54 protein-coding genes and 1 pseudogene (1 of these 55 running past the window's edge) are annotated in these 57,671 nt (G+C 59.1%); 26 read left to right on the top strand and 29 right to left on the bottom strand.

Annotated elements, in window-relative coordinates:
• The 6 genes and pseudogenes from U9R61_RS19460 to U9R61_RS19485 form a co-directional block, all read right to left on the bottom strand.
• Window positions 1-425 (bottom strand): annotated as a pseudogene (locus U9R61_RS19460) (hypothetical protein); the annotation flags it as partial.
• 14 nt (window positions 426-439) lie between these two features.
• Window positions 440-1,339, bottom strand: a complete 900-nt coding sequence (locus U9R61_RS19465) for a sortase (RefSeq protein WP_322490471.1) — start codon at window positions 1,337-1,339, stop codon at window positions 440-442.
• A gap of 247 nt (window positions 1,340-1,586) precedes the next feature.
• Window positions 1,587-2,729: a pyridoxal phosphate-dependent aminotransferase gene (locus tag U9R61_RS19470; protein ID WP_322490472.1), complete on the bottom strand. Its 1,143-nt coding sequence runs from the start codon at window positions 2,727-2,729 to the stop codon at window positions 1,587-1,589.
• 6 nt (window positions 2,730-2,735) lie between these two features.
• The gene (locus tag U9R61_RS19475; protein ID WP_322490473.1) at window positions 2,736-3,761 is read right to left on the bottom strand and encodes an LLM class F420-dependent oxidoreductase; all 1,026 of its coding nucleotides are present in this window, start codon (window positions 3,759-3,761) and stop codon (window positions 2,736-2,738) included.
• Window positions 3,762-4,438: 677 nt separating this feature from the next.
• Entirely contained in the window at window positions 4,439-5,056 is a 618-nt protein-coding gene (locus U9R61_RS19480) for an HAS-barrel domain-containing protein (protein WP_322490474.1), read from the bottom strand.
• A 4-nt stretch (window positions 5,057-5,060) separates the two neighbouring features.
• Window positions 5,061-6,272, bottom strand: coding sequence for a DNA double-strand break repair nuclease NurA (locus tag U9R61_RS19485; RefSeq protein WP_322490475.1), 1,212 nt, complete (start codon window positions 6,270-6,272; stop codon window positions 5,061-5,063).
• 437 nt (window positions 6,273-6,709) lie between these two features.
• Here U9R61_RS19485 and U9R61_RS19490 point away from each other — a divergent pair, with 437 nt between their 5' ends.
• Together U9R61_RS19490 and U9R61_RS19495 are read left to right on the top strand one after the other, a co-directional pair.
• A complete protein-coding gene (locus tag U9R61_RS19490) occupies window positions 6,710-9,589 on the top strand; it encodes a peptidoglycan DD-metalloendopeptidase family protein (protein ID WP_322490476.1) in 2,880 nt (959 codons plus the stop codon).
• Between the two features lie 172 nt (window positions 9,590-9,761).
• On the top strand, window positions 9,762-11,078 hold the full coding sequence (locus U9R61_RS19495; protein ID WP_322490477.1) for a folylpolyglutamate synthase/dihydrofolate synthase family protein: 1,317 nt from the start codon (window positions 9,762-9,764) through the stop codon (window positions 11,076-11,078).
• A 3-nt stretch (window positions 11,079-11,081) separates the two neighbouring features.
• Here the strand turns inward: U9R61_RS19495 and U9R61_RS19500 are convergent, their stop codons facing one another.
• The 4 genes from U9R61_RS19500 to hflX all read right to left on the bottom strand — a co-directional run bounded on the left by U9R61_RS19500 (window position 11,082) and on the right by hflX (window position 15,045).
• On the bottom strand, window positions 11,082-11,870 hold the full coding sequence (locus U9R61_RS19500; protein ID WP_322490478.1) for an ABC transporter permease: 789 nt from the start codon (window positions 11,868-11,870) through the stop codon (window positions 11,082-11,084).
• A gap of 448 nt (window positions 11,871-12,318) precedes the next feature.
• A complete protein-coding gene (locus U9R61_RS19505; protein WP_322490479.1) occupies window positions 12,319-12,468 on the bottom strand; it encodes a hypothetical protein in 150 nt (49 codons plus the stop codon).
• A gap of 5 nt (window positions 12,469-12,473) precedes the next feature.
• Entirely contained in the window at window positions 12,474-13,376 is a 903-nt protein-coding gene (locus U9R61_RS19510; RefSeq protein WP_322490480.1) for a hypothetical protein, read from the bottom strand.
• A 298-nt stretch (window positions 13,377-13,674) separates the two neighbouring features.
• Entirely contained in the window at window positions 13,675-15,045 is a 1,371-nt protein-coding gene (gene hflX / locus U9R61_RS19515) for a GTPase HflX (protein WP_322490481.1), read from the bottom strand.
• A 274-nt stretch (window positions 15,046-15,319) separates the two neighbouring features.
• Between hflX and U9R61_RS19520 the strand changes: the two genes are divergently transcribed.
• The gene (locus tag U9R61_RS19520) at window positions 15,320-15,490 is read left to right on the top strand and encodes a hypothetical protein (RefSeq protein ID WP_172812285.1); all 171 of its coding nucleotides are present in this window, start codon (window positions 15,320-15,322) and stop codon (window positions 15,488-15,490) included.
• Window positions 15,491-15,661: 171 nt separating this feature from the next.
• On the opposite strand, the gene U9R61_RS19525 is transcribed toward U9R61_RS19520, so the two are convergent.
• On the bottom strand, window positions 15,662-16,666 hold the full coding sequence (locus tag U9R61_RS19525) for a glycosyltransferase family 2 protein (protein ID WP_322490482.1): 1,005 nt from the start codon (window positions 16,664-16,666) through the stop codon (window positions 15,662-15,664).
• 372 nt (window positions 16,667-17,038) lie between these two features.
• Here U9R61_RS19525 and U9R61_RS19530 point away from each other — a divergent pair, with 372 nt between their 5' ends.
• The 12 genes from U9R61_RS19530 (at window position 17,039) to U9R61_RS19585 (ending at window position 29,402) form a co-directional block, all read left to right on the top strand.
• On the top strand, window positions 17,039-17,755 hold the full coding sequence (locus U9R61_RS19530) for a GntR family transcriptional regulator (RefSeq protein ID WP_322490483.1): 717 nt from the start codon (window positions 17,039-17,041) through the stop codon (window positions 17,753-17,755).
• Window positions 17,752-18,960: a CaiB/BaiF CoA-transferase family protein gene (locus U9R61_RS19535; protein WP_322490484.1), complete on the top strand. Its 1,209-nt coding sequence runs from the start codon at window positions 17,752-17,754 to the stop codon at window positions 18,958-18,960. Before U9R61_RS19530 ends, U9R61_RS19535 begins: the two co-directional genes overlap by 4 nt.
• A complete protein-coding gene (locus U9R61_RS19540; RefSeq protein ID WP_322490485.1) occupies window positions 18,960-19,913 on the top strand; it encodes a hydroxymethylglutaryl-CoA lyase in 954 nt (317 codons plus the stop codon). Before U9R61_RS19535 ends, U9R61_RS19540 begins: the two co-directional genes overlap by 1 nt.
• A gap of 108 nt (window positions 19,914-20,021) precedes the next feature.
• Complete coding sequence (locus tag U9R61_RS19545; RefSeq protein ID WP_322490486.1) at window positions 20,022-22,067, top strand: hydantoinase/oxoprolinase family protein; 2,046 nt, start codon at window positions 20,022-20,024, stop codon at window positions 22,065-22,067.
• A 44-nt stretch (window positions 22,068-22,111) separates the two neighbouring features.
• Window positions 22,112-24,049: a hydantoinase B/oxoprolinase family protein gene (locus U9R61_RS19550; RefSeq protein ID WP_322490487.1), complete on the top strand. Its 1,938-nt coding sequence runs from the start codon at window positions 22,112-22,114 to the stop codon at window positions 24,047-24,049.
• A 278-nt stretch (window positions 24,050-24,327) separates the two neighbouring features.
• A complete protein-coding gene (locus U9R61_RS19555) occupies window positions 24,328-24,978 on the top strand; it encodes an N-carbamoylsarcosine amidohydrolase (protein ID WP_322490488.1) in 651 nt (216 codons plus the stop codon).
• A gap of 219 nt (window positions 24,979-25,197) precedes the next feature.
• Complete coding sequence (locus U9R61_RS19560; RefSeq protein ID WP_322490489.1) at window positions 25,198-25,845, top strand: hypothetical protein; 648 nt, start codon at window positions 25,198-25,200, stop codon at window positions 25,843-25,845.
• A gap of 114 nt (window positions 25,846-25,959) precedes the next feature.
• Window positions 25,960-26,862: a hypothetical protein gene (locus U9R61_RS19565; RefSeq protein ID WP_322490490.1), complete on the top strand. Its 903-nt coding sequence runs from the start codon at window positions 25,960-25,962 to the stop codon at window positions 26,860-26,862.
• A 12-nt stretch (window positions 26,863-26,874) separates the two neighbouring features.
• On the top strand, window positions 26,875-27,117 hold the full coding sequence (locus U9R61_RS19570; RefSeq protein ID WP_322490491.1) for a hypothetical protein: 243 nt from the start codon (window positions 26,875-26,877) through the stop codon (window positions 27,115-27,117).
• Between the two features lie 12 nt (window positions 27,118-27,129).
• Window positions 27,130-27,744, top strand: coding sequence for a nicotinate-nucleotide adenylyltransferase (nadD, locus tag U9R61_RS19575; protein WP_322490492.1), 615 nt, complete (start codon window positions 27,130-27,132; stop codon window positions 27,742-27,744).
• 6 nt (window positions 27,745-27,750) lie between these two features.
• Window positions 27,751-28,467: a 16S rRNA (guanine(527)-N(7))-methyltransferase RsmG gene (gene rsmG / locus U9R61_RS19580; RefSeq protein ID WP_322490493.1), complete on the top strand. Its 717-nt coding sequence runs from the start codon at window positions 27,751-27,753 to the stop codon at window positions 28,465-28,467.
• A 272-nt stretch (window positions 28,468-28,739) separates the two neighbouring features.
• Window positions 28,740-29,402, top strand: a complete 663-nt coding sequence (locus tag U9R61_RS19585; protein ID WP_322490494.1) for a PspA/IM30 family protein — start codon at window positions 28,740-28,742, stop codon at window positions 29,400-29,402.
• 57 nt (window positions 29,403-29,459) lie between these two features.
• On the opposite strand, the gene U9R61_RS19590 is transcribed toward U9R61_RS19585, so the two are convergent.
• Complete coding sequence (locus U9R61_RS19590; RefSeq protein WP_322490495.1) at window positions 29,460-30,041, bottom strand: thymidine kinase; 582 nt, start codon at window positions 30,039-30,041, stop codon at window positions 29,460-29,462.
• A gap of 150 nt (window positions 30,042-30,191) precedes the next feature.
• Between U9R61_RS19590 and U9R61_RS19595 the strand changes: the two genes are divergently transcribed.
• Both U9R61_RS19595 and U9R61_RS19600 read left to right on the top strand, forming a co-directional pair.
• Window positions 30,192-30,908: a TIGR00730 family Rossman fold protein gene (locus U9R61_RS19595; protein WP_322490496.1), complete on the top strand. Its 717-nt coding sequence runs from the start codon at window positions 30,192-30,194 to the stop codon at window positions 30,906-30,908.
• Window positions 30,896-31,102 carry a hypothetical protein gene (locus U9R61_RS19600; protein ID WP_322490497.1) on the top strand — a complete coding sequence of 69 codons (207 nt, stop codon included), beginning with the start codon at window positions 30,896-30,898 and terminating at the stop codon, window positions 31,100-31,102. The genes U9R61_RS19595 and U9R61_RS19600 overlap by 13 nt, the downstream gene beginning before the upstream one ends.
• An 18-nt stretch (window positions 31,103-31,120) precedes the next feature.
• On the opposite strand, the gene rfbB is transcribed toward U9R61_RS19600, so the two are convergent.
• The 3 genes from rfbB to U9R61_RS19615 form a co-directional block, all read right to left on the bottom strand.
• Window positions 31,121-32,152 carry a dTDP-glucose 4,6-dehydratase gene (gene rfbB / locus U9R61_RS19605; protein ID WP_322490498.1) on the bottom strand — a complete coding sequence of 344 codons (1,032 nt, stop codon included), beginning with the start codon at window positions 32,150-32,152 and terminating at the stop codon, window positions 31,121-31,123.
• 204 nt (window positions 32,153-32,356) lie between these two features.
• Complete coding sequence (gene purE, locus U9R61_RS19610) at window positions 32,357-32,851, bottom strand: 5-(carboxyamino)imidazole ribonucleotide mutase (protein WP_322490499.1); 495 nt, start codon at window positions 32,849-32,851, stop codon at window positions 32,357-32,359.
• A 22-nt stretch (window positions 32,852-32,873) separates the two neighbouring features.
• Window positions 32,874-34,007 carry a 5-(carboxyamino)imidazole ribonucleotide synthase gene (locus U9R61_RS19615; RefSeq protein ID WP_322490500.1) on the bottom strand — a complete coding sequence of 378 codons (1,134 nt, stop codon included), beginning with the start codon at window positions 34,005-34,007 and terminating at the stop codon, window positions 32,874-32,876.
• Between the two features lie 244 nt (window positions 34,008-34,251).
• Here U9R61_RS19615 and U9R61_RS19620 point away from each other — a divergent pair, with 244 nt between their 5' ends.
• Window positions 34,252-34,446, top strand: coding sequence for a hypothetical protein (locus U9R61_RS19620; RefSeq protein ID WP_322490501.1), 195 nt, complete (start codon window positions 34,252-34,254; stop codon window positions 34,444-34,446).
• A 78-nt stretch (window positions 34,447-34,524) separates the two neighbouring features.
• Window positions 34,525-35,496, top strand: coding sequence for a WYL domain-containing transcriptional regulator (locus tag U9R61_RS19625; protein WP_322490502.1), 972 nt, complete (start codon window positions 34,525-34,527; stop codon window positions 35,494-35,496).
• Window positions 35,497-35,546: 50 nt separating this feature from the next.
• On the opposite strand, the gene rpmE is transcribed toward U9R61_RS19625, so the two are convergent.
• From rpmE to U9R61_RS19655, 6 genes are all read right to left on the bottom strand, one after another.
• Window positions 35,547-35,846, bottom strand: coding sequence for a 50S ribosomal protein L31 (gene rpmE, locus U9R61_RS19630; protein ID WP_322490503.1), 300 nt, complete (start codon window positions 35,844-35,846; stop codon window positions 35,547-35,549).
• Between the two features lie 13 nt (window positions 35,847-35,859).
• Entirely contained in the window at window positions 35,860-36,138 is a 279-nt protein-coding gene (gene rpmA / locus U9R61_RS19635; RefSeq protein WP_322490504.1) for a 50S ribosomal protein L27, read from the bottom strand.
• Window positions 36,139-36,151: 13 nt separating this feature from the next.
• Window positions 36,152-36,463, bottom strand: a complete 312-nt coding sequence (gene rplU / locus U9R61_RS19640; protein ID WP_066784770.1) for a 50S ribosomal protein L21 — start codon at window positions 36,461-36,463, stop codon at window positions 36,152-36,154.
• A 122-nt stretch (window positions 36,464-36,585) separates the two neighbouring features.
• Window positions 36,586-37,509 carry a response regulator gene (locus U9R61_RS19645; RefSeq protein ID WP_322490505.1) on the bottom strand — a complete coding sequence of 308 codons (924 nt, stop codon included), beginning with the start codon at window positions 37,507-37,509 and terminating at the stop codon, window positions 36,586-36,588.
• A gap of 212 nt (window positions 37,510-37,721) precedes the next feature.
• Window positions 37,722-39,488, bottom strand: coding sequence for an aspartate--tRNA ligase (aspS, locus tag U9R61_RS19650; RefSeq protein ID WP_322490506.1), 1,767 nt, complete (start codon window positions 39,486-39,488; stop codon window positions 37,722-37,724).
• A 72-nt stretch (window positions 39,489-39,560) separates the two neighbouring features.
• Window positions 39,561-40,478 (bottom strand): polyprenyl synthetase family protein, encoded by a 918-nt coding sequence (locus U9R61_RS19655; protein WP_322490507.1) that lies wholly within the window; start codon window positions 40,476-40,478, stop codon window positions 39,561-39,563.
• Between the two features lie 377 nt (window positions 40,479-40,855).
• Between U9R61_RS19655 and U9R61_RS19660 the strand changes: the two genes are divergently transcribed.
• Together U9R61_RS19660 and U9R61_RS19665 are read left to right on the top strand one after the other, a co-directional pair.
• Complete coding sequence (locus U9R61_RS19660) at window positions 40,856-43,312, top strand: penicillin acylase family protein (protein ID WP_322490508.1); 2,457 nt, start codon at window positions 40,856-40,858, stop codon at window positions 43,310-43,312.
• 211 nt (window positions 43,313-43,523) lie between these two features.
• Window positions 43,524-44,963 (top strand): HD domain-containing protein, encoded by a 1,440-nt coding sequence (locus U9R61_RS19665; protein WP_322490509.1) that lies wholly within the window; start codon window positions 43,524-43,526, stop codon window positions 44,961-44,963.
• Window positions 44,964-44,973: 10 nt separating this feature from the next.
• On the opposite strand, the gene U9R61_RS19670 is transcribed toward U9R61_RS19665, so the two are convergent.
• Together U9R61_RS19670 and U9R61_RS19675 are read right to left on the bottom strand one after the other, a co-directional pair.
• Entirely contained in the window at window positions 44,974-45,126 is a 153-nt protein-coding gene (locus tag U9R61_RS19670; RefSeq protein WP_322490510.1) for a hypothetical protein, read from the bottom strand.
• 103 nt (window positions 45,127-45,229) lie between these two features.
• Window positions 45,230-45,616: a response regulator gene (locus U9R61_RS19675; protein ID WP_066784786.1), complete on the bottom strand. Its 387-nt coding sequence runs from the start codon at window positions 45,614-45,616 to the stop codon at window positions 45,230-45,232.
• Window positions 45,617-45,805: 189 nt separating this feature from the next.
• On the opposite strand from U9R61_RS19675, the gene U9R61_RS19680 reads away from it, so the two are divergent.
• Window positions 45,806-46,711, top strand: a complete 906-nt coding sequence (locus U9R61_RS19680) for an AEC family transporter (RefSeq protein WP_322490511.1) — start codon at window positions 45,806-45,808, stop codon at window positions 46,709-46,711.
• Between the two features lie 134 nt (window positions 46,712-46,845).
• A complete protein-coding gene (locus U9R61_RS19685) occupies window positions 46,846-48,054 on the top strand; it encodes a TRAP transporter substrate-binding protein (protein WP_322490512.1) in 1,209 nt (402 codons plus the stop codon).
• 121 nt (window positions 48,055-48,175) lie between these two features.
• Here the strand turns inward: U9R61_RS19685 and U9R61_RS19690 are convergent, their stop codons facing one another.
• From U9R61_RS19690 to U9R61_RS19700, 3 genes are all read right to left on the bottom strand, one after another.
• Complete coding sequence (locus U9R61_RS19690; protein WP_322490513.1) at window positions 48,176-49,510, bottom strand: TRAP transporter large permease subunit; 1,335 nt, start codon at window positions 49,508-49,510, stop codon at window positions 48,176-48,178.
• Window positions 49,511-49,524: 14 nt separating this feature from the next.
• On the bottom strand, window positions 49,525-50,088 hold the full coding sequence (locus U9R61_RS19695; protein WP_322490514.1) for a TRAP transporter small permease subunit: 564 nt from the start codon (window positions 50,086-50,088) through the stop codon (window positions 49,525-49,527).
• Between the two features lie 235 nt (window positions 50,089-50,323).
• Entirely contained in the window at window positions 50,324-52,159 is a 1,836-nt protein-coding gene (locus U9R61_RS19700; protein WP_322490515.1) for a phosphoenolpyruvate carboxykinase (GTP), read from the bottom strand.
• 218 nt (window positions 52,160-52,377) lie between these two features.
• Between U9R61_RS19700 and secG the strand changes: the two genes are divergently transcribed.
• Together secG and U9R61_RS19710 are read left to right on the top strand one after the other, a co-directional pair.
• The gene (gene secG / locus U9R61_RS19705; protein WP_322490516.1) at window positions 52,378-52,701 is read left to right on the top strand and encodes a preprotein translocase subunit SecG; all 324 of its coding nucleotides are present in this window, start codon (window positions 52,378-52,380) and stop codon (window positions 52,699-52,701) included.
• Between the two features lie 3 nt (window positions 52,702-52,704).
• Window positions 52,705-54,369, top strand: a complete 1,665-nt coding sequence (locus U9R61_RS19710) for a peptide ABC transporter substrate-binding protein (RefSeq protein WP_322490517.1) — start codon at window positions 52,705-52,707, stop codon at window positions 54,367-54,369.
• Here the strand turns inward: U9R61_RS19710 and U9R61_RS19715 are convergent.
• A complete protein-coding gene (locus U9R61_RS19715) occupies window positions 54,361-55,011 on the bottom strand; it encodes a hypothetical protein (protein ID WP_322490518.1) in 651 nt (216 codons plus the stop codon). The two genes, U9R61_RS19710 and U9R61_RS19715, sit on opposite strands and share 9 nt — an antisense overlap.
• Window positions 55,012-55,293: 282 nt before the next feature.
• Here U9R61_RS19715 and U9R61_RS19720 point away from each other — a divergent pair, with 282 nt between their 5' ends.
• A complete protein-coding gene (locus U9R61_RS19720) occupies window positions 55,294-57,390 on the top strand; it encodes a hypothetical protein (RefSeq protein WP_322490519.1) in 2,097 nt (698 codons plus the stop codon).
• A gap of 10 nt (window positions 57,391-57,400) precedes the next feature.
• On the opposite strand, the gene U9R61_RS19725 is transcribed toward U9R61_RS19720, so the two are convergent.
• Both U9R61_RS19725 and U9R61_RS19730 read right to left on the bottom strand, forming a co-directional pair.
• Window positions 57,401-57,643 carry a hypothetical protein gene (locus U9R61_RS19725; protein ID WP_322490520.1) on the bottom strand — a complete coding sequence of 81 codons (243 nt, stop codon included), beginning with the start codon at window positions 57,641-57,643 and terminating at the stop codon, window positions 57,401-57,403.
• Window positions 57,630-57,671: the 3' portion of a hypothetical protein gene (locus U9R61_RS19730; protein ID WP_322490521.1), read on the bottom strand. 531 nt of this gene lie beyond the right edge of the window; the window shows 42 of its 573 coding nt (coding positions 532-573); its start codon lies off the right edge, out of view — the gene reads right to left on this strand; its stop codon occupies window positions 57,630-57,632. Before U9R61_RS19730 ends, U9R61_RS19725 begins: the two co-directional genes overlap by 14 nt.

The following is a 57,671-nucleotide window of genomic DNA, read 5'->3' on the forward strand; positions in this document are numbered from 1 at the left end:
GTTGGCGCGGGTGTAGCAGTAACCGGCGTCGGCGTCACCGGGGTTGGCGTATCCACCGTCGGCGTCACCGGGGTCGGCGTATCCACCGTCGGCGTCACCGGGGTTGGCGTATCCACCGTCGGCGTCACCGGGGTTGGCGTATCCACCGTCGGCGTCACCGGGGTTACCGTTCCTGGCGTGGGTGAATTTACCGGCGTAAACGTCGGTGGGCGCTGTTCGAGACTGGCCGCTGTTTCGGTCACAGCCATCAAACCCTGCGCTGGTGCAACCGGCGGGCGCAGCCAGTTGAGCGCTTCGAGAGTCAGCGGTACCACAATCATCAAAACGCTCACCGCAATCGCCATGAGTTCCCAAATCGTCCACGGCGCCGGAGCACGGCCACGACCGGGGGGCAGATTGGCGGAGCGCGACGGTTTCGGCGGCATAGAGCCTCCTCGTCTCACCTGAGCGGGCGCGAGTCAATCAGATCGGCGATCACGATCAAGCGTTGCGTATCCCAGTTGGTGCAGGTAATCAGGGTGAGTACAGGCGATGGCGTCGGATCCATCACCTCGACTTGGGTCGGCCAGACGTTGCGCATGTCACGCACACGATAGCGGTAGAGCCAACCACCCGCTTCTAAGAATATCTCATCACCCGGCTTGAGCGCCGGCAGATCACGAAACACCGCCCCACGGAGACCAGCATGGCCGGACAAGACCGTATTGCCCACCGTACCCGGCAATGCAGTGCCGTGATGGTAGCCGGCAGCATATTCAGCGACCTGCCAAGCGCCATCAACCACAAAGACCTCGTAGATCGATGTATCGAGCTGGATGCTGGGAATGCGCAACCGCTGCGGACGCGGATCGGTTTCCGGCAAGGGCTGCACGCGCGGCTGCGGAGCTAGATAATCAGGCGGTTCGACCGCCATTTCCGGCGCCGTAAACGGCAACGCCGGCAGATGAGGCGCAGCAGCGGGAGGTGCCACCGGCCCCGGCGGCTGCGGCAGCGGATCATAAACGGTGACCGGCGGTTGCGTTTGGCCCTGCCACGCCCGCCACCAATCACGTCCATAGCCATCGATCAGCCAGTAAGCGAAAACGGCGATCATCGCCACAAAGAGGGCGACTTCGGCGACAAGCAATGCACGGTCAACCCACGTGCGCCGCAAGAAACCACGCAGGGCTTGCTCGCGCTGCGCAGCGCGGGAACGCAGTTGCGCCGGACGCAACGGGTCGCGCCGGCCCGGTAGGTCGTTGAGAAGCAACTCTTGCAGCAATTCGTGGTCGCTGACACGCTGCACCGGCGGCGGCGACGACCGTAGTGTGGCGGAGCGGCGCTGCGGAAGTGTGGTCATCGTTGTAACGTTTCTGATGCCTAGCGTGAACGGTGGATCTGCGCGAGCACGCACGCGCTACTCTAACGCACGCAACCTGCTTTCATCTTGAGGAACGAGCGAATCCGCCTTTTTTGCGCTCTGTAGCCAACCAACTTGCTTGCCGATTGCAAGAATTATACACGACGATTGAGCGCTCTGCAATAGTCTGGCCGATAGAATGAGCCATGCGCAGCGATCATTTCCCATGAAGTGTAAAATAAAGCTCTTATGAAAGCGCAGCGCAGAGGCGCTCGATCCCAGCAGCAAAGAGCACCGGTTCGGTGAGCGCCGAAATCATGATGTGGCAGCCGTGTACTTCGCCATAAAAGTAGCCGGGATGGACAAACACCCCCTGTTCGAGCAGGTAAAGAGCCAGCGCCTCTTCGTCGTCCCAACCGCTGATGGCCGGAAAGAGGTAATAGCCGCCAGCAGGCGGGCGGGCATGGATGCGTGGATGATTGGCGAATTGGCGCAGGGCAAAGGTGATATTCGCACGCACACGAGACACCATGGTTGCCACAAAGGGTTCGCCCTCTTCAAACAGGGTCGGCAACAGAAACTGGCTGAGCGCATTCGCACCGAGCAGCGTATCGTTGAGCAATTCGAGCCGAGGAGCGAAGGCGCGCGCCGGACGATTCAGCGCGATCCAGCCTAACTTCAGGTCGGGCAGGGCGAAGAGTTTAGAAATCCCGTTGAGCGTAAAGACCGGCAGATCGGGATGGAGCGCGGCTAGCGGTGGGGTCGCAGGCACGCCGTAGGTGAAGGGGGCAAAGACCTCATCGCAGATGACCGGAATGCCGAGCAGGTCGAGCGTCGCTACGTGGCAATCAACGATGGCGCCGGTCGGGTTGTGCGGCGAGACGATCAAGATCGCGCGGGTACGCTCATCGGCGGCACGGCGCAGCGAGCGGGCATTGATCCGCCAATCGCGCTCTTCGTCGAGCTGGTAGCTGCGCAGTTCCAGATGGCGCAGCGCAGCGAGGTATTCAAACAACGGATAGGTGACATTCGGCACGAGCAGATTGTCACCGGGATCGGCCAGCAAGGCGAAGAGCAGGCTGTAGGCTTCGCTGGTGCTGGCCGTGAGAAAGATGTCTTCGGGTGTCACAGCCAACGACGGCGAACGGCGAGCATAATAGGCGGCAACCGCTTCACGCGCCGCCAGATCGCCGCGCGGATCGGGCCGGTAACGGCGGGAAGGCCAGTAGGCGGCTGCGGCTGTTGCCAACACCTCAGGCGGGAAGCGCAAGCCTTGCGCGGTAGGGTTGCTGCTGGTCAAATCGATCAGATCGCCACGGGCCGCGCGTGCCTGCCGGGCCTGTTCAAGCCGGTTCGGGGTGAGATCGAGCTGGGCAAAGACGCCGGCCATCGTGGTTCACCCATTGAGCGAGCTGGTAAGATGGCGCCAAAAGGCATCACGTTCGCCGGGCACAAACGGCAGATAGAGCGCAACCCGGTCAAGCAGACCTTCGTACCGTTCATGCAACGCTGCCGGCAAATCAGCCGGATCGGCCTCGACGGCAAATGTCGCTAGCATTGTCTCATCGATCAAGCCGGGCATGGCGGCCCACCGCTGCTGCGCCGCCAAGCGCGACAGCTCTTCGCCCACCTCTTCCCAGCCATGGCAAGCCAGTACAGCGCGATAGGTCGGCGTCGAGGCGTAAAACGCGATCTGCTGGCGGGCAAAGGCCCGCATCCGTTCGCGTTCGGCCCGATCATTGCCGGTGATGACCAGCGCGCTGCCGGCAATCGTGCATGTCGCCGGATCACGCCCGGCAGCCGCTGCACCCTGTGCGATCTGCGGACGCAGCACTTCGCGTAGATAGCGGGCACTGTTGAGAGGATGGGCATGGAAGCCATCGCACACTTCACCGGCCAGATGGGCTAAACCGGTATTGACGCCAGCGATATAGATGGGAATGTTGGGATGGGCGATCGGGCCGGGATTGAAGAAAGGCGTCATCAGGGTATGCTGGTAGTATTGGCCGCGATAATCGAGTTTGCCGCTAGTCTGCCAGCATTGCCAAATCGCGCGCAGGGCGCCGATATAGTCGCGCAACCGGCCCACCGGCGAATCCCACACACTGCTAAACCGGCGCTCGATATGGGCCTTGACTTGGGTGCCTAGCCCCAACACGAAACGTCCGCCGCTAAAGCCGGCCAAATCCCATGCGATTTGGGCTGTCACCATCGGACTGCGGGGGAAGGCAATCGCCACCGCAGTGCCAAGCGTGAGCCGGCGGGTATGTTCGGCGGCAACGACCAAGGCGAGAAACGGATTATGGGCCGTTTCCGGCGCCCAGAGTGCGGCAAAGCCGATCGCTTCAGCAGCTTGCGCCACGGCGGCGGCATTCGGCAAGGGATTGGCATCAACCTGAAAAGCGGCATCGAGCAAGAGCATAATGTTCTCCGTGACAGATCGGCTTCTGAATGGGTATGATAGCAGATGTTAGGGCAAGAGGTGCGGGCCACTACGGTTGTGAAACCCGCGGCGCGGGCTGGAGGTGAAGAGCCGCCAAGAGTCACAAAAGACACAGAATCTTGTCTTTTTGCGAGGTTTAGGTGTTTTTATGGTTATTCCTAATTTATGGAATGCGGCAGTGAAACTGCCGTATTCCACAGCGCAAGTTGGCTACCTTGCGCAAGACCTCCGCCACTGCCGCATTCCGTAGAGCAAGCACAGAAAGATGGTGGTCACATTCCCGGCCCTGAAGGGCTGCTACGGTTGCGAAACCTGCTACGCGGGCTGAGAGTGAAGAACTGTCAAGAGTCACAAAAGAGCCAACAGCTAAGAGGGTCTTTTTGCGCGGTTTGGATGTTTTGGTGGCTCTTCATCACTCATCCCACAGCGGAGGAGGGTTGGGGGGAGACAGATACTGCTACGAAACGATGCACAAATGATACGTTTTCGATGAGTAATAGAATCCCGCTCTTGGGGGAGATTGCTTCGCCTCGCGGCGGGCCGAGCGGTGCTTGGCCCCGACCACTCGGCTCGCAATGACAAGCGAGAATCGGCTCTTCACTCCACATCGCAAGACCAGCCACCGAGTGCTGTGACGATACCGTTGCGTTCGTCGTTTACGGCCTAATCCGGTGCAGCAGCACCGTCAACCGGTCATAATCCTCTTTGAACAGCCGAGCCAATTCACGGCCAACCCGTACCAGATAGGCAGGTCCATCACGACGCGCAGCGGCAATAGATCGCACTGCAGCCGTCAACACCTCATCACCCGGTACACCGGGAGCAAGCAAGACGGTGCGCAGAAAATCGAGTTGCTCGCCGAACATAACCAGTTCAGCATCAGTACAGGGATAGACTGAATAGTGAACCGGTGGCGGTTGTGGCGGTAAACGCTGAAGTAAACGGCCATGCACGACATAGCCAACGGTTAGCGCAGCGAACTCGGTTTGCAGTACCTCACTGAGATCGGGATGGGCACGGTAGATTTCATCATCGTAGAGATAACGCCCACTGTAAGTACGGCCACGCACAATCGCCCGACCACCCGGTTCGCGGCTGCCGGTATGAATATCGTAGACCAGCCCATACACCTGCACATTGGCATCACGGGTAGTGGCACGCACCAACGCGCCAAACGGCGGCGACTCGAGCAGCGCATAGGTTGCGGCGCGGAAGTTGGTCGTTGATGACTCGATCACCTCGCCGATTCGGCCATTTTGAGGTACCGTCGTCATAGGTTTATCCCTGCACAAATTGTTTACTCTCACGCTTCGCCGAAACTCCACTCGGCGCCTCAGCCCGTTGGAGCGCACCGGCAACCATCTGCTCAAACACCCGTCGCTCGACACTGCGGATCACCGCTTGCTCATGCGCACGTTGCAGGGCAATTGGATAGCCCAGACCGCGCGTGGCTTGATCGTACACCAACGCATGGATCTGATCGATAAACTGCGGCGTATCCATCACCCAACGCGGAAACTCAACCCGTGCCAATTCACGACCGATCCGCAGAAAGAAGAAGTGAATCGCGTGGTGTTCGTACCGCTCAACACTAATCCGGCTCAGCGAGCGAAAAATAGGACTGCGCTGACCTTCACGCAACCGCGGCGCAAACAGATCGGCATCGATCAAGTCTTGGCACACCATACAAGACGGGGTGCGTCCCTGCTTGGCATCACTGCACTGGGCGCAATTTGCCCCGCGCTGTGCTGTGACATTCACATCAGGACATAGCATCAACCGAACCAACCCCATCACCTCTGGCGAGCGACTGCGACTGATGTACGAAGCAACCGGGATGGCTAGCTTCTGCATCTGATCGAGATACGCCAAATACTGCTGCAAAAAGTGATCGCGTACTTTCGCGTCGGCATTCGCCAACGCCCATCGGATCAAGGTACCATCTTGTAATGCTATACGTGGAAGGTTCGGATCGGTCAGATAGTCGGCGGCTAATCGTGCCAACGCTAATCCTTCCTCAACATCACGCCGCATACTCAGCACCGCACCTTCGATGGGAATGCGGCGCGTGCCATCGGTCAAAAACAGCTCATCTTCGGTAAAGAAGAGACGGGGTATCGATTCGAGCCGAGCTGCCGGGTGGTCCCCATACCGGATATAGACCTGCCCAATGTTGATCAAGTAGCAATCAACCTCACCGTGGCGATCGACATCGAGATGCGAGCCATCGGTCGCTACGATGGCATAGTCGTTGGGTATCGGTGGCAAATTACCCACCGTATCGAGCGCCTCAACTGGATCGGCCAGGAGCCAGTTAAACGACGGTGCACTTACCTCAACCGCGGTATGCCATGTATCTTCCTGACCGACCCCGGCCAGATAGCGTTGGCGCACCTCATTAAGACGCCGATCACGCCGTCGCGCTTCACGGGCAGTGGTCTGGCCCATCACACGAACCTGTTCACCGAGTGCAGCGAGATTAAGACTCATGCCGACTCCTTCGCTCACCTGTTCGTATTGTTTAGGATAGATGATCCGGTACGGTCTGTCAATGTACGTGGGCAAAGGAGAACGTCACGGTAAAGGTGCAACGTTCGATATACCGAGAGCGTGCTGTGAGAGAGATCGCATTTCTAGTTTGTACCATACCGTTTGCGAGATAACCGGTGCCCCACGGAACGTGCAGGCAACTCACGCGCAACCATCACCACGCGCAGATTGCATCGCAGCTTGCATAGCGCTAGCGCTCCTACACAAATATCATCATTTTAGAATATTGCCTAGCTACGCTGTTCTTGCTACATTCGGATTGAAGGCAATCGATAGGCATTCATCCCCCTCCTCATCCGCCCCACATGCTTCGTAGATCTGCCGCAACCTACCAGCAAGAAAGGTTCGTTTAACCAACTAGCAACAGGGGGGACACCATGCAATCGAGCAAGCCAGAACCTTTTCTAACCCGGTTACTGTTCGGAACAGTCGTGTTGGCTGTGACGAGTATCCTCTTCGTCCAGTTCTTCTTCTCCTTCCGAAGTGAGACCGCTAGTGCTTCACCTGCACTTAATCCTGCGTTAGAACAGGCAGTGGGTGCCGAAGTCATTGCGCAATATCCGAATGCGGCAACAGCGCAGATCATTGTCTCACCAATTTCACAAGTCAAAGCATGGGTTTTCGGTTCCGTTGCAATTATTCCCCAACCCGCCGCAGATAACGCCCCAGACGAAGAGACGGCTCCGCGTATCCTGCTCTTTTTTGCCGAGCAAAGCAACGGCACCTGGCAGGTAGCGCTCGAACACTCTGCTGCATTTGACCAAGCGCTCACGCAAATCCCCAGAAACCTCTTGACGCCGGAACAGTGGTCAACAATGCCAACGACGGCGCAATTGAGTGGTGATGGGTCAATGGACCTCAACCTGCCATGGGCGGTTGGCGAGACGTGGTGGTTAACCAGTGGCCCACACGGTATTTCAAGGGCAGCTCTCGATTTTGCTGTCATTGGTGGTCGTGTACGCGCCGCACGAGAGGGAGTAGCCTATACCCCATGCGGTCAAGGTTCGGATCTCGTGCGGATCGACCACCCCGGCGGTTTTAGCACCAATTATTACCACCTTTCGGGGATTGCTGTCGCTAACGGGACTCCGGTCGATCGGTACACCTATATCGGCATGATTGGCACCGGTACTAGATGTCTCGGTAGTTATGTGACCGGTGCGCACGTTCATTTCTGGATCTCGCGTGGCGGGACGCGGATACCAATTGACGGAATTGACATCGGTGGCTGGACCGTCAGTGCGCTTCCCGGCGAGTTCAACGGTTGTATGACCCGAATTCGCGACGGGAATCGTCAATGTGTTCTCCACGACAGTAACGGCAATGTGATTGGAGGATACGGACTAATCACTAATGAAGGCGCCACTGGAAGTGGTAATCTTAAACCCAACCCGCCGCGCCTCGTTAGCCCGGAAGATGGCGCAATCATCAAAACGGCTACCGTTACCTTACAAATAGAAGATGCCGGCGACCCCGATAACGGGCCACGTTCTTGGCGTGATTACTACTTCATTATCATGAAATCTGATAACTCGTGGCGCACCGACTCGGGCTGGACCACAAACACGAGTTGGACCGTCCAACTACCGGGGGAGGGCAGCTATACTTGGACAGTCCACGCCGGGGATGGGCTTTCGCCGAGTGATCCTGCCCCCATGCGCACATTCACCTACATCCCCAACCGCCCACCCAACCCGCCGCGCCTCGTTAGCCCGGAAGACGGCGCAATCATCAGAACGGCTACCGTTACCTTACAAATAGAAGATGCCGGCGACCCCGATAACGGGCCGCGTCCCTGGCGTGATTACGGCTTCATTATCAGGAAATCTGACAACTCGTGGAGCACCGACTCGGGCATGACCACAAACACGAGTTGGACTGTCCAACTACCGGGGGAGGGCAGCTATACCTGGACAGTGCTTGCCGGGGATGGGCTTTCGCCGAGTGATCCTGCCCCCATGCGAACATTCACCTACACCCCCAACCGCCCACCCAACCCGCCGCGCCTCGTTAGCCCGGAAGATGGCGCAATCATCAAAACGGCTACCGTTACCTTGCGTGTGTCTGACGGTGGCGATCCGGACAATTGGCCGAACTCCAGCCGTAGATTCCGCTTCAGCATCGCCTCATCTGACAACTCGTGGCAAGCTAACTCCGGCTGGATTGATAGCCCAAGCTGGACAGTGCAATTGCCGAGCAAAGGTATGTATTCGTGGTACGCACAAACCAATGATGGTGCGGCTGACAGCGCCAGCAGCAGCCGGCGAACGTTATATTACGCTGTCGCCGTTCCGGTACCAACGCCACCACCACCACCAACTCCGGCGCCAAACGTCTGGCGAGTGCCCTATTACTCACAGCTCGATCCGCGATGGAGTGGGCAAATGATGAATCGGCCCTCCCATGCTACGTACTGTAATTACACTATCGGTCGAATCGGGTGCGCCTTAACATCGCTCACTATGGTAGCGCGTTACTATGGGGTTGACCACAATCCAGGAACGATGAACTCTTGTTTGGGAGCGGTTGCATGTCCGTTGTACTGGGGAAGCCCGCGGGTGAGTACTTGCACCAACAATAAGCTGCGCTGGGTGAGATGGCTAGAACCCTTCAGCTATGCCAATCTAGAGGCGGAACTCAGAAAAGGCCCGGTGATTCTCGAATTGCAAAAAAGCGATGGTAATATGCACTTCATCGTGGTTCTTGGCGGTAGCGGCTCGAATCCGGCCAATTACACCGTCCACGATCCGGGATTACGCAATGGTGCATACACGACGCTAGCCAATGCATTGAGCTACTGGAGAAACTATCGGCCAAACAGTATGCGCATCTATACAGGTACCCCCGCACCACTGCCGGCCAACTTGGCCGAAGACGGAGCGACCGCCTTACTCGCAAGCCAAGCAACGAACGTTGAGAGTGAGTCGATAGAACCGCTTGAAAGTCCACCCTTACTCAACGGGCAAACTATTACCGGAGCTATTGCACCATATCGGAATACCAGCACGCAGATGGTGCTTGAACTCGCCGCACAAAGCGCAGCCGGCACCGTGACAGAGATGCGAGTTTGGACGAATGCCGAACAGAGTAACATCTGGCAACCGTTCAGCCGATATGTCGCAGCACCACTGGCCAATACGTATTATGTTCAGTTCCGTGACTCGGTGGGAAACACTTCGGCGGTATTCTCAACCGGTTTGCCGCAAGCGCGCACACTGAACATCTACACCACGTTCATCCCGATGACCGCACGCTAGACACGCACGCACAATAGCCCCTGCACGGAGAGCCGTTGTCATACAACGGCTCTCCGTGCCTTGCCTGCCCATCCTCACCTTTGCCTAGCAATGGTATCATACACCAACGGCATCCATCCGTCGCACATCAGCCCTTGCGGGTAATGCGCGACGTTACGATTCAGAGTTGGCTATGTCCATCACAACGTACCAAGCGGCACTAGACTACATTTACAGTTTCATCGACCCCAGCCGTCAGGGATCACCCGATCCCTCGATTGCTCAACGCGGGCTAGACCGAATTACCGCATTGTTACGCGATGCCGGCAACCCACATCAACAATTACGCGCCGTCGTGGTAGCCGGTACCAAAGGCAAAGGTAGTACGTGCGTGATGATTGAAGCGATGGCACGTGCCGCCGGGTTGAAGGTGGGGTTGTGGACATCGCCGCACCTCAGTTCGTACCGTGAACGGATCCAGATCGACCGTGAGCCGATCAGCCAGCAGACGCTGATCGAGCTGGTCAATGCGGTGCAACCGCTGGTTGAGGGGTTTGACGCAGCGACCTATGGCCGGCCTAGCACCTTCGATATTGGTTTTGTGATGGCAATGCGCCATTTTGTCGCTGCGCAGGTTGATCTGGCCGTGGTGGAGGTAGGGTTGGGCGGACGCTACGATGCAGCGGCGACGATCACGCCGCTGGTCGCAGTGATTTCCTCAATCAGCTTTGATCACATGGCAATACTGGGGCCAACGTTAGACAAAATAGCTTTTAATAAAGCCGGAATTATCCGCTCTGGACAACCGGCGATTAGTGTACCACAACGGGCGGAGGCCGCCGAAGTGATCGCGGCCGAAGCGCAGATGGTCGGCGCACCACTCTGGCTTGCGGCTGAGACAGCAGTTGAGCCATGGGTTGGGACGACAATACGACTGGCTTATCCCACACCGCCACAGCCGGCGAAGTTGCACGGCGCATTCCAACGCGAAAATGCACGATTGGCAATGGGAGCAACGCTACTCTTACGCCGGCAAGGTATTCCGATCACAGACAATGCGATCCGACGTGGGCTAACCGAAGCGTGGTGGCCAGGACGGTTTGAGGTGATCGATGGTCGACCGCGTATCCTTATCGACGGCGCCCACAACGGTGACTCGGCCGTAAAGTTGTGGCAGGCTATCGAGCAAGAATTACCACATCGCCGGTTTATTCTCGTGCTCGGTACATCGCGTGATAAAGATATTGCCGCCATCGCTGCCGCACTCGCACCGCACGCCGATCACATCATCATTACCCGTTCGAGCCATCCCAAAGCGATGGACCTCGACCGTATCGCAGCTGAGGTGGAGCCGTTCGCGCGTGCACCAATGACCATCGTGCCTGTCGTGGCTGAAGCGATTGCAACGGCACGCACCCTAGCCGGTCCCGATGACCTGATCTGCGTTACCGGTTCGCTATTTGTAGCCGGTGCAGCACGCGAGGCGTTGGGGTTGGCGGTGGCAGATTAGAGGTTATGATGAGGCGCTCGTGTATGAGCGTAGTCCAACGCGCCAAAACAAGCGCGACGCCAGGAGTAACACCCCGGCGACCACCGGCGCGAGCGCAAGGTAGAGCGGATCCAGCAGGCCGATGAGTGCTGCTGCCGGGAAGGTAGTGAGGAAGGCGATTGGAATGATAAACGTCAAAACTAATCGGATCGTCGGGCTGTAAACCGTTACCGGAAAACGCCCCGTCTCGTAGATAGCGGTCAGCAGCTCGGTGACGTTCTCGACCTGCACTAACCAGAAAGCAGTTGTCACCAAGAGCATCCAGATGGCGTAGGCTGTTACGATGCCGCAACAGAGCAAAACGAGAAAGGCGAGCAGTTGCGCGGGAGAGGGCCACATATCGCCAAGCCAAAGCCCGTAACCGATCAAGCCTAAACCGGTGAAGAGATCGGGCAACACGAGCAGATTAATCTGGCGCAGTGAGGCCATAAACTGACTGTCAACCGGCTTGACTAACACAAAATCGAGTGTCCCTTTCTGAATATGTTCGACGATGCGGGTAATGTTGGGGCGCATAATACCGTCGATCAAGCCCTCGAAGATGCGAAAGAGACCGACGACCAGCAACGCCTGCGGCAACGTCCAGCCGCCGAGCGTGCCGCTAAACTGGAAGAAGACCAGCGTACCGAGCACACCCCACAGCAGCCACAGGCTGCTTTGGAGGAGCGAGGTGAGGAAGTTGACGCGATATTCAAGCGCGATTTGCAAGCTATTGTGGGCAAAGAGGGCGAATAGGCGCAGATAGCGGAGCATAGGTTTGAAACATGATGTAAAAATATGAAGCGGCAGCCTGACCAGCTATGTCTCAACACTATACACGATCGAGAACGTGCTAACAACATCACGTGGCGGCTTGCATACGCACACGCATTGCACGCGCTCAAGCAGGAGATTGCTTCGCCGCATCCGGCCGCTCGCACTGACCGAGGGGTGCGGCGCGTGATCGACTGTCATTGCGAGGGCGCAACGCGCCCGAAACAATCTCCCACTTCAGCGGGCCGCATACCTGAGCGGGTGGCTGCCGTGCTCGCATGAGCTGGCTTCGCCGCCTCCGGCGGCGCGCACTGACATACGCCGAGGGTACAGCGTGCAGTGACAGCAGCGACCATCAAACGGCTTGTTCAGCAATCCTACAAAGCGCCTGCTCTGCCGCTGCCGACAATGTGATTACACGCCGGCCCCTCGCCCGTTTACCGCTGTACTAACGGCACGAAGGACGCGCCGTGCTGCTCACGCCGCCCCAGAAGCCTCCCGTCAGCGTATAACCGTCGCCGCTGAGCACGCCGCCATTGGGTTGGTCAATCGTGCCGCTGAGCGCATAACTGCTACCGGTACTAAGAGGTAGCGCCACCGCTGTCAATGGTGCTCCACGACACATTGTACCCCCCGCCAGATTGGGACTGCGCCACCGGGAATGGTGGCAAAGATGCCGCCGGCAATGTTCTGATAGCCCCCACTGACCGTCGATTGCCGGCCACTGGCTCGGTTCGTGTTGCTGCCGCCAACCGTGGCATCGACCTCACTAGCCGTGTTCTGATTGCCGCCGCCAACCATGGCATAAGAACCGCTGGCATTGTTGCCACTCCCTCCGCCAACAGTTGCGATTGACCCAGTGGCATTATTGCCATTGCCACCGCCAATCGTTGTACCGATGGCATTGGCGATATTGTAGCCGCCACCACCAATTGTTGCGCCTTCGCCGCTCGCCGTATTGCTCACGCCGCCTCCCACCGTTGCGTATGGCCGGTCGCTGGTCGTTCCGGTATTATTGCCGGCTTGATTGTTGAAGCCGCCGCTCACGACGCTATAATCATCGGTCACACGGTTGGGGAAGACGTTACCGCCGCCACCGCCAATCGCTGAGCCAACGACGCCGTTGGTAATACTATTGCCGCTGAAACCGCCGATCAGGTTTGGACTCGTCGCGTTCGGCTGCGTCCGCAACCCCGGCAACGCGAGCGCATACGGTGCCGGCGTGAGCGGTTGGTGCGGGTTAAGCGTGGTGTAGCTGCCGCTGCCCGCCGGGCAACGCACGCTGATCGCCAGCCAGCGCGCATCACCGTCAAAGGCGGTAGCGCCAAAATCGAGCACGACGGTGAACACGCCATTCGTCACTGTCACATTGGTCTTGGTCTGGGTGCTGCCGATCTGGGTACCGGCAGCAGCGTCATCAAACAGGCGAAACTCAACATCGCAGGTTCCGTTCACCGGCCCGCCGCTTTGCGTCAAGCGACCCTGATAGGTGAACGCCGTTCCCAACGCCGCTTGCAGCCCCGCTGTCTCGCTCTACGCCGCCGTGCGCGAGAGGCCCAACCCCATCACCGACAACACGATCACGGCGAGTATGCCGGCCGTGCGCTTCATGCGAATGCTCCTTTAGGCTACGAAATGGTTAAGCATCACAGCAAAACAGCGACGTTGGAAACGATAACGGTAGGCATTATTGACCCATCGCAGTCTGCTGTGATGCCATCGTAGCAAACGAGCGTCCTCAAAATGTCCTTGGCAAAAAAGAACAGGGGCGCAGCTACGCTGCGCCCCTGCCGCAGTTCAAGCGTTATGCGCGGGCAAAATGGGTAAATTGGGCGGCCAACGCCGGAGGCAACCGGCCAACAATATGCGCGCCGTCGCTGCTGAATTCTTCGACCTCAATCACCCCCCTCTGCCGCCAGAGGGCCACGAGGTCGTTGCGCTGGTACGGAATCAACGCATCAACCCGCACCATCCGCTTGACCAGCGTCTCAACGATCCGCTCGCCGAGCGTCTGCAAGCCCCAACCTTGTTGGGCCGAGACGGCGACAATATCGCCGGGCAATCCCATTTCAGCCGCAATCTGCCCGACACCCTCGGCAGTCGCCCCTTCGAGCAGATCGATCTTGTTGAGCACGGTCAGAATCGGCTTCTGATCCACCCCTAGCTCGTGCAGAGTTTGCTCAACGGTTTGAGCATGCTCTTGGGCGTTGCGGTGGGTGACATCAACCACGTGCAACAGCAAGTCAGCCTCTTCGATCTCCTCGAGCGTAGCGCGGAAGGCTGCGACCAGCTTGGGAGGCAGCTTCTGGATAAAACCGACCGTATCGGTCATCAATGCGACAATATTGCTGGGCAACAACACCTGCCGGGTGGTCGGGTCGAGAGTGGCAAACAGCTTATCCTCGGCCAACACCTCAGCGCCGGTCATCGCATTGAGCAGCGTACTCTTGCCAGCGTTGGTATAGCCAACCAACGCGATCACCGGCACCCCGCTCTGGCGGCGGCGCTGGCGATACAGCTCGCGGTGACGATGCACATCGGCCAACTGCTCTTTCAGCCACGCAATCCGGCGCTCGATCAAGCGGCGGTCAATTTCAAGCTGCGTCTCACCGGGGCCGCGCAGACCAACCACGCCACCCGCCGAAGTACCGCCGCCGGTGCCGGCCTGCCGTTCAAGGTGCGTCCATTGCCGGCGCAGACGCGGCAGCAGGTACTGGTACTGGGCCAGTTCGACCTGCAAACGACCCTCGTGGGTACGGGCATGGCGAGCGAAGATATCGAGGATCAGACCTGTGCGGTCAATCACCTGCGTCTGCAACTCCTCTTCAAGATTGCGGGTCTGAGCCGGGCTAAGTTCATCATCGAACACGATCAGATCGGCCTGCATCTTTTCACGCAGCGCCGCAACTTCCTTGACCTTGCCGGGACCGATGAAGAACTTGGGCAGCGGTTCGGGCAGACGCTGAAAAATACGGCCTACCACCTCAAGATCAGCCGTCTTGGCGAGAAGGGCTAATTCATCAAGCGAATCTGCGACTGGCCATGGGCTGCGCGCGCTGGCAACCTCAGCGCCAACCAGCAGAGCGCGCCGGCGCGGCGTTGCAGTCGGATAAAGCCGTTTGCCGTCGTGAGTACGAATCTCGTTAATAGGAGTCTCCTTTGACTGAAAAACCATCTGCTTCACCATTGTCTTCATTGTAGCACTGTCGCCGGGTCGCTTCAAGCTGTTGGCAGGAATGAGGATTACATTGCGCCAACGACAACGCGCAGTTCAGCCGCCCTTAGCAAGCACAGTAGTAAAGCGACAACCAGTAGTGATTGTTATTTTTCGCACAATCACTAGTGTTCATTATACACTACGATCGATGTGTGGCGAAGGTTGCACCTTCGTTGCCATCCGGCGCGAGACAGCGTCGTCTAGCGTCGCTCAACGATAGAGGAGGTTGGTTATGTATGGCACGTGGCTCGAGTTGACGGCTGCCGAGGTGCATCAGCGCGATCTCATCCGCGATGCCGAACACGAACGGCTGGTGCGCGAAGCGCGTCGCCTCCGCCGCGAACAATCGTGGTGGTACCGGTTGTGGAAGCTGTTGCTGAATGCCCAACTGGTCAGTAAATAGAACTACGTCGCAGGGCAAGCCGCAAGACGCGCGGGCAGATGTTTGATAAACGGGCAGCCGAAGCGCTGCCTGTTTGCATTTCTATGGCGTGCGGCAGTGAGACTGACGCACGCTCCCCACTGTCATTGCGCGGGCGCAACGCGCCCGCAGCAATCTCCCGCGAGCACGGGATCAACCCGCCACCAACGCTGCCAAGCGCCGTTGGGTGCGCAGCGCGGCCAGCGGCCCACCGGGAGACTCGATCCAGCGGGCGAGGGCGGTGATCGAAGCGGTGCGGCGGGCCTGAATAATCCGGCGTTGTTGTTGCAAAACGGGCCATTCGGCCAGCGCCATCAGGCGACCGGCAATCATATCCGGCTGCCGGCGCAATGCGGCATACGCCAGCGCCATGCCGTCGTAGGCCAGCATTGCTGGCAAGCAGGCGGCCAGCAAGGGCGTCGGCAAACAACGGATCAGCATGCGAATCCGGTTACGGCCTAGCAGACGCTGCTTGAACGGACTAAACATACCGGCAGTGGCCGAATAGACATGGCGAGCGCGGGCGTGCGGGGCCAGCACACACCCCCAGCTGCGCAATTGGGCCCGCCACGCCAGATCGGCGTCTTCGAGATAGCTGAAAAAGTCGGCAAAGAAGCCGATGTCGTCGAGCATCGCGCGCCGCAGCAGCGCCAAGCCGCCACTGGCACCAAAGACCAATTGGGGCTGAGCCGGCAGCGCAGCCACCGGCAGCCCCAGCGCCCGATCGGTGGCAATGCCGTCGGCCTGAAAGCGAATGCCGGCCCCGGCCACCACCTGCGGACGGCGGCTGAAGGTTAAGACCCCGGCGGCCCAACCCGCCGCCGGCTGGTCGCGCAACGCTTCCCACAGCGCATCCACGCAACCCGGCTCGGCCAGCGCGTCGTCATTTATCAGCCAGATCAACTCACCGCGCGCTACCGCGATACCAGCATTCACGCCGCCGGCAAAACCGGCGTTGTACGGCAGCTCGATCACCCGCACCGCCGGCAGATGGGTGCGCACCCACGCGCCGGCTCGGTCGCGCGAGCGGTTATCGACCAGCACAATTTCGTCATACGGGCGCAACTGTACCTGCACCGCGCTGAGGCAGGCCGGCAGGTAGCGCAGGGCGTGATAGGTGGGTATGACCACCGAGATGGGTGGGCGGGCAGTAGCCATACGATGCTCGCGATAACGACAACACCACGCGAGTGATTGTAGCGCATGTGGGGAGGATGGAGGGCCGATGACCAAGGCGCACAACGAGCCAAGGCGCAGAGATGTGTAACACAAAGACGCAAAGGGCACGGAGATCGCAGAGGGTTGGGAATGGGGAGAAGGGAGCTAGCTATATACGGATCCGCACGGATGTGTGACCCTACAGAGATCTTGACATCTCTACCATCCTCTGATATATTGTATACAATCTTTCCAGAGCATAACTAATATAACAATTCGATATAATTGCGTTTTGATCCTTCTTTATAACGCTAGTTGCATGACGCTTTAGGGTACACGCATGCGCTCTGTTGGCTACTACAGCGAATTGTAATGACTAAATTGTATACATCAGATGAATCGTCCTCCGCCGATCAGGCATACCAACGCCTGCGCCGGTTGCTGATCGAAGGCCATTACCCGCCCGGTTCCCGGCTGGTTGAAGAGCGATTAGCCAGCGACCTCGGCGTGAGCCGCACGCCAGTGCGGCAGGCGCTGGTGCGCGCTGCCGCCGAGGGGTTGGTGCAGATCTTTCCCAATCGCGGCGCGGTGGCGCGCAGTTTTACGATTGATGACCTGCTCGAGATGTATGACTTGCGCGCCCTACTCGAAGGTCATGCCGCGTTTCTGGCCGCCCAACGGATGACGTCCGAACAGTTGGCCCGTATGGAAGCCGCCGCCGCGGCGCTGGAAGATTCACTGAACCGTACCTTTGCCCGCCGCGAAGACGAGGTGCATTTTCTGGTTGAGCAGAATGCGATCTTTCACCAGACGATCGCCGAGGCCGCCGGTAATCAACGCCTGATTGTAATGCTCAACCAGATTGTCGCGGTGCCGTTACAGTTTCGCTCGTTCTATTGGTATCGCCAAGAAGAGCGTCAAATTTCCAATTTTTTTCACCGCAGTATTCTCAATGCGCTCACCCTTGGCGATGGTGATCGCGCCCGCGCTATGATGCGCGAGCACATTTTCTATGGTCGAGATGTGTTGTTGCAGAGCCGACGCGCGGAATCGGCTGCCGTCGCGTCTGGCGAGGAGAATGAACCGTGAGCCGCCAACGTCCGCCGCGACCGCTCGATGATATCCAAGTGCTCGAATTGGGCGCATTTTTGGCCGGGCCGTTTTGTGGCCAGTTGCTGGCCGATTTCGGCGCCGAGGTGATTAAGGTCGAACCTCCCGGCAAGGGGGATCCGATGCGGGAGTGGGGCCGCCATCGCTACAAGGGTCGCACTCTCTGGTGGCCAGTCTTGGCCCGCAATAAGAAGTCGATCACGATTGATCTGCGCACTCCTGAAGGGCAGGCGCTGGTCAAGCGAATCGTGCCCCACGTTGACATGGTGCTGGAGAATTTTCGCCCCGGTACGCTCGAAGAGTGGGGGTTGGGTTGGGAAGAGTTGAGCGCGCTGAATCCCGGTTTGATCATGATCCGGGTGAGCGGGTTTGGTCAGACTGGCCCGTACCGCGATAAGGCCGGCTTTGGTTCGATCGGCGAGGCGATGGGTGGTATTCGCGCAATTACCGGCTTCCCCGACCGCCCACCCACCCGCATTGGTATCAGCATCGGTGACTCGCTCGCGGCGACATTTGCGACGATCGGCGCGCTCGTCGCCCTCCACCAGCGCCAGCGCAGCGGGCAGGGTCAGGTGGTGGATATCGGGATTTACGAGGGGGTACTCGCCCTCATGGAGAGCATGATCCCCGAATACCAGTTGACCGGCCATATCCGTGAACGCACCGGCAATATTTTGCCCAATGTCGCTCCCTCGAATATTTACCCCACTGCTGATGGCGGTTGGTTTGTAATTGGGGCTAACGCCGATACGATTTTCACCCGTCTTGCCCAAGCCATGGGCCAACCCGAATTGGCCTGCGACCTGCGTTTCGCCACTCACCACGCGCGCGGCGAACACCAAGCTGAACTCGATGATCTGATTGCGGCGTGGACGATTAATTACACCGCTGATCAACTCCAAGCCATGATGGACGAGTATGGCGTCCCGGCGGGCAAGATCTATACCGCCAAGGAGATGTTGAGCGATCCGCACTTTATCGCTCGCCAGTCAATTGTCGGCGTGCCAGACCCCGATATCGGCGAGATCAAAATGCAGAATGTCGTCCCACGCCTTTCGGCCACGCCCGGCGGTATCGATTGGACTGGACCGGCGCTCGGTGAACATAACCGTGAGGTGTTTGTCGATCTACTTGGGTTGAGCGAGGATGAATTGGCAGCGTTGCAAACGAAGCGGGTGATCTGATGGAAGCTGTCACGATCATTGATGTCGCTCCGCGCGATGGCCTGCAGAATGAGCCTGAGATACTCGATCCGAGCACACGGGTTGAACTGATCGAGCGCCTGCTTGCTGCCGGTGTACCACGGATTGAGATCGGTTCGTTCGTCAATCCACGGCAGGTGCCGCAAATGGCCGGCGCCGCTGAGATTGCTCGCCTGCTCACCGAGCGCGGTTATCATCTGGCGGCGCGCACCACGAACGATACGTTTCGCTTTACCGCACTTGTTCCCAATCAACACGGCTACGAATTGGCCGCCGCCGCCGGCTTGCGCCACGTCCGCTTGGTGCTAGCCGCCAGCGATGGCCTCAATCAGGCCAATTTCAAGCGCACTACCGCCGATTCGCTGGCCGAGTTCAGCCAACTGGCGCTGCGTATTCACCACGACGGCATTGCGTTCGGGGTTGCGATCGGCGCGTCGTTCGGCTGCCCCTTCGATGGCTATGTCTCGCCCGAACGGGTGCTCTCGATTGCCGAGCATGCCGCCGATATGGGAGCGAACGAGATCGTCTTCGCCGATACCACCGGTATGGCCGTACCGACGCAGGTGGCTGCGCTGTGCGAGATGGCCGTGCGCCGATTGCCGCACGTCAACCTCACAATCCATCTCCACAATACGCGCAATACCGGCTACGCCAACGCCTTTGTCGCATGGCAGGCCGGTATCCGTTCATTCGATGCGGCTTTGGGCGGGATCGGCGGCTGCCCGTTTGCCCCTCGCGCTGTCGGCAATATCGCCAGCGAGGATCTGGTTCACATGTTCAACGGCATCGGCGCACCAACCGGGATCGACCTGCCAGCCTTGTTGGCGGCGTCCGATTGGCTGAGCGCAACGCTGGGCCGGCCCTTGACGGCGCTAACCGGCAAGGCTGGGCCGGTCTATGCACAGGTGGCGACACCGGCGAACCACCGGTTATGAGGGTAGCGGACCATACGCACGTCATACCGTCTCCCCCTTCTCGCAGCGGGTGGCGCAAGGGCGGGGGGATGAGGGCAGAAATAGCTGTTTCAACGGGAGGAATGGAGCATGAGTTACCGTATCGGAGTCGACGTCGGCGGCACCTTCACCGATCTTATGCTCTTCGATGAGGAGAGCGGGCGCTATTGGCGCCACAAGACCCCTTCCACGCCCCACGATCCGTCAGAGGCGGTACTGGCCGGGATCGCGGCCATCTGCCGGCAAGCCGGCATTGCCCCCTCACAAGTCGCCCAGATCATGCACGGCACCACCGTCGCCACCAACGTCATTCTCGAAGGCAAGGGCGCGCGTGTCGGTCTGATCACGACCGAAGGCTTTAAGCAAATTTTGCACCTTGCCCGCTCGCAGACGCCGGGGCCATTGGCAGGCTGGATGATTATGATCAAGCCGGAACCGCCGGCGACGCTGGCCGATACCCGCGAGGTGTCCGAGCGCATGAGCGCGCGCGGCGAGGTGGTACGCCCGCTCGATGATGCCCAAGCTGAAGCGGTTATTCGCGAGCTGGTCGATTCGGGGATCGAGTCGCTGACGATTTCGCTGATCAATTCGTATGCCAACCCCGACCACGAACGCCGCCTCAAGGCGATTGCCCAGCGCATTGCCCCCAACCTGCCGGTGACCATCTCGTATGACGTGCTGCCGGAGTTTCGCGAGTATGAGCGCACGCTCACCGCGACCATGAACGCTTATGTCAAACCAAAGGTCAAAACCTACGTTCACAACCTCGATCAGCACTTGCGCCAGCAAGGGGTGCAAGCCAAGCTCAACATTCTCCGCTCGGACGCCGGCCTGATGACCGCCGAGACGACCGAGGAGAACCCGGTCTACACGCTGCTCTCCGGCCCGTCGGGTGGCGTGGCCGGCGCGTTGCACATCGCCATCCGCGCCGGGTATCCCAATATCTTGACCTTCGATATGGGCGGTACTTCGACTGACGTCTCGCTCTGTATGGGTGAGCCGAACATTGCCCGCGAGACAGTGCTCGGCTATTTCCCGGTAAAAGTGCCCTCGGTTGATGTCCGCTCGGTGGGTGCAGGTGGTGGTTCGATTGCTCACGTCCCCGCCCTTACTCGGGCCCTCCGCGTTGGCCCGCAAAGCGCCGGGGCAGTGCCCGGTCCGGCCTGCTATGGCAAAGGCGGTACCGAACCGACCGTTACCGATGCTAATCTGGTCTGCGGCTATTTGCCGCCAAGCATCCTCGGCGGCGCGATGCAGCTTGATGTGGCCGCGGCCAAGGCAGCGGTGCAGAAGATCGCCGATGCTACCGGTCTCAGCCTGATGGATGCCGCCGAAGGAATTTTGCGCATCGTCAACGAGAATATGTTCGGCGCACTGCGGCTGGTCAGCGTGCAACGCGGCTTCGACCCGCGTCAGTTTGCCTTGATGGCCTTCGGCGGGGCCGGCCCGCTCCACGGCAATGCGCTAGCCGAATTGCTCGGCTGCTACCCGGTGATCGTGCCGCCCGCTCCCGGTCTGCTCTGCGCGCTTGGTGACCTCAGCGCCGACTACCGTGACGAATTTGCCCGTACCTACATCCGCACTGTTGATCGGGTCGATCAAGAGGAAATGGTCGGGATGCTGCGTGAACTGGGCGCAGAAGCACAGGCGATGCTGACCAATGAGGCCATCCCGCCCGCCCGCCAAGAGATTCGCTACTTCGTCGATATGCGCTACTACCGCCAAGGCTACGAGATGCCGATTGCGGTCAGCGAGGCCGAATTCGAGCAAGACCTGATCCCACTGCTGGTGCAGCGCTTCAATGAGCTGCACGACCGCACCTATGGTTTTATGCTCGACAGCAACGTCGAGATCGTCAATCTGCGCGCAGTCGGCATTGGCCGTGTGACGAAGGTGGAGTTGCCCGAAGCTGAGCCGGGTGATGCCGATGCCAGCAGCGCCTACACCGGCGACCACCAGATCTACCGCCACGGCGAATGGATCACGGCCAAGCTCTACGACCGCAACAAACTTCGCCCCGGTATGCAGGTCGAAGGCCCGGCCATTATCACCGAAGTCGATAGCACGACAGTGGTGCTGCCCCACCACACCGCGACCGTCGATCGCTACTTCAACCTGTTGATCAATCGCAGCTAACCGCCGGTGCGGTCTTGCGCCAAGACGAATAGCGAGGAGCAACAATGGCAACCAATCTCAAAATCGCATCGATTCCCCAGATCGAGATCGATCCGGTTACACTCGACATTATCGAAAACGCACTCAAGAACACCCGCTACGAGATGGACGCCGTGCTCTACCGCACGGCGATGAGCCCGGTGATCCGTGAGCAGCACGACCAGTTTCCGATGATTACCGATCCGCACGGGCGGATGATCGTCGGCCAGTTTGGTTCGTATATCGCCGGCCTGCTCGACCATTGGGATCAGACGATCGAACCCGGCGATGTGATTTTACTCTCGGATCCCTATCTCTGTGGCGGCGCGATCAGCCACATCAACGACTTGCTGGTGATGCTGCCGATCTTCTACGGCGAGGGAGAGAATCGCGAACTAATCGGCTGGGCCAGCATGTTCGGCCATGCCCAAGACGTGGGCGGGCCACTGCCCGGTTCGCTGCCCACCAACGCCACCACCATCTTCGGCGAAGGGTTGCGGCTGCCACCGGTCAAGATTTACGAACGCGGCAAACTCAACCGGGCCGTACTCGACATTATGCTGAACAACGTTCGCCAGCCCGAAATGAACCGCGCCGACCTGATGGCGATCATCGCCAGTTGCCGCACCGCCGAGAAGCGGGTGATCGAGCTGTGCGACCGCTTCGGCAAAGATGTCTATCTGGCGGCCACCCAAGCCCTGCTCGACCGCACCTATCGGGCGATGAAGGAGCTGATCCTGCGCAACCTGCCCGAAGAGCCGCAGTCGTTTGAGGATTATGTTGATGACGACGGGTTGGGCAACGGGCCGTTCAAGATGAAGCTGACGATCTGGCGGCAAGGCCACGAAGCCTACTTTGACTGGACGGGCACCGACCCGCAGGCAATGGGGCCGATCAACTTCTACCTCAACGAGTCGATGTTCAAGATGTTCATCGGCGTCTACCTGATTATGGTCTTCGACCCGCAAATCTTGTTCAACGACGGCTTCTACCCGCTGCTGCACGTCACCATGCCCAAGGGCAGCCTCATCCAACCCGAATTTCCGGCGGCGCTGGGATGCCGCACCCATGCCCTCACCCGCCTGTTCGACGTGCTCGGCGGGGCGTTGGCCAAGCGCGCGCCAGAGTTTACCACCGCCGCCGGTTATGGCACCTCGCCCTACCTGCTCTATTCCGGCTACGACAAAGACGGCGAATTCTTCTATCTCATGGAGATCAACTACGGCGGCATCCCTGGCCGCCCGATCGGCGACGGGATGGACGGGCATTCGTGGTGGCCACTCTTCACCAACATCCCCACCGAATACCTTGAGAGCTACTACCCGATCCGGATCGAACGCTACACCAGCATCATGGATTCAGGCGGGGCCGGTTTCCACCGCGGCGGCAACGGCATCGAGAAGATCTATACCTTCCTCGAACCGGGAGAAATCTCGATCCACGATGACCGCTGGCTGACGCCGCCGTGGGGCAACGTCGGCGGTAAGCCCGGCAGCCGGTCGAGCAAGCTGCTGGTGCGTACCGATGGCAGCCGGCAGGTATTGCCGAGCAAATGCGACCAAATCGCTGTCGAACCGGGTGATCAACTGATCTACCGCACTGCCGGCGGTGGCGGTTGGAAAGACCCGCTCACCCGCCCGGCAGAGGCGGTGCAGCGCGATGTGCGCTACGGGTTGGTCAGCCAGGAAAAGGCGCTGAACGACTACGGCGTCGTACTGACCGAGACGCTTGCGATTGACGTAGCCGCCACCGAAGCCAAACGCGCCGAGCTGGCCGCCGCGCGCGGCGAAATCAAAGGCTTCGACTTCGGCCCGCCGCTCGAAGAGCTGCTCGCCAACGCCGAAGCCGAGACCGGCCTGCCCGCGCCGCGCAAACCGCAACCGGTGCGGTGGGCCATGGCCCGCGCCGCCCGGCGCGAGCGCATGGCCCAACCCGCCGAACAACGCGAGGTCACAGCAGACTAGCAGGAGCGCGGCATACCTCGACCACCCAACCCGGCACGACGTAGATAGGGGCGCGGCATGCCGCGCCCCCTTACCCTAACAATTGAGGGGCGGACAGAACTTGTGATTGAGTACAACTGTTGATCGCTTTGCAATGACTCCAAGTTCAGCTCTGCACTCCCCTCTCCGGCACCAGTAGGAGAGGGGCTAGGGTGAGTGCGCACCAAAGCATCGCAAAGCCATCAGCCGCATCTGCGCTCATACGAACTGTCTGCCCTTGAACCTAACAACGAGGCTCTATGACATCCTTCGACCATCTCGCTGACGACTACCGCCAGCACGGACTCGCCGGACGGATCGGCTTCGGCGAGCGCCCGGCGCTGCTAGTGATCGACGTCATCAAAGCCTACACCACACCCGGCTCTCCGCTGTATGCCGCTCCCGGCGTACCGGACGCGGTGCGCGCCAGCCAGCCGGTGTTAGCCGCGGCCCGCACCGCCGGCATCCCAATCATCTACACCACCGTTGCCTACGCGCCCGATGGCCGCGACGGCGGCATCTTTGTGCAAAAAGTGCCGGCGCTACGTCAACTCACCCACGACTCGCCGCTAGTAGCAATCGTTGACGAGCTACGCCCGCAAGCCGGCGAACTCGTGATCGAAAAGAAATACGCTAGCGCCTTCTTTGGCACCCACCTCGCCGCCACTCTCACCGCGCTGCGGGTTGACACCTTGATCATGGTCGGCTGCTCCACCAGCGGGTGCATCCGGGCCAGCGCCGTTGATGGCATGCAACACGGCTTTCGGGTGATTGTACCCCGCGAATGCGTCGGCGACCGCGCCCCTGAACCGCACCTTGCCAACTTATTCGACATCAACGGCAAATACGGTGACGTGGTTGCGGTCGAGGAAGTATTAGCATATTTACGTCTACCGCTATCAACGCCATGAAACCGTTACATTGTAACGATGACCCATCATTGCAACCATCACAGAACCTGAACCCTCAAACAGATGACGCCCAGAGCACGATATTCGGTGAATACTACTACACTCACGTAATATAGTTCTTCTTGACTTCGTGCGAAGATAGTATTATCATAACCTATACGGCATCTGCTCCAATGCCGACGTTTTATGTTTCTCATAGGAAGTGTACGGTCTTAAGCGATGAGCCACCGCTATCGCTGGGTCTTTCTGGCAGGTGTGGTCGTCGCGCTCAGTGGTTGTCTGTCGACACTACCCACAACTGTAGATGTGAACGGGCCATTGCCGGCTACCTTACCGCCACTAGCGCAAACCTTGCGCGCCACGATAGCGCCGACGAATCTCGCGCCGGCGCAGGAAACTGCTGTGCCGACAAGCACGATGACTACGACCGCGGTGATTATTGTTGCGACACTGCCACCAGCTACCGCAGCGCCGCCGACACCTACCTTAACCCCAGCGCCAACCCTCGTCTTGCCAACCTTACCGGTATTGTCGAACGAAGAACGTTGGCGATTACAACAGCTCGATCGCCAAATCTTTCCAGAACCCCGTTTATACACAACGAAACGCAGTGAATTGTACTGGTATGATCCGATTAATCAACAACCGGTATTAATCGGTATTATAAATGGTGAATTTATGGCGCAAGCTACATTCACCTTCCGGGAAAACAATCAACCATCGCTTGAAGTGCCATACCACGTCAACCATTCTTATGGTATTTCTGCCCTTTCTCTTGCTGTAATCGAGCGTATTCGCGCTGCAGGATATGATGAATGGATTGAGACGTTCGTTTTTTTAACGCCTGATGTGCAAGCAAAAGGCTAACAGTTTCGTCGGTGACGGGTTACAAATTGGTTAGGAAGTGGTTGTATAATCGTTTTGGTCTGGTCAACGTTGATAGTTCGACAGCTATAGTTTAGTAAAGAAGAAGGAATCGCCGTGAGCAGTCGCTATCTCGAAATGGTGCGTGGACAACGCCGCCGAGGCGGATGGCAATTCACCTCAAAATCGTTACTTGCCATCCTTGCGTTCATCGCCATGATTGGCTCTGCGGTCTATTGGTGGGGTGTCCAGAGTCAATTAACCGGCAATTGGATTATCGCTGCGGCATACACTGCCATTTTGGTGTTGGCGCCGCCGAGCCTGATGTCATTCCTCATTCCATGGTCGCCGGGTGGGATGCTCTTGCAAAAAATCAACGCCAAGACATGGGGTTATGCCGTGGTGATAGCCGCCACGCTCTACCTTGTATATTATTCCTTTGAAATTCAATGGACATGGTGGGCATCGCAGCCGGTGGTCCAAAGCACAGGGTTAGTCATCCAACAGGTATTGATTGGCATTATCGGCTTTATCATCATCCCTGCGCTCTTGTGGACGCCAGTGACCTCTGAGGAACTGGTTGAGCAGGTGCGCCAAGCCCATTTGGTGCGTCGCTACGAGCTGCAAACGCAGGCTGACATTGCCATTCTGCGCGCTACCTTGCTGCGCGCACAAGAGAAGGCATTAATCGGGTTTGCCAACCTCACCGTGCAAGAGCGCGAGGAATTGGCCGCCGTGATGCGTGGTTTGGTCAAAGGCATTGACGCAACCCTGCGCGATATTGGTGAGAGCGTGAAGACGGTGAGCGGAGCGACGGTACCGTTCAATAGCCTCGAAGACAATGAGGATATCCAGAAGTACCTCGATTTTGTCGCCGAAACGTTGACCGACAATGCGCTCTTACCCCGCCGCTCATCAGTCACGGGCCAGCACGAAGCGGCAACTCGCCAGCTTTCATCGCGTGAAGAGGAAGAATACTACGACGATGACCGGCGCACGCGCACGTTGCGACAACGCTAGTTAGGTAGGAATATGCGCGGCTACCGTTTCACCACCGATGACCGCCTGCCCGAGCGCGACTTGCAAGAGCTGGCCGATGAACTGGCGATCCAGTTGCATTATGCGCTCGGCGAGCGTGTATTTCTGTTGCCGCGCGCCGATGTGGCTGAGTTGATCTGGCCGTATATCGAAGACCTCCATCCCGATGACCAGAATGATGCCGTCTGGCTTGTGTGGCATCTGTTCCAAGAAGCGCATGAGCTAAACAAAGAGTAATCCGCCCTTATCATGACTACTGTCCGCCGGTTGGGGATTTATGGAGGCACGTTCGATCCGATCCATTTCGGCCATCTAGCCATTGTCGAAGAGGCGCGCTGGTTTTGCCGTCTCGACCAAGTACTGATCGTCCCCGCCGCAGCCCAACCGCTGAAGGAAGGCCATCTCGCCGCTGCCCATCACCGGCTTGAGATGGTGCGGTTAGCGTGCGCCGGCAACGATGCACTGATCCCATCGTCGCTCGAACTCGATCGCCCGCCACCGTCGTATACGGTCGACACCTTGCGCGTATGCCGGGAACGGTATGGGCCGGAGGTTGAGCTGTTTCTGATCATTGGCGCTGATGCCGCCGCTGATTTGCCGCGCTGGCGCGAACCCGACCAGATCGTACACCTCGCCCGCCTTGTTGTGGTCGAACGGCCCGGCTATCCGCTTGACCCTGCAGCATTACTAGCAGCGGTGCCGGCAGTGCGCGATCGCATGATTGTTCTCACCGGGCCACAGCTCGCCATTTCCAGCACCGATCTGCGCCAGCGTCTCGCCATCGGTCGGCCGGTGCGTTACCAGTTACCTGATACTGTTCTTGCGTATTTGAATCATCACCAGTTGTATCACGTTGAGGAATAACGCTGCATGGCCGACGATGCCGAGCGCCTCTTGAGCGAGACCGCCGCCGCGTGGGGGCTTTCGCTCAACGAGCGCCAACTTGCCCAATTTCACCGCTATCTTGACGAGCTGATCGTTTGGAACGACCGCTTCAATCTGACCGCAGTGCGCGACCGCGCGGCCATGGTGCGCCGCCACTTGCTCGATTCGCTGTGGCTGGGCCGTGACTGGCCTGTGCAACCAGCCAACCTGCTCGATATTGGCAGCGGGGCCGGCTTTCCAGCGCTACCACTCAAAATCCTCTACCCAGACCTACCGGTCACACTGGTCGAAGCCACCGGCAAGAAGGCCGAGTTCTTGCGCCACATCATTGATTGTCTCGAACTAACCGGCGCGCGCGTGTTGAACGAACGGATCGAAATCGTGGGCCGCCATCCCGCCGAACGTGAGCAGTACGACATTGTAACTGCCCGCGCCGTCGCCGAGCTGCGCGTGCTGGTGGAATACGCCTTGCCGCTGTTACGCATCGGGGGACGTCTGCTTGCGCCGAAAGGCCGCGACCCAGAGGCCGAGATTGTTGCAGCGCGCAACGCGCTGGCCTTGCTCGGCGGCGAAATCAGTCTTTGCCAACCGGTTGACATTCCCGGCGAAGAACGGCGCAGCCTTGTGATCGTCACCAAAATCGCCCCCACTCCCGTCCGCTTCCCTCGCGCGGTTGGCGTACCGGCCCACCGCCCGTTGTGAGACCAACGCCGGGGCTTGCCAACGATGGACTGCGGCAGTCCACCTGCCGCACCGGTGGCGCGAACCGGCCGGCGATAGACTGCGGCAGTTTGACTTCCGCACTCCACACCAATTGTACCCTTTCAGCGGATGGTGAAACTTTTCATCGCGGCCAAACGTACAGATCAACGGTTGTGGATGCACGATCGGCGTGCTACAATGCAGGTAGTGTTCCCGTAGCAACCATTCCGCAGCCTTGATGGTGTGCATAAGCATCCAAAGGAGGAGCCTCCATGTCCATTCTCGGTCGTATCAAGGATCTGATCAGCGCCAACATCAACGCCATGCTGGATAAGGCAGAAGACCCGGAGAAGATGGCGAACGAGTACCTGCGCCAACTGACCAACGAGCTGTACGAGGCCCGCACCGGCGTGGCCCAAGCGATGGCCGACGAGACCCGGCTTGAGCAGCGCCGGATCGCTGCTGAGGCTGAGGTTGAGCAGTGGCAGATTAAGGCCGAGCGGGCGTTGCGCGCCGGCGATGAGGCGCTGGCGAAGGCAGCACTGGCCCGCAAGGTGCAGACCCAGAAGCTGGCCGAACAGTACCGCGCTCAAGAGAAGGCGCAAGAAGAGCAGGTAGAAGCTTTGCAGCAGGCCCTGATCGATCTCGAAACCCGGATCGCCGAGGTGAAGGCGCGCAAAGAGCTGATCATCGCCAAGAAGAACCGCGCCCAAACCCAAGAGGCGCTCCAGCACACCGCCGCGTCGATCGGTCGCGTCAGCGCCCTCGACAAGCTCGATCAACTGGAAGAGAAGGTCGATGACCGGCTGGCCCGCGCTGAGGCAATGGCCAAGCTCGAAGGCGACTCGCTGGAGGCCCGGTTCCGCAACCTCGAGAAGGAGACCGAGGTTGATAGCGAGCTGGCCGAGCTGAAGCGCAAGCTGGGATTGAGCTGATCGGATAGGGGCAAGGACGGGTTTGAAACCCGCCCTTGCCTCGCTCCTGCTCTGCTTCTATACCGCCGGCTCGTAACAGGCGCGGCAGCGCGCTTCGTACATATCAAGACCGCCGACAACAATCGTCGGCGCATTGGCTGGGGCGGGTTTGCCGTCGATCAAACGCTGTGAGCGGGTGGCATACGCGCCGCATTTGACGCAAATCGCGTACAGTTTATCAACTTGCTCGGCCAGCGCCAGCAAGTGCATCATCGCCGGAAACGGCTCGGCCCGGTAGTTGAGATCGAGGCCAGCCACAATCACCCGCGCACCACGGTCGGCGAGCCATTGGCAGCCGCGCACCATCTCGGCCGGATCGTCATCGAACAGATGCAATTCATCGATCGCGACCACAGGCGCATCTTGGGCATGGGCCAAAATCTCACGCATCGTCGCCACGGTAATCGCCTCTAGCCGGCTGCCGCTATGGCTGGCTACCTGCCCCTCGGCATAGCGCGTATCCATCCGCGGCGTAAAGATCCGGTACGATTGGCGGGCAATCCGCACCTGTCGCATGCGCCGGATCAGCTCTTCGGTCTTGCCACTGTACATGCAGCCGCAAATCACCTCGATACGGCCGCCATCGCTCGGACGGGTCATCACTCCTCCTGAAATGGTACTATGCTAGGCTAAGTTAAGTAGGGTACACTGTACATACGCCATCAGTAAGGGGGATCATTATTCACCCTTACTGTCTCGCTCTTGCAGTCGCCTTACCCGGCTGCCGTTAACTTGCGGAGTATACCATATATGTCACGCCAGACAGAAGATGAAAGCCTACTACGAACCGATCCGTCCCGGCACCCGCACGATTTTACCCATACCGACACGTGGCGCGTGTTGCGGATTATGGGTGAATTTGTGGAAGGATTCGAAAACATGGCCGGGCTTGGCCCCGCCGTCTCGATCTTTGGTTCGGCCCGGATTCCACCAACCTCGCCCATCTATCTAGCAGCGAGTGAAACGGCCCGCTTACTCGCGCAGGCCGGCTTTACCATCATCACCGGCGGCGGCCCCGGCCTGATGGAAGCGGCCAACAAAGGCGCACGCGCCGGCGGCGGGCGCTCGGTTGGCTGTACAATTGAATTGCCGTTTGAAGCGGGCGCTAACCCATTTCTCGATCTCGAAGTGCGATTTCGCTACTTCTTCATCCGCAAAATTATGTTCGTCAAATATGCCCATGCCTTTGTGATCTTCCCCGGCGGCTTTGGTACGCTCGATGAACTCTTTGAAGCGTTGGCGCTCATTCAAACCGGCAAAATTCACGACTTTCCCATTGTGCTGTACGGCTCGGAGTTCTGGCAAGGCATGATCGATTGGGCGCGCCATACGCTGCTCGCGACCGGCACGATTGCCCAAGCTGACCTCGACCGGTTGCAAGTGTGTGATGACCCGCAACAAATCTGCGATCTCATCGTCCAAGCCCATCAGCACCGGCAGAAAGGCGGCGATCCGTGGACGCGCTAACGTGGCTGGCGGATGACGAATTGTGTGCGTTGTTGCGTCGCTACTATCAGGGTGACGCGGGCCTGTGGCCTGAGATCTTAGCCCGCGTCGAACACGAATTGCGTATGCGGCAGTTACCGCCCCTCCCGCGCCATGTGCGGTTCCGGCACATTGGCGATGGGTATGTGGTGGTGATTACGCCGGCGGGGACGTAGGCGACACGACAGTATACCTTACGTCGCCGCCGGATACTCGCCGCGTTCGAGGTATTGCCGGCGGTAATATTCCATGTACTCGCCCGATTTGATCGGTCGCCACCACGCCTCGTTTTCGACAAACCAGCGCACGGTTTTTTCCAACGCTTCATCAAAGGTATGGCGCGAACGCCATCCCAATGCGCGCAGCTTCGAGCAATCGAGCGCGTAGCGCCGGTCGTGGCCGGCCCGGTCGGCGACGTGCTGAATGAGACTGTGCGGCTTGCCGAGAATGTCGAGAATTTTGTGCGCCATCTCGATATTCGGCGTCTCGACCTCGGTGCCGACGTTATACACCTCGCCGATTTGGCCTTTGTGCAGCACCACGTCGATCGCTTCGCAGTGATCGAGCACGTACTGATAATCACGTACCTGCAAGCCGTCGCCGTAGATCGGTAGGGGCAGATTGTCGATCGCATTGGTGGTAAAGAGCGGCACCGCTTTTTCAGGATAGTGATACGGGCCGATGTTATTCGAGCCGCGAGTGGTGGTCACCGGCACACCATAGGTAATGTAATACGCATAGACAAGATGCTCGGCCCCAGCCTTGCTAGCCGAATAGGGGCTGCGCGGTTCGAGCGGATCGCCCTCGCGTGAGCGGTGCGGCACCGGGATCGCGCCGTACACCTCGTCAGTGCTGATCTGGTGGAAGCGTTCGAGTTTCAGTTCGCGCGCTACCTCGAGCAACGCCCATGTGCCATTGACATTGGTGCGCACCACCGCATCAGGAGCCATAATCGAGCGATCAACGTGGGTCTCGGCGGCAAAATTGACGATGGTATCAATATCGTAGGCGCGCACCGTTTCACGCACCGCATCAATATCACAAATATCACCGCGCACAAACGCAAAGCGCGGATCGTTGGCAACCGGCGCCAAATTAGCCAAATTGCCGGCGTAGGTCAGTTTGTCGTAGACCACGATACGATAATCGGCATACTTGCCCAGCATGTAGTGAACAAAGTTGCTGCCGATAAAACCGGCCCCGCCGGTCACGAGCAGATTTCTCATAGGAGAGCCAATCCTTTTCACTGCATAACGTTCGCGCACTCAGCGATAGCATCTTATGGCAACTACTATCGTGATCTGAACGCCGAAGGTCTGTGCCAACCAGCTTTTGCCATCGCTTGGCGAGAATCATCTTCGCTTGCGGAAGACGGTACCGACAATAGCACATGAGCATGAACACGCAACCGGTCTTGCCCGCCACAGAGATTACGCTTCTGTAAAGATGCGGTTCTTGGCCCGCGACTCGGCTGCCATGCGCTCTTTGTAGACTTGCACTTGCGCCAACAACGCCGGATCGGCGCTGGCCAGTATCTGCACGGCGAGCAAACCGGCGTTGCGACCATTACCGATGGCAACCGTGGCCACCGGCACCCCTGCCGGCATCTGCACAATCGAGAGCAGCGAGTCGAGGCCGTTAAGAGCTTTGCTCGGCACTGGCACACCGATCACCGGCAACGGCGAATGGGCGGCAATCATGCCGGGCAAGTGGGCCGCGCCGCCGGCCCCGGCAATGATGACCCTGATACCGCGCTGGTGCGCAGTGATACCGTATTCGGCCATATCGAGCGGGGTGCGGTGGGCTGAGACGACCCGCGCTTCGTAGGGAATGCCAAACTCGCGACAGACATCGATTGCGCCTTGCATAGTCGGCAAGTCGCTGTCACTGCCCATGATGATACCCACGAGAGGATGATCGGACATAGCGCTTCCTCGTCTCGACTTATCACGACGGCATCGCCACCAGTGCGGCGGCGCGGCGGGCAATCGCTTCAGCTTCAGCCAAGGTATCTGCCAACGCGGTAATATGGCCCATCTTGCGCCCGATCCGCTCTTCGCGCTTGCCGTAAAAGTGCATGTGCGCGCCGGGAACTGCGAGCGCCGCGGTTATTGCGCTGGTGTTGATAGGGCCGTTACGCTGGCCGAGCAGATTAACCATCACCGCTGCCGGCGCGCGCATCGCGGTCGGGCCAAGCGGCCAACCCAGCACGGCCCGCAGGTGCTGCTCAAACTGCGAGGTGACGCAGGCTTCAATCGTGTAGTGGCCAGAATTGTGCGGGCGAGGGGCCAACTCGTTGATCAGCACCCGCCCATCGGCCAGTGCAAACAGCTCGACGCCAAAAATCCCCACCCCCTCAACCGCCTCAATCGCGGCCACGGCCAGTTCAGTCGCCAACGCGGCCATCGCCGGTTCAACCGGCGCCGGTGCGTAGACCACCTGGCAAATATGATTCTGCTGCACTGTCTCGACCACCGGGTATACCGCTGTCGCGCCATCACGCCGGCGCGCAACCATCACCGCCAATTCGCGGCTAAACGGCACCCATGCCTCAACCAGCAACGGGCTGCCGCCGCGAGTGAGCCGTTCCCACGCCGGCACGACATCAGCCGGGCCGCGCAGAGTGGCATTGCCGTAGCCATCATAGCCATTGCGGCGCGCTTTGAGCACCAGCGGCCAGCCAAACTCTTTCGCAACCGCCAAGACCGCATCCGGTGCAGCGACCGACCGGAACGGCGGCACCGCCAACCCCGCCGCCGCCAACCGCTCTTTTTGCCACAACTTATCTTGCACCACGGCGACTGTCGCCAGCGTAGGCCAAACCGGCGCACCCAAGGCCACAACCCGCTCGAGCAAGCCGGCATCAATAAACTCGTTTTCTAACGTCACCAAATCGCACTGGCGGGCAAACGCAGCGAGCACCGCTTCATCTTCCCACGGCCCCACCACTGCATGCTGGGTATAACGCGCCGCCGGACTATCCGGCGTCCGCTCGCAAATCACCACTTCCACACCGAGGCTGATGGCCGCTTGCACTAACATTTGGGCTAATTGGCCGCCGCCGAAAATCCCTACCCGCATAACTCTTCCCACTACGAACTGAATGAACCACGCTGGGTATAGTACCGTTAGAGAACTGGATGCGCAAGCGGGTGCTTAGCCCGTACGGGTCTAGTACTCTGTCCCACCGTCCCGTTCCATAGCGTGAGGTCGCAAACCACTACCCTCGCAACGTGCGCCTCAGCCAATCTGGCCGGTGCGGGCCGGGCAAAAACTTCCGCTATAATACAACTGGGACAACAACCTTCACAAGGAGTATGGCCGTATGTCGATGTCTTCGCGCAGCAATCGTCGCCGTTCCAATCAACGCTCGAGCCCGGTGCGCCGCCCGGTTGCCCGGTCGGTCGAACCGCCTGATTACAGCCGCGAATATGCTGATGTCCGCCAAGATCTGATCTGGATCACGATCTGGGGCGGGTTGCTCACGGTTGGAATGATTGCGGCTTCGTTCGTATTGTAACAAGGCAGATGACCACCGCAAAGCAGGCCAACAGCATCGTTGCCACCCTTTGCGGCGATACTTTATACGGCACCGACCATGACGAGCGCCGAAAACCGGTTGCGCAGCAAAGCCGCGCGGTTGCGCAGCCTTGAACATAAACTGTACAATGCGCCACCCAACGGCTATAGCGTGATCGAACTTGCCAAACTGTGCGGCGTCAACCGGCGCACCATCTACCGCGATCTCGATACGCTCAGCGAAGCGGACGTACCGATTTGGGAACACAACGGCAAGTACGGCCTCGATCGCAACAAATACCTCGCCACCATCCGGCTGAACCTCAATGAAGCGATCGCGCTCTTCTTTGCGGCGCGGTTACTCAGCCACCACAGCGACGAACACAACCCGCACATTGTTTCGGCGCTCGACCAGCTTGCCGCCGGCCTGCCCGACCAAACGATCGCCGGCCACATTGCCCGCTTGGCCGAGATTGTGCGCAAACGGCCACCTAATCCGCATTATGTGCGCATGCTCGAACTGCTCACGCGAGCGTGGGCCGACCGGCGCATGGTGCGCATCCGCTATCGTGCGCCTAACCGGGAGCCAACTGAACGCGATATTGCACCCTACTTTCTCGAAGTGGTGCGTACAACTCCGGGAGTGTACGTGATCGGCTATGACCGGCTACGCAATGATTTGCGCACCTTCAAAGTCGAACGCATCGAGGATGCCAAACTGCTTGATGAGCGGTTCACTATTCCCCCGGACTTTGACCCGTATGCCCACTTGGCACGGTCGTGGGAAGTGATGAACGAGGCGGACGTGACGATTCACCTGCGCTTCAGCCCGCAAGCCGCACCGCGCATCCGCGAGAATCGCTGGCACCACAGCCAACAATTGATCGACAACGCCGATGGCAGTTGCGACGTATACCTGACTGTCGCCGGCATTCGCGAAATCTTAAGTTGGGTGTTGAGTTGGGGAACAGAGGTGGAGGTGATCGAACCGAGCGAATTGCGGGCCGAGGTCGTCAACCATGCCCGCCGCATCTTAGAGAAGTACAAATAGGAAAGGGCGACGCGCTCGCGTCGCCCCACCTATTTCCGGGTAATCAACGGCTATTCCGCCTCCTCACCGTAAATCTCTTTGAGCAAGCTCTTCTTCTTTTCGGGTTGGCGGCCAGAGCGGCGCGCTTCGCGCTCGGTCTGCCGCTCTTGGGCAACATTCAACCGGCGCATAAAGCGATCAACTTGGCCGGCGGTATCGACGATGCGCTGTTCGCCGGTATAGAACGGATGGCAGTTCGAGCAAATTTCCACCCGCAGATTCGGGCGGGTCGAACCGATCTTCCACACCGTCCCGCAGGTCGTGCAGACGATGCCATCGGTGTAGTACTTGGGATGAATACCCTGTTTCACCGTCGTATCCTCTCTAATTGGCAGCGGCTTCGGCAGACGCAACTGGAATCACGCTGACCATCTTCTGGGAGCGCGAATAGTGGCCGAACTGCACCACGCCATCAACCAGGGCGTAGAGCGTCCAGTCGCGACCAACGCCGACATTCTCACCCGGCTTGATTTTGGTGCCGCACTGGCGCACGATAATATTGCCGGCCCGAACCAGCTCGCCGCCGAAGCGCTTGATACCGCGCATTTTCGGATTGCTGTCACGCCCGTTGCGCGAGCTGCCTACACCTTTTTTGTGTGCCATTGTTCAAGCTCCTCTAGGCGACGATCTCGCTAATGCGAACTTTGGTATAGCGCTGGCGATGGCCGGTGCGGCGGCGATAGCGCGTCTTGTTGCGGTAGCGGAACACGACGATCTTGTCGCCCTTCTGCTCGCCCAACACCTCTGCCCGCACCACAGCGCCCTCGACCAGCGGCGAGCCGACCTTTACCTGCTCCGCGTCGCCCACCAACAGCACTTCACCCAGCTCGATCTGGCTGCCCGGCTCGGCGCTGATCAGGTCGATGGTCAGGACTTGGCCCGGCTCGACACGGTATTGCATGCCACGGTCACGAATAATCGCATACACGGTCTTCTTCTCCTTGGGGCGACGCACGCACTGCGTCGAGACAACATGAAAACAGAGCGGTTGCACCGCCCTTTGCCTTGCGTAGTATAGCAAAGGGTTAGCGTGGTGTCAAATGCCATTCGCTACTCGCTGCGCGCAATCCGGGCCATTTCCTCGCACGCGCGCAAGGCGGCGATCCGCGCCCAACCAAGCGATGCGTTAGCGCCAATCGCCAGCAACAGGATCAGGTCATCAACCGACGCCATAATGATGTTTTGATCTTGGCCCTCGTGAATGACTAAATGGCCGGGACGTTGCTGGCCCAAATGGCGGCCAATCTCGGCCAGCGCCAGCGTGTTGCCGGCCGCCAGCGCCGCCACGACCGTGACATTAATATCGCGCCGCCGGCTCCAATGGCTGAGCACCAACCCGCTCATATCGGCCAAAATGGCGCACTGCACATCGGGCGCCAGTGCCAAATCCTTCAACGCCTGCCGCATACGTTCGAGCTGGGCTTCCGAATAGCTGCGCCCGCTCCGGCCGGGCTGGTTGGGTGTCAGCCGCATCGCCACCGCCGAGTTCACCGCCGGCGCTAGCGGCAGTGACTGGCGTGTACGCAGAGCGGCCAGCCGCTGGCTAAACCGGCTGCCGCTGGCCGGTTCGGCTGGTTGCGCTTCAGGGCGGCTAGCGCCCACCGGCTTGATCGGATCGAGCAAGGTGGTCGCCGCTAACCGCAATTGCTCAGCAGTGGCTGGCTTGGTCAAGACGTAGTCAATCTGCAATTCGGCTTTGAGTTGCGGCGATAAGTCTTCGGGACTAATCGTAAACACTACCACCGCTGTGCCCGGATCAAGCTGGCGCACCCGCTGGATCAACTCGATCCCATTCATACCCGGCATACGCAGATCGGTGAATAACAGATCGACTGGCTGGCGTGAAATGTGCAACAGCGCAGCCTCCGCCGAAGAGACATCGCTCACTTCGTATGGCGTATCATCGGTGAGCGCCAACGCCACCAACCGGCGAATGTTCGGATCATCATCGACAATTAAAATACGCTTGGGCATACTTGCTCCGGCGAACGCAACGCCGCGCCTATCTCGGCGCGGCGGCGGCATGGACGTCGTGCATCTTATAGTATAGCTTTTTTGCGCAAACTTGTCGCCGGGTCAGAAGTACTACTTTTTTCGCAGCCACCGTAGCCGGCAGGTTGCGCGCCTGCCGCCGAGTTGGCGATCGGCAGCGACCGCTCTACCTGCTACAGTGGCACGCCGGATCATCATTCATCGACGATCCGGATATGCAGCTCCTTCAACTGGCGCTCATCAACCGGCGACGGCGCGTTGGTCATCAGATCGACTGCTTGCTGCGTCTTGGGGAAGGCCATCACTTCACGGATGGTCGGCTCGCCGGCCAAGATCATCACCAGCCGATCGATGCCGGGAGCGATCCCGCCGTGGGGTGGCGCGCCATATTCAAACGCCTCCAGCATGTGACCAAACTGGGCCTGCGCCTGCGCTTCGCTGATGCCGAGCAGCGAAAAGATCTGCTGCTGCACGTCGCGACGATGGATACGGATGCTACCACCACCGGCCTCGTAGCCATTGAGGATCAGGTCGTAAGCCTTGGCGCGCACCTTGCCCGGATCGGTCGCCAACAGATGCAGGTCTTCGTCTTTGGGCGCGGTGAAGGGATGGTGAACGGCGTCCCAGCGCTGCTCGTCCTCGTTCCATTCCACCAGCGGAAAATCAACCACCCACGCAAAGCAGAGCGTGTTGGGATCGGCGAGGTGCAGCCGTTCAGCCAGATTACGGCGCAGCTTGTCGAGCGAGGCGGCAACTACCGCCGGCTGATCGGCGACGATCAACAACAGATCGCCGGGTTGCGCCGCCATGCGTTGGGCAATCGCATCAAACTCGCCGGGAGCGAGGTTCTTGGCGAAGCTCGAACGGACTTCGCCGCCATCAGCCGGCAAGACGGCCCACGCCAACCCATTTGCGCCGCCGGCGCGCACCACCTCGGCCAGTTCGTCGATCTGCTTGCGCGAGAAGGTTGCGCACCCCGGCGCCCGAATCCCTTTCACCCGACCGCCAGCAGCTAGCGCACTGCGGAACACTTGGAACGGCGTCTCAGCTAACAGATCACTGAGATTGACCAATTCGAGGTTGTAGCGCAGATCGGGCTTATCGGAACCGTAACGCTCCATTGCTTCGGTGTATGTGAGGCGGCGGAACGGTGTCGGCAGATACTTGTGCGGCGTTATCGTGCGGCACAGGGCGGTAAAGAGCCGCTCGATCAGATTGAGCACGTCTTCCTGATCGACAAAGCTCATCTCCATATCGAGCTGGGTAAACTCAGGCTGGCGATCGGCGCGCTGATCTTCATCGCGGAAGCAGCGGGCAATCTGGAAATATTTATCGTAGCCGGCCACCATCAGCAACTGCTTAAGTTGCTGCGGGCTTTGCGGCAGAGCATAAAACTTGCCCGGATGCAAACGTGAGGGCACCAGATAGTCACGCGCACCTTCCGGGGTTGATTTGATCAAGATCGGGGTCTCGATCTCAAGAAAGCCCTCGTTGTCAAGAAAATCGCGGATAAACTTGACCACGCGATGGCGCAAGATCAGATTGCGCTGCATCCGCTCGCGGCGCAGGTCAAGGTAGCGATACTTGAGGCGCACCGCTTCATCTTCGCCACCCTCTTTGGCAATGTAGATCGGCGTCGTGCGAGCCGAGTTCAGCACCTGTGCCTCGCTCGCAGACACTTCAATCTCGCCGGTGGCAATGTCAGGATTGACAGCTTCGGCAGGGCGAATGCGCACCCGACCGCGCACCTGAACGACATATTCCGAGCGCACGGTCTCGGCCACTTCATGCGCTGCCGGGTTGGCGCTGTCAAACACGACCTGCGTGATACCGTAGCGATCGCGCAGGTCAATAAAAATCAGATCGCCATGGTCGCGCCGGCGATGCACCCAGCCGGCCAGCGTCACCTCTTGGCCAGCGTGAGCGGGGCGCAACTCACCACAGGTATGTGAACGGTACATAGCCTCTCCTGCCGGATTGAAAGCGGCAACGAACGGTTAGCCGTCGCATTATAACATAGGCACTCGCCCAACTTAGCTACCAAGCTGTCCGATCAGCGCCGCCAGCCACGGGGTAGTCGCGCCAACCGGCAATTGGGCCAGCGCCTGCCGGGCCGCAGCTTGTTGTTCAACCAGAACTGCCCGCGCTGCCGGCAAGCCATCGCGCTGGATGATTGGCAACGCGGCTGCGATCGTCTCTGGTGACGGATGGGCAAAGAGCGCCTGTAACTCTGGCGCTGGCGAATTACCGGCAGCCAACACCAAGGCCAGCGGCACATGACCGGCTTGCAGCCATGCGCCATCGGCCTCTAGATCGCGTATCTCTCTGGCGAGCCGCCGGGCTAAGCCAAGATGCAGGCCAAACTGTGTCGCCGGCTCAAGCAACGAGTCAGCCAACCCGCCGCACAACACTCCGGCCTGCGCCGCCGCCGCAAACAAGGCCCCGGCTAACGCTTCCTCCCGCTGCCAATACGCCACCAGCGCCGTTTCATTCGGCGTCAGGCTGCTCACCGTCGTTAACTGGCCTTCGCAGATCTGCATCACCGCCTGCGAATACAGACCAATAATGCGCGGATCAGGGCTGCGCGCCATCTCGCCGGCAGCCAGTGCAAAGAGGTAATCACCCACCATGAGCGCCACGCCGTGATCCCACGCGCCGTTGGCTACCCGGCCAGCGCGGCGGGACTGCTCGTCGATCAGATCATCGTGCGCCCGAGTTGCTGCTTCGATCAGTTCCACCGCCGCAGCGGCATGCGCGACCTGTTCGCCAGCACCATTCCCCAAGCGGGCAATGGCCAGCACAATCAACGCCCGCAACCGATCAGATGGATCGGTAACCACATGGGGGCCGACCATGGAAATGACAGCCATCCGCGCCCGCGTGCGCTCACGCAAGAGCTGCTCGACTAACAAGAAATCGTGATGTAATTCCGGCGGAACAGACCAGCTCATGGTTCGTTACTTTGACTGAGCGTGTGATTCACCTTTTGGAAAGATACGCCATCCGTTCGTCACTGTCAACCGCGCAGGCGGATGAAGGTTACACGCTGTCTCCTCGCTGGCTTCAAGGGTGGACAAAACCCATGAGCGCAGATACGGTTAATGACTTTGAGATGCGCTATGTTAAGCCCCTCTCCTACTGGCACGAGAGAGGGGGAGTGGAGAGCCGAGCGTTGAAGCATCGCCTAGCGATCAGCGGTTGTGATCGACCAGATGTTCTGTCCGCCCCTCAACTTGCCGGTTCATTCACCAGATGAACAGTTGACACTTTCGCTTGTGCGGTTGACAATACAAGTGTCACCATTCTCAGTCTGAAACGGAGGTGAAGCGTGACCTTCAACCCCTCTCGCCTCGGACGGGCCATCGGCATTACCGTTGGCGCTGTGGCGGCCCTCGCCGGCGTAGGCGCCGTCGCTGCCCTCCGCCGTCCTTTGCCGCGCACCAACGGGCGGGCCAAGCTGCCCGGTCTGCGCGCAGCCGTCGAAGTGCGCCGCGACCGCTGGGGAGTTCCGCATATTTATGCGGACAACAACGAAGACCTCTTCTGCGCCCTTGGGTATGTGCATGCCCAAGACCGGCTCTGGCAGATGGAAATGCACCGCCGGATCGGGCATGGCCGCCTCGCCGAGATCTTTGGCCCGATTGCGATCGACTCCGATCGCTTCATCCGTACCCTCGGCTTTAGCCGCATTGCCCGCCGCGAAGCTGCGTTGCTCGACGATGAGACGGCGACCTTGATGACCGCATATCTACGCGGCGTGAATGCTTGTATCGAGCAGAGCGGCAGCCGATTGCCGCTCGAGTTTACTATTCTCGGCTTCCAGCCGCAGCCGTGGGAACTGGCCGACCTCTTGGTCTGGCCAAAGATGATGTCGCTCAATCTCTCGACCAACTGGATGCAAGAGTTGTTGCAGGCGCAGATTGTGGCAACTGTCGGCATCGAGCGGGCTATTGCGCTCCGCCCGCGCTACCCCGAAGACGGCCCCTTAACGGCGCCGTCCGGCGCGCATTATACCGCCGATCTCGGCGCCGACGCGCTGCAACTGGCCAGCGATGCCGCGCTCTTTACCGGCGAAACCCAGACGCCGCAAGGCTCCAATGCGTGGGTGGCAGCCGGCAAACGCACCACTAGCGGGAGACCCTTGCTGGCGAATGACCCTCATCTCAATGTAGCTTTGCCCAACCTCTGGTACCAAGTGCATCTCGAAGGCGGCGATTTTCACGTCGCCGGCACCACCATTCCAGCCACCTGCGGTGTGATTATCGGCCATAACCAGCGCATTGCGTGGGGCGTGACCAATGCGCGCACCGATAACCAAGACCTCTTCATCGAGCAGTTCGATGCCGCTGACCCGCTGCGTTACCGCTGGCGCGATGAGTGGCTGACCGCCGAAGTCGTGACCGAGACGATTGCGGTCAAAGGCCAAGCCGAGCCGGTGGTGATCGATGTGCGTATCACCCGCCACGGCCCGATCATCGATCCGGTGGCCGGCACGCTGCGCGGCGAGCCAACCACGACCAGCGCCGAGACCACGGCGCTGGCACTGCGCTGGACGGCGCTCGATCCCTCGCCAACCTTAATGCGTTCGGTGCTGAAGCTCAACCGCGTCCAAAATTGGAACGAGTTCCGCGCCGCCTTGGCCGATTGGGATACGCCGCCGCAGAATTTCGTCTATGCCGACATCGACGGCCATATCGGCTATTGCTTGGCTGGACGAATGCCGATCCGGCGGCACGGTGACGGTATGTTGCCGGTGCCTGGCTGGAGCGGCGAGTACGAGTGGGAGGGCATGATCCCCTTTGAAGAATTGCCCAGCCAGCTCGATCCGCCGAGCGGCACGATTGTCTCTGCTAATCACCGAATTACCGGCGGTGAACAGCGCAACGCTCCGATCCATGGCTTCTGGCTCAATCCGTATCGCGCCCAACGCATCCAAGAACTGCTCGATGCCGCCAAACAACACGATGTGCGCAGCTTTGCCCGCATCCAGAATGATCTCCTGTCAGTGCCCGGCAAACAACTGGTCGAGCAGGTGGCGCGCCTGAGCCTCGAACCGGGGAGCGAGCAGCGCATCCGTGACATCCTTGTTGGCTGGGATGGCCAGCTTCACGCCAAGAGCGTCGCCGGCGCGATTTATGATGGGTTACGTTACCATCTGCTCCGCATCGTCTACCAAGAACTCGCTGACCTGTTCTACGCACCGGCGGCGCTCGGATCGTTTAGCGTGCTGCCGGCGAACATCTATCTGGAATGCGCGTTGCCGATGGTGTTGGAACGGATGGCCTCCCAACCGCTCGACCAACCCGATGAGTGGTTAGGCAATGGCCGCACGTGGGGCGGCGTGTTGCGCGCGGCGCTGGCCCGCACTGCCGCCGAACTATCCGAACGGCTGGGCAAAGATCCGGCGCGCTGGCAGTACGAGAAGATCCACAACCTGACCCTGCGCCATCCGCTGGGGAGCGTACCGGCGCTGACCCCGCTCTTTAACCGCGGGCCATGGCCGATGGGTGGCGATCTCGACACCGTCAACCATTGCTACATTCCACGCGATATTGCCGGTATGAAGATCTACAATGCACCGTCGCTGCGCTTCATTCTCGATCTGAGCGACTGGGACGCTTCCCGCGCCATTTTGCCCGCCGGCCAGAGCGGCCATCCGGCGAGCCCGCACTATGCTGATATGACCGATGCGTGGCGGGCCGGCGCGTATCATCCGCTGTTATGGACGCGACCCGCCGTGGAGCGGTATACTGATGGGGTGTTGACCTTGACCGGTGAAGGATAACTGCATCCTGCGGACGCCGGTGAACCTCGCGCAATGGTTGTTGCGAGCGCGCGTGGGGAGCCAGCGATGCTGGCTCCCTGCCGCCACACGGATCATCGCGCAGATAACGTTGCCCAAAAGAGCACATGTGCGTCCACGCAAGCATTGTACGTCTCTGTCACCGGTGCGCAGCCCTTCACGCCGCGCGCTTGAATGACTGTTGAACGTCATCATGAACAGCATCTTCCAATTGATCGCAGATCTGGCCGATCAGCCGGTGTGGCTGGCCGGCGGCGCAGTACGTGCGCTACTGAGCGGGCAAACGCCGGTCGATCTCGATCTGGCCACCACCGGCAACGGCTTGGCACTGGCCAAAGCGATTGCCGATGCCAGCGGCGGCGCATTTGTTGCGCTCGATCGCGAACGCGACACCGGACGCGCCGTGTTGCCCGGCGGGATAACGATCGATTGCGCGGCGCTCCGCGCGGCTGATATCGAAGGTGATTTGCGGTTGCGCGACTTTACTATCAACGCGCTGGCTATGCCGCTCACGGCAGCATTGGCCGGCGACTGGAGCACGCTGATCGATCCGCTGGGAGGGCGTGACGATCTCGCCGCCGGTCGTCTGCGCCTCTGCGCGCCAACTAGCTTGCGCGATGACCCGTTGCGCGTGGTGCGAGCCGGGAGGTTCCGCGCCACCCACCGGCTGCATCCTGACGCCGACCTGATCGCGGCGGCGCGCGAAGCGGTGCCGCTGCTCGTGAACGTTGCCGTCGAGCGCATCCGCGACGAACTGCTGAAGACATGCGATGGGCCGGCTGCCGCCGCCGGTCTGCGGCTGCTCGAAGAGATTGGCGCGTTAACGATCATCTTCCCCGAACTCGAACCGGCCCGCGCCTGCGATCAGCCGCGGGTGCATTTTCTGCCGGTGCTGGCCCACATGCTCGAAACGGTCGCCGCGCTCGACTGGCTGATCGATGACGGTGTTCCACCGGTGGCAGTGCAGACGTATCCGCAGCTCAGTCGCGCGCTGCCCTTTCCCGACCAATACCACGAGTTGCTCAACCAGCGTCGCGGCATCGTGCGGCGCGCCGCGTTGCTCAAGCTAGCGGCGCTCTTGCACGACAACGCCAAACCGCAAACGAAGGTCAGCTACCCCGACGGTACCGTAACCTTCTACGGCCATCAGAGCTTAGGCGCAGAAACAGTTGCGCAAATTGGGCGCCGGCTCCGCCTAAGTCGCGCTGACACCAGCTATCTGGTCAGCGTCGTGCGCGAACATATGCGTCCGGGGCAGATGCGTGACAGCGAACAGTTGAGTGAGCGTGGGATCAATCGCTTCTTCCGCGACACCGGCGATGCCGGCCCCGACATTCTGCTGCACGAGCTGGCCGACCATTTGGCGACGCGCGGGCCATGGCTCGACCCCGCAGCGTGGCAACGGCATCTGGCGTGGCTAGGAGCGATGCTGGATCGATATTGGAACCCGCCGGCGCCGCCGGCGCCGCCGCTGATTCGCGGCGACGAACTGATGGCAGCATTACAGATCGGGCCGGGGCCGGAAGTGGGGCGATTGCTGAAGTTGATCCATGAAGCGCAATTAGCGGGGGATATTCACAACACGGAAGAGGCGTTAGCCTTAGCCCGCGCGCTCCGTCTTGCAGAGCACTAACACGCAGAAATTATTGGGGCCGGCGCGGCAGCCGGATCCGATCGGTCTGCTGGCGCTCGGCGGAAGGTGCGTGCTCATCTTCCAGTAATGGCAGCAATGCTAGGGTCAACGCAATCATCACAACGAGGATGATCGAGGGCAGTAGCGACAGCCAATCAGACATCACATGCCTCCGGTTACGATGGCTACAGCAACAATAGGCGCCCTCATCGTAACGGGAGGACTGGCGCGCGAGAATGAAAATGATCTGATGTTATGCTGACAGACTACTTGCGCAACACATCGCGCACAATCTGCTCGAGGCGATCGAGCGGGAAGGGCTTAGGCAGATAGTAATCGATCCGCTGTTCGCGAGCGCGCTTTTCCAACTCAGGGGTAGCGTAAGCGGTAATCATCACCACGCTGGTATCGGGAGAAGTCTCCTTGATGGCTGCGGCCAGTTGCAGACCATTCATGCCGGGCATATTGTAGTCGGTGATCACGAGCGGCACCCGGCGCAGCGCGATTTGGGCCAGCGCATCAGCACCGCTATTGACGGTAATAATATCGTAACCACCGGTCAGATCACGCATCAAGCGATGCAAGATGATGAGGATATCAGGCTCATCTTCTACCAGAATGATGGCTGGATTGCGACCGGAAAAATCCGACATACGAGAAACTCCTTAAACCGCCAGCAATAGCTGATGCTTGCGCAAAACACCAGATCGGGCTTTTGCAAGTAGCGGTATTGTATCACAGCCGTGCATGACGGGCAAGCATTGAAGAAATGGTATCATAGGCACCATTACTTGCCCCGCCCTTGCCCCGTTGATGGGGCGCCTGAAGAAAACACAATTTGTATGAGCCAATTGCCCGGCATCTTCCTCAACGTGCTTGCCCCTGTCTTCTTACTCGTCTTGCTTGGCTACTTGACCGGCCCGCGGCTGCAACTCGAAGCGCGCACCCTTTCGCGCTTCGCGTACTTTATTCTGACCCCGGCGTTCGTGTTTTACGTGCTCAGCCAAACCCGGATCGAGGCAGGATTAGCCGGACGCATGATCGGCTTTATCACGGTCGTGTATATCGGCTCGATCATGATTGCCTTTGTGGTAGCCCGTCTGCTCAAGCGTAGCCCGGCAATGACCGCGGCATATGTCATGATCGCGGCGTTTGGCAACGTCGGCAATTTCGGCTTGCCGATCATTCAATTCGCCGAAGGGCCGGCGGCGCTCGGTGTTGCGACGGTCTACTTCTTAGCCAATCTGGTGCTGGCGTTTATTGTCTGCGTCGGGGCAGCCAACTTCAGTCGCGGCTTCAGTATCGGTATGGCCATTCAAGTCTTTCGCACCCCAGCTCTGCTGGCGCTGCCGCCAGCGTTGTTGTTCAACTGGCTTGAGATCACGCTGCCGCCAGTCGTGATGCGCCCGCTCGAATTGCTCTCCGGCGCGCTGATCCCGACCATGCTGATCGTATTAGGCGCGCAACTGGCCGCTGCCGGCATTCCCCGCATTAACGCTGATCTACTGATATCTAGCACCGTGCGCCTCATCAGCGGGCCCGTTTTGGCCTTTGGCATCGTCGGCTGGTTTGCCCTGCCGTCACTCGAACGCAACGTCGGCATCTTGCAAGCCAGTATGCCCACCGCAGTGCTCGTCAGCATTATCGCCATGGAAAACGACCTACTGCCTGAATTTGTCACCGCAACAGTGTTATTCTCGAATCTGGCGAGTATTGTGACACTTGCCATCGTCCTCGTATTCTTGTAACCACGTTTCCAGCAACAAACAACTGGTTTAGCAAATGTTTCACAATCAATAAATCAGTAATTTGCACAATTTCGCTGGATCGTCTATAATTAAGATACCGTTCCCTTATAGTTCAGATTGCCTAGGAGCAGAGCATGAAACGACGAGAGTTTCTTCGTGGTGCCGCTGCCGGCGTTCTTGGCGGCCTCGGTCTGACGCTGGCTGCTTGTGGTCAGCCTCCGGCTGTTACCAATCCACCCACTGCTGCCCCGCCTCAGCCGACCACTGCCGGTGGCGAAGCACCAACCGCCGCAGCGACGACAGCCGCTCCGACTGCCCAAGCCCCGGCCCAAGGTTCGTCGATGCCGGCCATCGAGTGGCGCATGGGTACAAGCTGGCCGATCTCACTCGACACCATCTACGGCGGCGCGACGGTGCTGGCCGAGCGAGTGGCCGAGCTATCGAACGGCATGTTCAAGATTACCACCTTCCCCGCCGGTGAGCTCTTCCCCGGTCTTGAAGTGTTGCAGAACGTGTCACAAGGCACCGTTGAAGCAGGTCACACCGCGCTGTACTACTACGTCGGTCTCGATCCGGCGTGGGCCTTTGCTACCGCACTGCCCTTTGGTCTAACGGCACAGCAACAAAACTCGTGGCTCTACCACGGCGGTGGTGAGCAGGCGATCAATAAGTTGGGTGAGAACTTCGGTGTGATCTGCTTTGCCGCCGGCAACACCGGCACACAAATGGGTGGCTGGTTCCGCCGCGAAATCAACACCGTCGCTGACATGCAGGGGCTTAAGATGCGCATCCCCGGCCTCGGTGCACAAGTCATGGGGCGCATTGGCGTGGTCACGCAGACCTTGCCCGGTGGTGAGATTTTCCAAGCCCTTTCGACCGGGGCAATCGACGCTGCCGAGTGGGTTGGTCCGTATGATGACGAAAAGTTGGGCCTACCCGATGCTACCGAATACTACTACACTCCTGGTTGGTGGGAGCCGGGACCTTCGCTCCACGCAGTGTTTAACCTCGATGCATGGAATAAGCTGCCGAAGGAGTATCAGAACTTCATTCGCGTCGCGGCATGGGAATCGAATATGAACATGCTCGCGAAATACGATGCGTTGAACAATGACGCCCTTGAACGGATTGTCGCGAAGGGCAAGAAATTGCGTCCATACAGCGACGAGATTCTCAGTGCAGCGCAGAAAGCGGCTTTTGAGCTGTTTGCTGAGTACGAGGGCAAATCGGCGGCATTTAAGGAAATCTTCCCCGGTTGGAACACTTTCCGCCAGAAGATTCAGCGCTGGCACCAGACCAACGAGCTGCCGTTCAATCTGTTCGTGCAGCGAAATCCATACTAATGCCTAGGGGAGTATAGAGCAGGCAGCAAGCTGCTCTCCTCATTCACAATGCAACCGGAGGTAGGCTATGACCTACCTCCGGTCTTGTTTTGCAAGAAAGCAGGCTGGATTGATAGCAACCCTACTGACCAAACGAGATAGCCGGCAGATAGAGCGCCAGTTGGGGGAAGAAGATCAAAATCATCACGATCATCAACTGGATGGCGATAAACGGCACTACGCCGCGATAAATATCACCGGTGGTAATGCCGGGAGGCGCCACACCGCGCAGATAGAAGAGGGCAAAACCAAACGGCGGGGTGAGGAACGAAGTTTGCAGATTGGCGCCGAGCAACACGCCAAACCAGACCAGATCAAAGCCAAGCGCCTTCGCGACCGGCACGAAGAGCGGAATGACGATAAAGCAGATCTCGAAGAAGTCGATGAAGAACCCGAGGAAGAAGACGATCAGCATGCTGATGATCAAAAAGCCCCACGCCCCTCCGGGCAGATTGGACATCAGATCAAACACAAACTTATCGCCGCTGAGCGCGCGGAAGACCAGCGCAAAAGCGGTCGAACCAATCAGAATAAAGAGCACCATTGTCGTGGCACGCATGGTTGCATCGCACACGGCAATAAAATTCTTCCACGTCAGCCGGCGATTAGCCAGCGCTAGCAGCGTTGCACCTAGCGCACCCACCGCACCGGCCTCAGTCGCAGTGGCAATGCCAAAGAAGATCGAACCAAGCACAGCCACGATCAGCAACAGCGGCGGGATCATGACCTGCACTACCCGCTTGGTCAGCACCGCACCGGTCATCGAGCGGGCCGACAATGGCAGGGCCGGGGCCATTTCTGGTTTCAGTAGCGCAATAACCCAGCAGTAGAAGGCGAGCGCCGACGCCAACAACAAGCCGGGGATTAGCGAACCAAGGAAGAGGCGGCCCACTGAGACGCCGATCTGGTCGCCGAGCACCACCAACACCACCGACGGCGGAATGATCTGGCCGAGGGTACCGGCAGCGCAGATCACGCCGCACGCCAGCTCTTTGTTGTAGCCGTAGCGCAGCATGATCGGCAGCGAAATGAGACCCATCGCCACCACCGTTGCCGCCACCACGCCGGTGGTAGCGGCCAACAATGCGCCGACAACCACCACTGAGATCGCCAAACCACCCCGAATTGGCCCGAAGAGCACGCCCATCGTATCGAGCAGATCTTCGGCCAAGCCCGATTTTTCAAGCATTGAGCCAAGGAAGATAAAGTAAGGGATTGCGAGGAGGGTATAGTTTGCCATCACGTTAAAGATACGTGATGGCATCGCGCGGATGATAATCGGGTCAAAGATGCCGAGCGAGACACCGATAATACCGAAGACAATCGCCGTTGCACCCAAGGAAAAGGCGACGGGGTAGCCGATGCCAAGGATGACCAGCGCCCCGAGAAACATCGCGGGTCCGAGCCACTCGTACATGGAACCTCCAGAGATTACAGCTTGGTCTCTTTTTCTTCGACGACGATTTGGGATGGATCAAGGACGCCGCGAAAGGCGGCAAAGTATTTGATCGCTTCAGAGATGCCTTGAATAATCAGTAAGATCGGGCTCACGATAAGGAACGTTTTAATAATATAGCGAGGCAGACCGCCGGGATCAGGCGAATTTTCGCGAATGCGCCACGACTGTTCCACATACGGCCAGCCGAAGTAGATTAAGAGGCCGCAGAAGGGAAAGAGAAAGAATAGTGTCCCTAACAAATTGACCAATGCTTTGCGCTTGGGCGAGTAATTGCTGTAGAACACGTCAACACGCACGTGCTCATTGTGTTTGAGCGCATACGCCGCGCCAAGCAGAAAGATTATCGAGAAGATATACCACTGGGCCTCGATGTAAAAGTTTGACCCCAGCGTGCGTCCGATGGCGCGGCCCACATAGCGATTCGCGACATTCCAGACCCCAACGCCAACCACAACCGGCACCAAGATGTAGGCCAAGCGCCCAACCCATTCGGTGAAGGTGTCGATGATGCGTGAAAGGCGCAATAGTGCTTGCACGTCAATCCTTCCTTCCCTGCTGGAAATAGAATATGAAACACAAAAGCGAAACGCAGCGGAGCAATGCGGCAACCGCTCTCTTGAACAGCACTACGGAGATGCTTAAACTATACAATATGGGAATTCGCAACTTTATAGCCTAAATAGTACACGGAATCACACGCCTTGTCAAAACAAGCGGCGTACCGGCTTTCGCCAGTACGCCAACAAATGTTCCAATTGCGCCTCAACCACATTATTCGTGCGTAGCACCCCATTTCTCTGGCATGCGCCAGAGGCTCGAAAGGATGAGATCACGCACCGAGAGCAGCTCTTTCGGCAAGCGGTTGTAGAGCTTGATGAACAACTCTTCGTGGAGCAACACCTCTTGCTGCCACTCAGAGACATTACACTCCATCACCTGTTCGAATTGTTCGGGGGTAAACTGAAGACCACGCCAATCGATATCTTCGTAGCGTGGTACCCAGCCGATGGGCGTCTCGACACTGACTGCTTGTCCATGAGCACGCTCAACGATCCACTTCAGCACCCGCAAATTTTCACCGAAACCCGGCCAGATGAACTTACCGTTTTCATCTTTGCGGAACCAGTTGACACTAAAGATGCGCGGGGGATTCTTTAAGCGTCGTCCAAAGCTCAGCCAGTGGTTAAAGTAATCACCCATGTGGTAGCCGATGAAGGGTAGCATGGCGAATGGATCGCGCCGCACAATTCCCTGCTGACCCATCGCTGCGGCCGTCGTTTCCGAGCCCATCGTCGCTGCCAGATACACGCCATACGTCCAGTTGAAGGCCTGATACACCAGCGGAACCGTGCGACTGCGTCGCCCACCGAAGATGAAGGCTTCAATTGGCACGCCATTCGGATTTTCCCACTCAGGATCGATAGCCGGGTTTTGGCGAGCCGGGGCCGTGAAGCGTGCATTGGGGTGGGCAGCCAACCGACCACAACCCGGCGTCCAATCGCGACCTTGCCAGTCAATCAAATGGGCCGGCGGCTCATCGGTCATTCCTTCCCACCAGACATCGCCGTCGTCGGTCAAAGCAACGTTGGTGAAGATGCTATTCGCCCGGCAGCTCTCCATCGCGTTGGGGTTCGTCTTGTACGATGTCCCCGGTGCCACACCGAAATAGCCGGCTTCAGGATTAATTGCATAGAGCTTGCCATCCGGGCCAGGTTTGATCCATGCAATATCATCGCCAACCGTCGTCACTTCCCAACCAGCTTCCTTGAAGCTGTTCGGCGGAATAAGCATGGCAAAGTTGGTCTTACCGCATGCCGATGGGAATGCAGCCGCAACATACGTCTTGCGCCCGCTCGGCTCTTTCACGCCTAGAATAAGCATGTGCTCGGCCAGCCAACCCTCTTGGCGGGCCATCACCGACGCAATCCGCAACGCGAAACACTTCTTGCCCAGCAGGGCATTGCCGCCGTAGCCTGAGCCAAAACTCCAGATCGATCGCTCTTCGGGGAAGTGAACAATGTACTTGGTCGGATTACATGGCCACGGTACATCAGGCTGCCCCAACTCAAGCGGCATCCCTACGCTGTGTAAGCATGGGATGTAGTCACCGTTCTCTCCCAAGACATCGTAAATCTTGGTCGAGACACGAGTCATAATATGCATATTGACGACAACGTAAGGCGAGTCGGTCAACTGGATGCCGATATGGGCAATTGGTGAACCTATCGGTCCCATACTAAACGGGATGATATACATTGTCCGCCCACGCATGCTGCCTTTAAACAGCTTCAGCAAGATTTCCTTCATCTCTTTCGGCGCCATCCAGTTATTGGTGGGGCCGGCATCATCTTTCGAGACACTACAGATAAAGGTGCGGTCTTCGACGCGAGCGACATCGGAGGGATCCGAGCGGGCGAGAAAGCTGTTGGGGCGGAGTTTGGGGTTGAGGCGGATGAACGTTCCTGTTTCAACCATCTGGTTGCAGAGCATATCGTACTCGGCCTGCGAGCCATCGCAGAAATGAACCTGCGCCGGCTCGCAGAGTTCAACAATCTCCTGAATCCACTCGCGAAGCCGATGATGCCGAATGTATGCGGGAAACTGCATACGATCCTCCCTCTCTATTCAAGGCCACAACTGGGGATGATAGCTGTGACGGCTTGCACGAGTGCGATCATAGCATAGAATGCGAGTTTATGCAGATATGAAGCTGTAGACTTTCAGCAACAATTGCGCAACCAACTAACCGCAATTGGAACACGCTTCTGAATGATGGGAACGTAGCACGCGCTCAGCCAGCACGCAACCGATGATGAATGGTATGTATGGCAAATCATGCCGAATCGAACAACGCATGCCGGTTGATACTCTGTGGTATACTGATGTGCCTGCATGATGCAGCGACGAATATCGATATGAGGAGCAAGGCAGCAATGGAAACCGCTCTCTACATTGCGATTTTGGTTATTAGCGCCGTGATGAGCGTGCTGGTCATTTTGCAATCGCGCGGCGGCGGTCCCAACCGCGACACCAGCTCGATGTATCGCACGCGCCGCGGCATTGAAAAGACTCTGTATCAGGCCACGATTGCGCTGGGAGTAAGCTTTTTACTGCTCGCGCTGATCACCAGCCTCCCCATTTTCAATTAAGGTATGGCGCGCCGGATTCGTTGGCAGATTGCGATTGCGCTCACCGGGATCGGAGTGATTGTTGTCTTGTTTGGCCGCTTGGCAGCGCTCAGCGCTTCCACCGATAATCCGGCCACCGGCGGCGTCTATCGCGAGGCGGTCGTTGGAACGCCGGTGATACCGATCCCGTTACTCAACGATCCCGTTGCCGATCCGGCCGGGAGAGCGCTGATCAGCTTGCTCTTCGAGGGGTTGACACGCATCGGGGTTGATGGCTTGATCAAACCGGCCTTGGCCGAGGGGTATACAGTTGACGCCACCGGTGAAATCTATACCTTCACCTTGCGGCCGGGATTGCGCTGGCACGACGGCACACCCCTCACCGCCGATGACGTCGTCTTTACCCTGCGCACCCTCCAAGAGCTAGAGCAGGCCGGTGAACCGGCAGTCGCCAGCTTCTGGCGCGCCACCTTGATCGAACGTGTCGATAACCGCACCGTCCGATTTATTCTGTCAGGGCCATTTGCGCCCTTCCCGGCCTTAGCCCGCGTGCCGATTCTCCCGGCCCATCTGCTACGCAACATACCGCCAAGCGCATGGCCTACCAGTGAGTTCGCCCGCCAGTTGATCGGCAGCGGACCGTTCCGGTTGGCCGAATTGCGGCCCGAAGCAGCGCTGTTAACGGCAAACCCGACGTATTACAACGGTCGGCCATTTCTCGATCAGATCGAGTTGCGGTTCATAGCTACTCCTGAAGCGGCGACTGCGGCGCTTGCCCGCGGTGAAGTGACGGGCTTTGCAGAACGCTGGGGCGCCAACCTGCGGGCGGTCGATCTTCCCGGCAACGAACAGCGTATCGTCTTGCCGGTTGATGAGTATACGATCCTGACCTTTAACCTCCGCCTACCGTTGTTTCAAGAAATCCCCCTCCGCCGCGCGCTGGCGCTCGGTCTCAACCGCGATGCGTTGATTGAAACGGCAATCAATGGGTTAGCACAGCCAATTGATACACCGCTCTTGCCCGGCACGTGGGCCGATGATCCGTCCATTCGCCGGCCACCTGCCAACCCGGCAGCGGCAGCCGACCGGTTGGCTGAAATCGACTTTGAACCGGGCAGTGATGGCATCCGCCAGCGCGGCGCGCAACGGCTCAGCTTTACCCTGCTGGTTGATCAGGATGAACGCCGGCTGGCAGTGGCGCAAGCCATTGCTGAGCAGTGGCGCGCGATTGGGGTCGAGGTGACGGTCGAATCGGTCGATAGCGTGACGCTGGCCGATCGTTTGCGGCGCGGCGATTTTATGACGGCGATCCATACGTGGACCCGGATCGGCCCTGATCCCGATCCGTACAGCCTATGGCATTCTAGTCAGGCTGCCGGCGGGCTGAATTACGCCGGTCTGAACGATAGCCGGATTGACCTGCTACTTGAACAGGCGCGGTCTGAACCGGAGTTGGTGGCTCGCGCCGAGTTGTACTATGCGTTTCAACAACGTTGGCTGGAGCTATCACCGGCGATTACCCTCTATCAACCGATGTATGTCATCGTCAGCACCGTCAATTTGCAAGGGCGGGCCTTCGCTAACCCCGATTTCACCGGCCAGACCTTATTCGGCGCTGAAGATCGCTTCCGTGATGTGCAGCGTTGGTTTATCAATACCTTCCGCCGGATCGAGGGCGATTTACCGTAGATCGCGCAAATCAAACACCGGCCCTTCGACACATCGCCGTTGCCAACCGTTGCGCGTCTCAATCTGGCACGCCCGGCAGATGCCTAACCCGCACGGCAACGGCCCCGCCACCACCACCTGCGCCAAGCCGCGATCCCAACGTAAGCGCGCCGCTCGCATCGCAGCGGCTGCTTGACCGAGCAAGCTCGGCGGCAGCGCAAACAGTACCTGATCAGCCCAACGGATAGGGCTGCTGGACGCATGCGCAGCTAGCAGTTCAAACAATGCTCCATCACCAGCCGCGCTCGTCTGCACCTCAACCGTTTCCGGCAAGAGAAACGGCGGCGGGAGATACCCCTTTTCGCCGGACATGAGCAAGGCAATGCTCAGCCGGCCAGCATAGCGGCGGGCCACAAAGAGCAGCACCGGCAACGCTGTTCCCACCCCCGCCAGCAAGAGGGTGTGCGTCGCCGGTCCCGCCGCAAACGGTGTACCGAGCGGTGCGCAGAGGTCGAGGATAGCGCCCGCCGGTAGGTCAATCAGCCAAGCCAGCGCCGGATCGCGCGGATCGATGAGCAACTCAACCTCACCCTTCGTTGCATCAGCGCCGGCAAGAAAGATTGCCGGCCACAACAGCGGATCGAGGCGGTGTGACGGGCGCACGAGGGTATATTGGCCGGGTTGCGCAATGCGCCCAACCCCAGCGCAGTGACACTCAACCAGACTAAGTCCTCAAATTGATAGCGTTCATGGATAGTGGCACTATAATAGAGCTGCATTCGAGCAATCCTTGTTTAGCCACACCAATGGCATCATCAATTATCTTGGTTTTTGATGCACAGTCAATCATTGTAACTTTCTACGGCCTGTAAGCGAAGATGCTCATAGATATGGTCGCACCATCGCTCTATCATTAAAAACAACCCTTACATTATCGCAACCTATATGAGTCTCGCAAACGCACCTGCGGCCCCTACGATCCCGTGGTTCGCTCAACCTCTCACGCAATCAGGCTGGCTCAGCCACACCACCCGCGGCGAGCTGTTTCTGCTACTCGCCAGCCTTGCCCTGTACCTCTACACCCGCCTTGCCAACCTGACGGCGTTTCCCATCTACTTCTTTTGCGATGAAGCGATCCATGGGGTGTTGGCCCGCGATCTGGTCGCCAACGGCTTTCGCGACAGCAACGGTGTTTGGCTCCCGCCCTACTTTCAAAACGCCGGCATGTGGAATCTGAGCCTGAGCGTCTATCTGCATGCGTTCAGCATTCTCCTCTTCGGATTCGACAGTTCGATCTGGCACACCCGCGCCACATCGGTCTTCGCCAGCCTCCTCGCTCCACTCAGTATTGCGGCGCTGCTCCGCTTTGGCTACCACAACCGGCACTGGTGGCTCGGCATTCTCGTACTCTGCGCAATGCCGGCGTGGTTTATCCATTCGCGCACTGCGTTCGAGACGGTCTTGATGGTTGCGTGCTATGCCGGGTTTCTGGCATCGTACATGGCCTATCGGTATTATGATGACCGCTGGATAGTGGCCGCAATTCTGTTTGGCGCAGCGACGTTCTACAGCTATGCCAACGGGCAAGGAGTAATGTTGGTCAGCGGCGTGCTCTTATTCCTCAGCGACATCCGTTACCATCTTAGCCGCCCACCCCAACGGCTCTGGCTCGCCTTTGGGATATTCGCACTCGCACTTGTGCCACTGATTCGTTTCCGTTGGCTTCAGCCCGACGCGACAGTGGAACATTTGCGCACGCTCCATTCGTATTGGCTGAAACCGTTGCCACTCACCGCGAAGATCGAGCGGTTTGTCACCACCTACGACCAAGGCCTCGATCCACGTTACTGGTTCTGGCCCAACACGGTTGACCTTGACCGCCATCGCTTTCCCGATAGCGGCCATCTCCCGCTCTTCCTACTGCCATTTGTGCTCATTGGCTTGGCGATCTGCATGTGGCGCTGGCGCGAATCGATCTACCGCTTGCCAATTATCGCGCTCCTCGCCGCGCCATTCAGCAGCGCCTTGGTGGGGATTGCCATCACCCGCACGCTGGCGATGGTCATTCCCGCGACTCTGCTAGCCGTGATCGGGGCCAGTTTCCTGATCGAACGGCTCACCCTCCGTTGGCAACGCCTCGTCACGCTGCTGTTCGGGATCACCGTAGCGTTCAGCAGTTTGGTGATGCTACGCACCGCCGTGCTCGGCGGGCCGCTCTGGTTTCGCGACTACGGCCTGTACGGGATGCAGTACGGCACGCACCAGCTCTTCGTCGAGACGATCCCCGCTTTGCTGGCCCGCGATTCGCAAACGATTCTGCGCGTATCAACCGCATGGGCTAATAACCCGAACAGTTTTGTCGATTTTTTCCTCACCCCAGCCCAACGTCGCCGCATTGAACTGATCACCATCGACGGGTATCTGTATCAACGCCGTGATCTCGACCAGCAACGCGATCTCTTCATTATGACGGCAGCCGAATACGAACGCGCGCAGCAAAGCGGTAAGTTCATCATCACGCCGCCTGAGCGGATCATTCCCTACCCAGATGGGAGACCGGGTTTTTACGTAGCGCGGCTGGAATATGTCGCCAATATTGACGAGATTCTTGCCGCCGAACGGGCCACGCGCGCTGCATTGGTGGAAGAGCCACTCGTGGTTGGCGGGCAAGAGCTGATCGTCGCGCACTCACGGTTTGACATCGGCGGTATCGCCAATCTCTTCGATGGTGATCCAAACACCCTTGCGCGCGGTCTGGAAGCCAACCCGCTCGTGATCGAACTGCGTTTTGCCAATCCCCAACCGATCAGCGGGATCGAACTGGCGCTAGGAACCATGGATCTCGACTTAACCGTGACCGTGACCACCCCTGACGGCGAAACCCATGCCTTTCGCCAGCCATACCGCGGCCTGCCACCAGATCCGACAGTGACGTTTGATCTGCCGCAACCGCTGCCAACAACAAACCTCCGGCTCGACATCTTCCAACAAGGAGCCGGTGAACCGGCACACGTGCATGTGCATGAGGTGCGCTGGCGGTGAAAATCGCCGCCTATAGCCCCGCGGCAATCGTCTTTGCGCGACGCAGATCGGCCATCAACGCACTGGTCAGCGCCACTGCCCGCGCACCGGCATTGAGCATCGCCCGCGCATGTTCCGGTGTGGCCACACCACCTATGCCAATTACCGGCGCCGCCACCGCAGCGGCCACTGCCGCAACCAACCGCAACGCAATCGGAAAGATCGCTGGGCCGCCAAGGCGGCCATAGACAAGGCTGCCATCAGCTTGAGGCATACAGGCACCCACCGATGAGCGCAATCGC

Source organism: Chloroflexus sp., from assembly GCF_034431535.1.
GTDB lineage: Bacteria > Chloroflexota > Chloroflexia > Chloroflexales > Chloroflexaceae > Chloroflexus.

Coding starts and splice junctions, on each gene's coding strand:
- U9R61_RS19465 (WP_322490471.1), bottom strand. CDS start 1,339: ATGACCACACTTCCGCAGCGCCGCTCCGCCACACTACGGTCGTCGCCG.
- U9R61_RS19470 (WP_322490472.1), bottom strand. CDS start 2,729: ATGGCCGGCGTCTTTGCCCAGCTCGATCTCACCCCGAACCGGCTTGAA.
- U9R61_RS19475 (WP_322490473.1), bottom strand. CDS start 3,761: ATGCTCTTGCTCGATGCCGCTTTTCAGGTTGATGCCAATCCCTTGCCG.
- U9R61_RS19480 (WP_322490474.1), bottom strand. CDS start 5,056: ATGACGACGGTACCTCAAAATGGCCGAATCGGCGAGGTGATCGAGTCA.
- U9R61_RS19485 (WP_322490475.1), bottom strand. CDS start 6,272: ATGAGTCTTAATCTCGCTGCACTCGGTGAACAGGTTCGTGTGATGGGC.
- U9R61_RS19490 (WP_322490476.1), top strand. CDS start 6,710: ATGCAATCGAGCAAGCCAGAACCTTTTCTAACCCGGTTACTGTTCGGA.
- U9R61_RS19495 (WP_322490477.1), top strand. CDS start 9,762: ATGTCCATCACAACGTACCAAGCGGCACTAGACTACATTTACAGTTTC.
- U9R61_RS19500 (WP_322490478.1), bottom strand. CDS start 11,870: ATGCTCCGCTATCTGCGCCTATTCGCCCTCTTTGCCCACAATAGCTTG.
- hflX (WP_322490481.1), bottom strand. CDS start 15,045: ATGGTTTTTCAGTCAAAGGAGACTCCTATTAACGAGATTCGTACTCAC.
- U9R61_RS19520 (WP_172812285.1), top strand. CDS start 15,320: ATGTATGGCACGTGGCTCGAGTTGACGGCTGCCGAGGTGCATCAGCGC.
- U9R61_RS19525 (WP_322490482.1), bottom strand. CDS start 16,666: ATGGCTACTGCCCGCCCACCCATCTCGGTGGTCATACCCACCTATCAC.
- U9R61_RS19530 (WP_322490483.1), top strand. CDS start 17,039: ATGACTAAATTGTATACATCAGATGAATCGTCCTCCGCCGATCAGGCA.
- U9R61_RS19540 (WP_322490485.1), top strand. CDS start 18,960: ATGGAAGCTGTCACGATCATTGATGTCGCTCCGCGCGATGGCCTGCAG.
- U9R61_RS19545 (WP_322490486.1), top strand. CDS start 20,022: ATGAGTTACCGTATCGGAGTCGACGTCGGCGGCACCTTCACCGATCTT.
- U9R61_RS19550 (WP_322490487.1), top strand. CDS start 22,112: ATGGCAACCAATCTCAAAATCGCATCGATTCCCCAGATCGAGATCGAT.
- U9R61_RS19555 (WP_322490488.1), top strand. CDS start 24,328: ATGACATCCTTCGACCATCTCGCTGACGACTACCGCCAGCACGGACTC.
- U9R61_RS19560 (WP_322490489.1), top strand. CDS start 25,198: ATGAGCCACCGCTATCGCTGGGTCTTTCTGGCAGGTGTGGTCGTCGCG.
- U9R61_RS19570 (WP_322490491.1), top strand. CDS start 26,875: ATGCGCGGCTACCGTTTCACCACCGATGACCGCCTGCCCGAGCGCGAC.
- nadD (WP_322490492.1), top strand. CDS start 27,130: ATGACTACTGTCCGCCGGTTGGGGATTTATGGAGGCACGTTCGATCCG.
- rsmG (WP_322490493.1), top strand. CDS start 27,751: ATGGCCGACGATGCCGAGCGCCTCTTGAGCGAGACCGCCGCCGCGTGG.
- U9R61_RS19585 (WP_322490494.1), top strand. CDS start 28,740: ATGTCCATTCTCGGTCGTATCAAGGATCTGATCAGCGCCAACATCAAC.
- U9R61_RS19590 (WP_322490495.1), bottom strand. CDS start 30,041: ATGACCCGTCCGAGCGATGGCGGCCGTATCGAGGTGATTTGCGGCTGC.
- U9R61_RS19595 (WP_322490496.1), top strand. CDS start 30,192: ATGTCACGCCAGACAGAAGATGAAAGCCTACTACGAACCGATCCGTCC.
- rfbB (WP_322490498.1), bottom strand. CDS start 32,152: ATGAGAAATCTGCTCGTGACCGGCGGGGCCGGTTTTATCGGCAGCAAC.
- purE (WP_322490499.1), bottom strand. CDS start 32,851: ATGTCCGATCATCCTCTCGTGGGTATCATCATGGGCAGTGACAGCGAC.
- U9R61_RS19615 (WP_322490500.1), bottom strand. CDS start 34,007: ATGCGGGTAGGGATTTTCGGCGGCGGCCAATTAGCCCAAATGTTAGTG.
- U9R61_RS19620 (WP_322490501.1), top strand. CDS start 34,252: ATGTCGATGTCTTCGCGCAGCAATCGTCGCCGTTCCAATCAACGCTCG.
- U9R61_RS19625 (WP_322490502.1), top strand. CDS start 34,525: ATGACGAGCGCCGAAAACCGGTTGCGCAGCAAAGCCGCGCGGTTGCGC.
- rpmA (WP_322490504.1), bottom strand. CDS start 36,138: ATGGCACACAAAAAAGGTGTAGGCAGCTCGCGCAACGGGCGTGACAGC.
- U9R61_RS19645 (WP_322490505.1), bottom strand. CDS start 37,509: ATGCCCAAGCGTATTTTAATTGTCGATGATGATCCGAACATTCGCCGG.
- aspS (WP_322490506.1), bottom strand. CDS start 39,488: ATGTACCGTTCACATACCTGTGGTGAGTTGCGCCCCGCTCACGCTGGC.
- U9R61_RS19655 (WP_322490507.1), bottom strand. CDS start 40,478: ATGAGCTGGTCTGTTCCGCCGGAATTACATCACGATTTCTTGTTAGTC.
- U9R61_RS19665 (WP_322490509.1), top strand. CDS start 43,524: ATGAACAGCATCTTCCAATTGATCGCAGATCTGGCCGATCAGCCGGTG.
- U9R61_RS19670 (WP_322490510.1), bottom strand. CDS start 45,126: ATGTCTGATTGGCTGTCGCTACTGCCCTCGATCATCCTCGTTGTGATG.
- U9R61_RS19675 (WP_066784786.1), bottom strand. CDS start 45,616: ATGTCGGATTTTTCCGGTCGCAATCCAGCCATCATTCTGGTAGAAGAT.
- U9R61_RS19680 (WP_322490511.1), top strand. CDS start 45,806: ATGAGCCAATTGCCCGGCATCTTCCTCAACGTGCTTGCCCCTGTCTTC.
- U9R61_RS19685 (WP_322490512.1), top strand. CDS start 46,846: ATGAAACGACGAGAGTTTCTTCGTGGTGCCGCTGCCGGCGTTCTTGGC.
- U9R61_RS19690 (WP_322490513.1), bottom strand. CDS start 49,510: ATGTACGAGTGGCTCGGACCCGCGATGTTTCTCGGGGCGCTGGTCATC.
- U9R61_RS19700 (WP_322490515.1), bottom strand. CDS start 52,159: ATGCAGTTTCCCGCATACATTCGGCATCATCGGCTTCGCGAGTGGATT.
- secG (WP_322490516.1), top strand. CDS start 52,378: ATGGCAAATCATGCCGAATCGAACAACGCATGCCGGTTGATACTCTGT.
- U9R61_RS19710 (WP_322490517.1), top strand. CDS start 52,705: ATGGCGCGCCGGATTCGTTGGCAGATTGCGATTGCGCTCACCGGGATC.
- U9R61_RS19720 (WP_322490519.1), top strand. CDS start 55,294: ATGAGTCTCGCAAACGCACCTGCGGCCCCTACGATCCCGTGGTTCGCT.
- U9R61_RS19725 (WP_322490520.1), bottom strand. CDS start 57,643: ATGCCTCAAGCTGATGGCAGCCTTGTCTATGGCCGCCTTGGCGGCCCA.